General features: G+C 73.0%; 49 protein-coding genes (2 of these 49 running past the window's edge). 14 read left to right on the top strand and 35 right to left on the bottom strand.

Annotated features, from left to right (window positions below; all coding sequences use genetic code 11):
- Positions 1–574 carry the 5' portion of a formyltetrahydrofolate deformylase gene (gene purU / locus AQJ11_RS26495; RefSeq protein ID WP_059264622.1) on the bottom strand. Its footprint begins 308 nt before the window's first position, so the window shows 574 of its 882 coding nt (coding positions 1–574); it begins with the start codon at positions 572–574; its stop codon lies beyond the left edge, outside the window.
- Positions 575–655: 81 nt separating this feature from the next.
- Positions 656–1,153: an SCO4402 family protein gene (locus tag AQJ11_RS26490; RefSeq protein ID WP_041665290.1), complete on the bottom strand. Its 498-nt coding sequence runs from the start codon at positions 1,151–1,153 to the stop codon at positions 656–658.
- A 117-nt stretch (positions 1,154–1,270) separates the two neighbouring features.
- Here AQJ11_RS26490 and AQJ11_RS26485 point away from each other — a divergent pair, with 117 nt between their 5' ends.
- On the top strand, positions 1,271–2,596 hold the full coding sequence (locus AQJ11_RS26485; RefSeq protein WP_208616618.1) for an ABC transporter substrate-binding protein: 1,326 nt from the start codon (positions 1,271–1,273) through the stop codon (positions 2,594–2,596).
- Positions 2,597–2,606: 10 nt separating this feature from the next.
- Here the strand turns inward: AQJ11_RS26485 and AQJ11_RS49935 are convergent, their stop codons facing one another.
- A complete protein-coding gene (locus AQJ11_RS49935; RefSeq protein WP_059264621.1) occupies positions 2,607–4,292 on the bottom strand; it encodes a hypothetical protein in 1,686 nt (561 codons plus the stop codon).
- A gap of 200 nt (positions 4,293–4,492) precedes the next feature.
- Complete coding sequence (locus tag AQJ11_RS26475) at positions 4,493–5,878, bottom strand: NsdA family TPR-like regulatory protein (RefSeq protein WP_041665291.1); 1,386 nt, start codon at positions 5,876–5,878, stop codon at positions 4,493–4,495.
- Positions 5,879–6,161: 283 nt separating this feature from the next.
- On the opposite strand from AQJ11_RS26475, the gene AQJ11_RS26470 reads away from it, so the two are divergent.
- Positions 6,162–6,827, top strand: a complete 666-nt coding sequence (locus tag AQJ11_RS26470; RefSeq protein ID WP_059264620.1) for a bifunctional DNA primase/polymerase — start codon at positions 6,162–6,164, stop codon at positions 6,825–6,827.
- A gap of 161 nt (positions 6,828–6,988) precedes the next feature.
- Here AQJ11_RS26470 and AQJ11_RS26465 read toward each other — a convergent pair whose 3' ends face one another.
- Entirely contained in the window at positions 6,989–7,882 is an 894-nt protein-coding gene (locus AQJ11_RS26465; RefSeq protein WP_059264619.1) for an alpha/beta fold hydrolase, read from the bottom strand.
- 268 nt (positions 7,883–8,150) lie between these two features.
- On the bottom strand, positions 8,151–8,843 hold the full coding sequence (locus AQJ11_RS26460; protein WP_014673345.1) for an iron-dependent transcriptional repressor DtxR: 693 nt from the start codon (positions 8,841–8,843) through the stop codon (positions 8,151–8,153).
- A 206-nt stretch (positions 8,844–9,049) separates the two neighbouring features.
- On the opposite strand from AQJ11_RS26460, the gene AQJ11_RS26455 reads away from it, so the two are divergent.
- Positions 9,050–9,805, top strand: a complete 756-nt coding sequence (locus AQJ11_RS26455; RefSeq protein WP_014673346.1) for an SIS domain-containing protein — start codon at positions 9,050–9,052, stop codon at positions 9,803–9,805.
- A gap of 27 nt (positions 9,806–9,832) precedes the next feature.
- Here the strand turns inward: AQJ11_RS26455 and AQJ11_RS26450 are convergent, their stop codons facing one another.
- The 3 genes from AQJ11_RS26450 to pdxH form a co-directional block, all read right to left on the bottom strand.
- Positions 9,833–11,254, bottom strand: a complete 1,422-nt coding sequence (locus tag AQJ11_RS26450; protein ID WP_059264778.1) for a PAS domain-containing protein — start codon at positions 11,252–11,254, stop codon at positions 9,833–9,835.
- Between the two features lie 124 nt (positions 11,255–11,378).
- Positions 11,379–11,837, bottom strand: coding sequence for a GNAT family N-acetyltransferase (locus AQJ11_RS26445; protein WP_059264618.1), 459 nt, complete (start codon positions 11,835–11,837; stop codon positions 11,379–11,381).
- A 333-nt stretch (positions 11,838–12,170) separates the two neighbouring features.
- Positions 12,171–12,857: a pyridoxamine 5'-phosphate oxidase gene (gene pdxH / locus AQJ11_RS26440; protein WP_059264617.1), complete on the bottom strand. Its 687-nt coding sequence runs from the start codon at positions 12,855–12,857 to the stop codon at positions 12,171–12,173.
- 176 nt (positions 12,858–13,033) lie between these two features.
- Between pdxH and AQJ11_RS26435 the strand changes: the two genes are divergently transcribed.
- Positions 13,034–14,134 (top strand): citrate synthase 2, encoded by a 1,101-nt coding sequence (locus tag AQJ11_RS26435; protein ID WP_014673350.1) that lies wholly within the window; start codon positions 13,034–13,036, stop codon positions 14,132–14,134.
- Positions 14,135–14,188: 54 nt separating this feature from the next.
- On the opposite strand, the gene AQJ11_RS26430 is transcribed toward AQJ11_RS26435, so the two are convergent.
- From AQJ11_RS26430 to AQJ11_RS26360, 16 genes are all read right to left on the bottom strand, one after another.
- On the bottom strand, positions 14,189–15,214 hold the full coding sequence (locus AQJ11_RS26430) for an isopenicillin N synthase family dioxygenase (protein WP_059264616.1): 1,026 nt from the start codon (positions 15,212–15,214) through the stop codon (positions 14,189–14,191).
- Positions 15,215–15,470: 256 nt separating this feature from the next.
- Positions 15,471–16,076 (bottom strand): TetR/AcrR family transcriptional regulator, encoded by a 606-nt coding sequence (locus AQJ11_RS26425; RefSeq protein ID WP_014673352.1) that lies wholly within the window; start codon positions 16,074–16,076, stop codon positions 15,471–15,473.
- Positions 16,064–16,810: an enoyl-CoA hydratase family protein gene (locus AQJ11_RS26420; RefSeq protein WP_059264615.1), complete on the bottom strand. Its 747-nt coding sequence runs from the start codon at positions 16,808–16,810 to the stop codon at positions 16,064–16,066. The genes AQJ11_RS26425 and AQJ11_RS26420 overlap by 13 nt, the downstream gene beginning before the upstream one ends.
- Positions 16,807–18,375 (bottom strand): 4-coumarate--CoA ligase family protein, encoded by a 1,569-nt coding sequence (locus AQJ11_RS26415; RefSeq protein ID WP_059264614.1) that lies wholly within the window; start codon positions 18,373–18,375, stop codon positions 16,807–16,809. The genes AQJ11_RS26420 and AQJ11_RS26415 overlap by 4 nt, the downstream gene beginning before the upstream one ends.
- 22 nt (positions 18,376–18,397) lie before the next feature.
- Positions 18,398–19,558, bottom strand: coding sequence for an acyl-CoA dehydrogenase family protein (locus AQJ11_RS26410; protein ID WP_059264613.1), 1,161 nt, complete (start codon positions 19,556–19,558; stop codon positions 18,398–18,400).
- Between the two features lie 56 nt (positions 19,559–19,614).
- Positions 19,615–21,462 carry an acetyl/propionyl/methylcrotonyl-CoA carboxylase subunit alpha gene (locus tag AQJ11_RS26405; protein ID WP_059264612.1) on the bottom strand — a complete coding sequence of 616 codons (1,848 nt, stop codon included), beginning with the start codon at positions 21,460–21,462 and terminating at the stop codon, positions 19,615–19,617.
- 8 nt (positions 21,463–21,470) lie between these two features.
- Positions 21,471–23,069: an acyl-CoA carboxylase subunit beta gene (locus AQJ11_RS26400; protein WP_059264611.1), complete on the bottom strand. Its 1,599-nt coding sequence runs from the start codon at positions 23,067–23,069 to the stop codon at positions 21,471–21,473.
- Positions 23,066–24,742, bottom strand: coding sequence for an acyclic terpene utilization AtuA family protein (locus tag AQJ11_RS26395; RefSeq protein ID WP_059264610.1), 1,677 nt, complete (start codon positions 24,740–24,742; stop codon positions 23,066–23,068). The genes AQJ11_RS26400 and AQJ11_RS26395 overlap by 4 nt, the downstream gene beginning before the upstream one ends.
- A complete protein-coding gene (locus AQJ11_RS26390; RefSeq protein ID WP_059264609.1) occupies positions 24,739–25,533 on the bottom strand; it encodes a TIGR03084 family metal-binding protein in 795 nt (264 codons plus the stop codon). The genes AQJ11_RS26395 and AQJ11_RS26390 overlap by 4 nt, the downstream gene beginning before the upstream one ends.
- Before the next feature lie 126 nt (positions 25,534–25,659).
- Complete coding sequence (locus AQJ11_RS26385; protein WP_058080940.1) at positions 25,660–27,372, bottom strand: NAD-dependent malic enzyme; 1,713 nt, start codon at positions 27,370–27,372, stop codon at positions 25,660–25,662.
- Positions 27,373–27,484: 112 nt separating this feature from the next.
- Positions 27,485–28,441, bottom strand: a complete 957-nt coding sequence (locus tag AQJ11_RS26380; RefSeq protein ID WP_014673361.1) for an EamA family transporter — start codon at positions 28,439–28,441, stop codon at positions 27,485–27,487.
- A gap of 111 nt (positions 28,442–28,552) precedes the next feature.
- Positions 28,553–30,559: an ABC transporter ATP-binding protein gene (locus tag AQJ11_RS26375; protein WP_059264608.1), complete on the bottom strand. Its 2,007-nt coding sequence runs from the start codon at positions 30,557–30,559 to the stop codon at positions 28,553–28,555.
- An 86-nt stretch (positions 30,560–30,645) separates the two neighbouring features.
- The gene (locus AQJ11_RS52150) at positions 30,646–30,777 is read right to left on the bottom strand and encodes a hypothetical protein (RefSeq protein WP_014673363.1); all 132 of its coding nucleotides are present in this window, start codon (positions 30,775–30,777) and stop codon (positions 30,646–30,648) included.
- 167 nt (positions 30,778–30,944) lie between these two features.
- A complete protein-coding gene (locus AQJ11_RS26370; protein ID WP_059264607.1) occupies positions 30,945–32,063 on the bottom strand; it encodes a lipid II:glycine glycyltransferase FemX in 1,119 nt (372 codons plus the stop codon).
- Positions 32,064–32,285: 222 nt separating this feature from the next.
- Entirely contained in the window at positions 32,286–33,059 is a 774-nt protein-coding gene (locus tag AQJ11_RS26365; protein WP_059264606.1) for a metallophosphoesterase family protein, read from the bottom strand.
- Complete coding sequence (locus AQJ11_RS26360) at positions 33,056–36,106, bottom strand: FAD-binding and (Fe-S)-binding domain-containing protein (protein WP_059264605.1); 3,051 nt, start codon at positions 36,104–36,106, stop codon at positions 33,056–33,058. Before AQJ11_RS26360 ends, AQJ11_RS26365 begins: the two co-directional genes overlap by 4 nt.
- Positions 36,107–36,358: 252 nt before the next feature.
- On the opposite strand from AQJ11_RS26360, the gene serC reads away from it, so the two are divergent.
- The gene (gene serC / locus AQJ11_RS26355; RefSeq protein WP_014673368.1) at positions 36,359–37,477 is read left to right on the top strand and encodes a phosphoserine transaminase; all 1,119 of its coding nucleotides are present in this window, start codon (positions 36,359–36,361) and stop codon (positions 37,475–37,477) included.
- A gap of 82 nt (positions 37,478–37,559) precedes the next feature.
- On the opposite strand, the gene AQJ11_RS26350 is transcribed toward serC, so the two are convergent.
- Positions 37,560–38,534, bottom strand: coding sequence for a TolB-like translocation protein (locus tag AQJ11_RS26350; RefSeq protein WP_059264604.1), 975 nt, complete (start codon positions 38,532–38,534; stop codon positions 37,560–37,562).
- A 122-nt stretch (positions 38,535–38,656) separates the two neighbouring features.
- Here AQJ11_RS26350 and AQJ11_RS26345 point away from each other — a divergent pair, with 122 nt between their 5' ends.
- The 4 genes from AQJ11_RS26345 to AQJ11_RS26330 all read left to right on the top strand — a co-directional run bounded on the left by AQJ11_RS26345 (position 38,657) and on the right by AQJ11_RS26330 (position 41,737).
- The gene (locus AQJ11_RS26345; RefSeq protein ID WP_059264603.1) at positions 38,657–39,340 is read left to right on the top strand and encodes an SGNH/GDSL hydrolase family protein; all 684 of its coding nucleotides are present in this window, start codon (positions 38,657–38,659) and stop codon (positions 39,338–39,340) included.
- Positions 39,341–39,427: 87 nt separating this feature from the next.
- Positions 39,428–40,012, top strand: coding sequence for a Uma2 family endonuclease (locus AQJ11_RS26340; RefSeq protein ID WP_059264602.1), 585 nt, complete (start codon positions 39,428–39,430; stop codon positions 40,010–40,012).
- A gap of 228 nt (positions 40,013–40,240) precedes the next feature.
- Positions 40,241–40,714, top strand: a complete 474-nt coding sequence (locus AQJ11_RS26335) for a carboxymuconolactone decarboxylase family protein (protein WP_059264601.1) — start codon at positions 40,241–40,243, stop codon at positions 40,712–40,714.
- Positions 40,715–40,744: 30 nt separating this feature from the next.
- Positions 40,745–41,737 (top strand): aldo/keto reductase, encoded by a 993-nt coding sequence (locus tag AQJ11_RS26330; RefSeq protein ID WP_059264600.1) that lies wholly within the window; start codon positions 40,745–40,747, stop codon positions 41,735–41,737.
- Between the two features lie 180 nt (positions 41,738–41,917).
- Here AQJ11_RS26330 and thpR read toward each other — a convergent pair whose 3' ends face one another.
- The gene (gene thpR, locus AQJ11_RS26325; protein WP_059264599.1) at positions 41,918–42,490 is read right to left on the bottom strand and encodes an RNA 2',3'-cyclic phosphodiesterase; all 573 of its coding nucleotides are present in this window, start codon (positions 42,488–42,490) and stop codon (positions 41,918–41,920) included.
- A 40-nt stretch (positions 42,491–42,530) separates the two neighbouring features.
- Between thpR and AQJ11_RS26320 the strand changes: the two genes are divergently transcribed.
- The gene (locus AQJ11_RS26320; RefSeq protein WP_059264598.1) at positions 42,531–43,076 is read left to right on the top strand and encodes a GNAT family N-acetyltransferase; all 546 of its coding nucleotides are present in this window, start codon (positions 42,531–42,533) and stop codon (positions 43,074–43,076) included.
- Positions 43,077–43,094: 18 nt separating this feature from the next.
- On the opposite strand, the gene AQJ11_RS26315 is transcribed toward AQJ11_RS26320, so the two are convergent.
- Positions 43,095–44,366 carry an MFS transporter gene (locus AQJ11_RS26315; RefSeq protein WP_059264597.1) on the bottom strand — a complete coding sequence of 424 codons (1,272 nt, stop codon included), beginning with the start codon at positions 44,364–44,366 and terminating at the stop codon, positions 43,095–43,097.
- A gap of 105 nt (positions 44,367–44,471) precedes the next feature.
- Positions 44,472–44,909, bottom strand: coding sequence for a MarR family winged helix-turn-helix transcriptional regulator (locus AQJ11_RS26310; protein WP_041665295.1), 438 nt, complete (start codon positions 44,907–44,909; stop codon positions 44,472–44,474).
- A 155-nt stretch (positions 44,910–45,064) separates the two neighbouring features.
- Here AQJ11_RS26310 and AQJ11_RS26305 point away from each other — a divergent pair, with 155 nt between their 5' ends.
- On the top strand, positions 45,065–45,247 hold the full coding sequence (locus tag AQJ11_RS26305) for a ribbon-helix-helix protein, CopG family (protein ID WP_041665950.1): 183 nt from the start codon (positions 45,065–45,067) through the stop codon (positions 45,245–45,247).
- A gap of 10 nt (positions 45,248–45,257) precedes the next feature.
- On the opposite strand, the gene AQJ11_RS26300 is transcribed toward AQJ11_RS26305, so the two are convergent.
- Positions 45,258–46,709 carry an NCS2 family permease gene (locus AQJ11_RS26300; RefSeq protein WP_014673379.1) on the bottom strand — a complete coding sequence of 484 codons (1,452 nt, stop codon included), beginning with the start codon at positions 46,707–46,709 and terminating at the stop codon, positions 45,258–45,260.
- A gap of 150 nt (positions 46,710–46,859) precedes the next feature.
- Between AQJ11_RS26300 and AQJ11_RS26295 the strand changes: the two genes are divergently transcribed.
- Entirely contained in the window at positions 46,860–47,126 is a 267-nt protein-coding gene (locus tag AQJ11_RS26295; protein ID WP_041665951.1) for a DUF2530 domain-containing protein, read from the top strand.
- Positions 47,127–47,203: 77 nt separating this feature from the next.
- Complete coding sequence (locus tag AQJ11_RS26290; protein ID WP_041665297.1) at positions 47,204–49,600, top strand: HAD-IC family P-type ATPase; 2,397 nt, start codon at positions 47,204–47,206, stop codon at positions 49,598–49,600.
- A gap of 16 nt (positions 49,601–49,616) precedes the next feature.
- Here AQJ11_RS26290 and AQJ11_RS26285 read toward each other — a convergent pair whose 3' ends face one another.
- The 3 genes from AQJ11_RS26285 to AQJ11_RS26275 all read right to left on the bottom strand — a co-directional run bounded on the left by AQJ11_RS26285 (position 49,617) and on the right by AQJ11_RS26275 (position 54,677).
- Positions 49,617–50,447 (bottom strand): hypothetical protein, encoded by an 831-nt coding sequence (locus AQJ11_RS26285; protein WP_014673382.1) that lies wholly within the window; start codon positions 50,445–50,447, stop codon positions 49,617–49,619.
- A gap of 201 nt (positions 50,448–50,648) precedes the next feature.
- A complete protein-coding gene (locus AQJ11_RS26280; RefSeq protein WP_014673383.1) occupies positions 50,649–51,407 on the bottom strand; it encodes a hypothetical protein in 759 nt (252 codons plus the stop codon).
- Between the two features lie 141 nt (positions 51,408–51,548).
- Positions 51,549–54,677, bottom strand: coding sequence for a sacsin N-terminal ATP-binding-like domain-containing protein (locus AQJ11_RS26275; protein ID WP_059264596.1), 3,129 nt, complete (start codon positions 54,675–54,677; stop codon positions 51,549–51,551).
- Positions 54,678–54,815: 138 nt separating this feature from the next.
- Between AQJ11_RS26275 and AQJ11_RS26270 the strand changes: the two genes are divergently transcribed.
- The gene (locus AQJ11_RS26270; protein ID WP_059264595.1) at positions 54,816–55,310 is read left to right on the top strand and encodes a hemerythrin domain-containing protein; all 495 of its coding nucleotides are present in this window, start codon (positions 54,816–54,818) and stop codon (positions 55,308–55,310) included.
- 20 nt (positions 55,311–55,330) lie between these two features.
- Here AQJ11_RS26270 and AQJ11_RS26265 read toward each other — a convergent pair whose 3' ends face one another.
- Positions 55,331–56,293, bottom strand: coding sequence for a YihY/virulence factor BrkB family protein (locus tag AQJ11_RS26265; RefSeq protein WP_014673386.1), 963 nt, complete (start codon positions 56,291–56,293; stop codon positions 55,331–55,333).
- A gap of 15 nt (positions 56,294–56,308) precedes the next feature.
- Positions 56,309–56,673 carry the end of a polyphosphate kinase 2 gene (ppk2, locus tag AQJ11_RS26260; RefSeq protein WP_059264594.1) on the bottom strand. Its footprint extends 655 nt past the window's final position, so 365 of the gene's 1,020 nt are visible here — the last part of the coding sequence; the start codon falls outside the window, past its right edge; it ends in the stop codon at positions 56,309–56,311.

Below are 56,673 nucleotides of genomic sequence, written 5' to 3'. Positions count from 1 at the left end.
GCTTGCACAGGTCGTCGGAGAGGACCTGCATGTAGCGGGCGAGGACGACCAGCTCGACCTTCTCCTCGCGGATGATCTCCAGCAGCCTCGCCTCGGCCTCCGACTTGGTGTCCTTCGTCACCGGAATGTGGTGGAAGGGGATGTTGTAGGAGCCCACCAGCTCCTCAAAGTCGGTGTGATTGGACACCACGCCCACGATCTCCACCGGCAGCGCGCCGATCCGGGCCCGGAACAGCAGGTCGTTCAGGCAGTGCCCGAACTTGCTGACCATCAGCAGGATGCGCATCTTCTCGTCGGCCCGGTGGATCTGCCAGTCCATGTGGAAGGAGTCACCGATCGCGGCGAAGCTCGCCCGCAGCTTGTCCACCGTCACCGGCGCCTCGGCCGAGAAGTGGACGCGCATGAAGAACAGTCCCGTGTCGTGGTCGCCGAACTGCTGGCTGTCCTCGATGTTGCAGCCGGTCATGAACAGGTAGCTGGACACGGCGTGCACAATGCCCTTTTTGTCCGGGCAGGACAGCGTGAGGACGTACTGGTCGGCCGGTGCGGCGGCGGAGGCGGACTGATCGGTCATGCACCACAGGGTCCCACACCGGCCGCCCGCCATGGGGCGGCCGTCCGCCACGCGGACCCCGCCGCGCCCCGCCAGGCCCCGTCAGGACCTCGTCAGGATCCGCAGCACGTCCAGGCTCTTCGGCGGTGTGTCCGGGTCCTCCCCGTCGCTCACCGACATCCGCACGTGCGCGTCCCGGGCCGCCCGCACCGCGTCCGGCCAGCCGGAGTGGTCCAGGTAGGCGGCGACGGGCGCGTCCGGGCCGACCTGGTGCATGATCCGCAGCACCCGCAGCACGGCGGTGTCGACGAGCGCCGCCTCCTGCGAGTCCCGGAATATGGTGCCGACGTACTTCTCGGCCGACCAGCTGTCCAGCCAGGTGTCCTCCACCAGCCGGTACACGGCGTCCGTGACGTCACCGTAGCCGTCCACGCCGGCGAGCCAGACCTCCCGCTGGAACACCGGGTCGGAGAGCATGTGCAGCGCCGAGCGCACATTGCTGCGCCAGCGCCACCACGGCATGTCGTTCAAGGGCATGCCGCCCATGGTGGAGGAGCGACGGCCGCGACGGGAAGAGTTCTCCGAACCTTGCACGGTCATCGATCGTACGTTCCCCACCCCAGAAGCCCCACATGCCCCCGTAATTCACCTCAACGTCACCCTTCGTTGACCAAGGGTCACTCCCGGGTTAGGGCTGTGAGGGAATCGTGTGTGCGCATGACCGGCAGGCGACGCACGCGCAGTACCCCTCTTCCCGTCCTTCCCCGCCCCGTCAGAGCCAGCGCCCTCGCGGCGGGAGCGGTGGCCCTCTGTGCGTCGCTCACCGCCGCATGCGGGATCATCCCCGGTGCCACGGGGGGCTCCGGGGATGACCCGGTCAAGGTGATGACCTGGGCCCCGCAGGACACCGACGCGACCAACAAGCCCGGCATGCCCGCGATGGCCCGCGCCTACGCCAAGTGGATCAACTCTCACGGGGGCATCAACGGCCGCAGGCTGGAGGTGCTGACCTGCAACGACCACAACGACAGCGTGGGCGCCGCGAAGTGCGCCCGGCGCGCCGCGACCGAGAACGTGGTCGCGGTCGTCGGCTCCTACAGCCAGTTCGGCGACTCCTACCTCGCCCCGCTGGAAGGCGCCGGCATCCCCTACATCGGCGGCTACGGCGTCACCAACGACGAGTTCACCGGCGCGATGTCCTACCCGGTCAACGGCGGCCAGCCCGCCCTCCTCGCCGGCCTCGGCAAGGCCCTCGCGCGAAGCTGCGGCAACGTCGCCCTGGTCCGCCCGGACAGCATCGCCGGCGACCAGCTGCCCGCGATGCTCGACGCCGGTCTCAAGGCGGGCGGCCACGCGGACGCCGGCGACCAGCTCGCCGCGGAGGACGCCACCGAGTACGGCGGCCAGGCCGAGCAGGCGCTGCGCTACGCGACCGAGGGCGTCACGCGGAAGGGCTGTGTGGTGCCCGCGCTCGGGGACCGCACGGACACCTTCATGGACTCCTTCCGGCGGTCCCGCGACGACTTCCCGGCCGTGCGCACGGCGACCGTGCTCGGCAGCGTCGACCAGACCGTCATCAACGCGACGGGCGGGGCGTCGGGGCCGTACGAGGGGGCGTACATCACCGGCTGGTACCCGGTCGCCTCCGACCACCGCTGGGACCCGATGAAGAAGGTGATCAACGAGGAGGCGTTCGGCGACAACCGCATCGACCCCGCGGACGCCGGCGTGCAGACCACGTGGATCGCCTACACCGTGCTCAAGGCCGTCCTGGAGAAGATCGGCGACGGCGAGGTGAGCGCCGACACCGTGCGGCGCACCCTCAACGACGGCCTGCGGGTCTCCACCGGCGGCCTCACCCCGACCCTGCACTGGCCCTACGAGGGCAAGCTGGCCGTGGTCGGCTTCCCGCGGCTGGTCAACGCCGACGTCACCCTCCAGGTGGTCCAGGACGGCAAACTGGTCGCGGCCCGCCGCGGCATCGGCGGTGCCGACGGGATCGCCGACATGACCTCGACCCTGGAGAACGCCGACGTGCCGTGACGGCCGGTGGTCACAGCTGGGTCGGCTGGCGCTGGGTGAGGCCGTACTGCTTGGCGATCGCGTTCCACAGCGCCGCCGCCTTCGTCTTCTGCGCGCTGGCGGTGCCGCTCTCCCGGTTGCCGGCCTGCGTCTCGCCGGTGGTGCGGGCGTGTCCCTTGCGGCAGACCTTGTGCCCCTTGGCCTGGTCCGCCCAGGCCGCGTAGTGGTTGTCGGCCGCGGCGGACGCCTGCCAGGCCTTGGTCAGCGCGGCCGTCAGATCGGCGTTGCCGGGCAGCTTGTCCACGGACAGCTTGCCGAGCCGCGTGACGAGCTGGCCGCGCTGCCGGGCCGCGTCCCGCAGGCTGGAGGCGGCCTGGTCGAGGTTGTCGCACTGCTTGACGTCCGCCACCGCCTGGATCACCGAGGCCCGGCTGCTGCCGCTGTCCGCGAGCAGCTTGTCCAGCTCGACGGCCTGCTGCCGGGCGGGGTCGGCGGCGGGCGAGGCGGAGTCCTGGGTGGCCGGGGAGGCGGCGGCGACCGTCTTGTCGTCCCCGCCCTGGTCCTTGTCGCCGCCGCCGCTGAGCAGCGCGCCGGCGCCGACGCCGAGCACGACGATGCCGACGCCGATCGCGGCGATCAGCGGCACCCGCGACCGGCCCCGGCGCCGCCCGCCGTCGTCGTCCGGACCCGCGTCGTACGACGGCTGCGCCGGGCGGTACGACGACTGCGCCGGGCCGGGGTAGGCGTCCGGCTGCTGCATCCGCGGCAACTGCTGGGTGGACCCGGCCGGGCTGTCGCCGCCCCCGGGGCCGCCGCGGAAGAGGTTGTCGAACTCGGCGGGCGGCTGCCGGTCCGCCCCCTGCGCCTGGGCCTGGGCGGCGTACGGCGGGATGTACTGCGTGGCCTCCGCGTCCGAGGGCGCGGGCGCCGCCTGCCGGGGCGCCTGGCCGAGGTACCGCGTCTCCTCGCCGGCCGACTCCGGCGGCAGCGCGCCGGACGCGACCGGCGGCATGTACTGGGTGGCCGCCTCGTGGACACCGTTCCCGGCGGGGACCGGCGGTATGTACTGGGTGGCGCCGTCGGCCGACGCGGCGGGCACGGGCGGTATGTACTGGGTGGCGCCCTCGTCGCCGGGGGCGGCGGGGCCGGCCGGGACCGGCGGGAGGTACTGGGTCGCGCCGTCCGCGCTCGCGGGCAGCGGGGCGGCCGGGTACGCGGGCGGCTGCGGCGCGGCGGCGGGCTGCGCCGGGTACGGCTGCTGCTGCGCGTGCTGCTGGTACGGGTCGGGCGCGCCGTACGCGGGCTGCTGGGCCGCGCCGTAGGCACCGGGGCCGGCCTGGCCGCCGCCGTACTGCGCCTCCTGGCCGCCGTAGGACGCCGTCGGGCCGCCGTAGCCAGGGGCCTGGCCGCCGTACGACGGGGCCGGGGCGCCCTCCGGGGGCAGCGGGCCGGGGTTCGCGGCGGACGGGGGCCGCTGGCCGGGGCCGCCGGGGGCGTCCCACTGCGGCGCCGCCGCCGGGGGCCAGCCCTGGTCCGACTGGGGCGCCTGCTGCTCGGGGCCCCAGGAACCGCCCCAGGACTGTCCGCCGGCCGGCTGGGCGGGGGCGGGCGTCCCGGTCATGCCCGGCAGCAGGGGCTCTCCTCCGTCGGAGGGCAGCACGATGCCTTCGCGCGCGGTCCGCGCCGAGGGCTCCTCGCCCTGTCCACTCTGCGTCACCGGGACTCCTACTAATGGGGGACCTTGTGAATCGTCGGCTCACGCTACCGGCTCCCCCGAGCCCCGTGCCACGCAGCGCGGTTCGCGACCTCCTCCCTGTGACCGCGGTAACACCGCCGCTCCGTGATGCGCCGTGCACGGCACCCGGCGCACACCCGGGTGCCGTTTCCCGTTCGTTCACGCGCCGGCGGAGCCGGTGTTCACGCGGCCTGCTGGAGATCGAGCCGCGCCCCGAACTCCCGTACCACCGCCTCCTCCCGGAAGGGCTCCAGCCGCTGCTGGAGGTCGTCCAGGTACTCGGCGCCCCGGTTGGAGCGGAGCGTCTCCAGCAGCTCCACCGCCTTCATGCCCGTGATGCAGGCCTGCTCGATCTCGCGCTGCTGCACCTGGGCCGTGGCGAGCAGCACGTAGCCGATGGCGCGCCGGCGGGCCCGGGACTCCGGGTGCCCGGCCAGCGACTGCTCGGCGTACCGCGCGGCCTGGTCGGCCTGCCCGAGGTCGCGGTGGCAGTGGGCCAACTCGTCGGCCAGATACGCCTCGTCGAAGTGGGCGATCCACACCGGGTCGTCCCCGGCGGAGCCGTCCGCCCGTTCCATCGCGGTGACCGCCTGCCCGGCGGCCGCCTGCGCCGCGCGCGCGTCTCCGAGCAGGGCGTGCCCGCGCGCCTCGGCGGCGTGGAACATCGCCTCCACGCGCGGGGTCACCTGCCCGCGCGCCCCCTCCTGCGCCGCCCGCGCCAACTGGGCGATCTCACGCGGGTTCCCGAGCTGCGCGGCGAGGTGGCTCATGGACGCGGCGAGCACGTAACCGCCGTAGCCGCGGTCCCCGGCGGCCTGCGCGAGCCGCAGCGACTGGATGTAGTACCGCTGGGCGAGGCCCGGTTGCCCGGTGTCGACGGCCATGTACCCCGCCAGCTCCGTCAACCGGGCGACGGCGGCGAACAGTTCCCGGCCGACCGCCTCCCGGTAGGAGCCCGCGAGGAGCCCGGAGACGACGCTGTTGAGGTAGTGCACGACGACCGGGCGCACATGCCCGCTGCCGTACTGGTGGTCGAGGTCCACCAGCGCCCGGGTCATGGACCGTACGGCCGCCACGTCGGACTGGCCCACCCGCGGGCCCGCCTGCCGGGCCACCTGCGGGTCCGGCGCCGAGATCAGCCAGTCGCGGCTCGGCTCGACCAGCGCGGAGGCGGCGACGGAGGAACCGGACAGGAAGTCCCGGCGCCCCACGTCGCTGCGCCACAGCTCGCAGACCTGCTCGATGGCCCCCAGTACCGTCGGCGAGAACTGGAGACCGACCCCCGAGGCGAGGTTCTTGCCGTTGGCCATGCCGATCTCGTCGATCGTGACCGTACGGCCGAGCTTGCGCCCGAGCGCCTCGGCGATGATCGCCGGGGCCCGGCCCCGCGGCTGCTGGCCGCGCAGCCAGCGGGCCACGGACGTCTTGTCGTAGCGCAGGTCGAGGCCGTGCTCGGCGCCGCACATGTTGACCCGCCGGGCCAGTCCGGCGTTCGAGCACCCCGCTTCCTGGATGAGTGCCTGCAACCGTTCGTTCGGCTGCCTCGCCACGAGAGGCCTTGCGGCCATGTGCTACCCCCTGCGGTGCGATCCCCTGGAGCATGTTGCGATCCTCCGGAGCACAAAGTTCCGGCCGGAAGATCACTGCCCAGCTGACATACCGTCAATGCGTGACATGTGCGGTTTGCCGGGGTAAAGACGCTTGCCCCCATCCCTGGCTACCCATCTCACGCCCCGCCCCCTCCCGCGCGCCCCCGGCGATGCACCCATGCGCCCCGACTGCCGAATCGATGCTCCTCCCCCGCGCGCGTTACGGCCGTAACTCCAGGTGGGCGCGGGAGTTGAGTGGAACGTGGAAGAGACGATCGCGGGCGCCCAAGAGACTCAGACGGCCGGTCACATCCCGCAGCAGCGCGGGGAATCGCTGCTGGAGACCGCCGTACGCTACGCCGAGCAGCGGCACTGGGACGTGTTCCCGGGCACCTGGCTGGAAGCCATTGACGGCAGGCAGCGCTGCTCGTGCGGCGACGCCTCCTGCCTTGCGCCGGGTGCGCACCCCGCGCGCCCCGACTGGGCGACCCAGGCGACCGGCAGTGCGACCGTCGTGCGCCGGATGTGGCAGAAGCAGCCGGCGGCGGCGATCCTGCTGCCGACGGGCCGGACGTTCGACGCGCTGTCCGTCCCGGAGAGCGCGGGGTTCCTGGCGCTCGCCCGTATGGAGCGGATGGAGCTGACGCTCGGGCCGGTCACGCTGACCCCGGACCGGCGCATGCAGTTCTTCGTCCTGCCCGGTGCGACCGCGAAGGTGCCGGAGCTGGTGCGGAAGCTCGGCTGGTCACCGGCGTCTTTGGACCTCACGGCCCTGGGCGAGGGCGCGTACGTGGCGGCGCCGCCCACGCGGTTCGGGTCCCGGGGTGCCGTGCAGTGGGCCCGCCGGCCGACGCCGGCGAACCGGTGGCTGCCGGACGCGGAGGAGTTGATCTCGCCGCTGGCCTATGCGTGCGGGAGGGATCGTTAGGCGGTGCGCCCACCCGTCTGCCGGGTCGTTCTTTCGCGGGCGAGTGCGGGTGAGTGGTACGTACTCGCGCAGTTCCCCGCGCCCCTGAAGGGGCGCGGGGAACTGCGCGATCAGCCGGCGACGACCCGCAGCCGCCGACGGAAGAACAACCCGGCAGACGCCTAAGCGCTCAGACCCCCGGCCAAGCCGTCGAGGAACGGTGACACGGCGGCCCGCCAAGCCACCGGCAGGTCGTAGTGGGCCAGGTGCCCCGCGTCCGGGACCTCCGCGTACTCCCCGCGCGGCAGCACCCGCACCATCTCCTGGGCCTCCGCCCGCCCCAGGTCGCCGTCCACACCGCGCACCACCAGCGCCGGGCACTGCACCTGCGCCAGCTCCTCCCAGTGGGCGTCGTAGACCCATGTCTCGCGGGAGCTGAGCATCTGTTCGGGGTCGAAGACGGGCCGCCAGCCGTCCTCGCACTCGTGCATCACCTCGGCGTAGAAGGACCCGCGCGCGGGGTTCGGGCGCTCCACCCAGGGGTCGTCCTCGCCGAACCACTTGCGGACGTCGGCCAGGCTGGCGAAGGGGACGGGCCAGGACCGGAACCAGTCGGCCCACTCGCGCTGGGAGGCCGCGCCGAGGGCGGAGGCCCGCATGTCGCAGATGATCAGGCCGCGCACCAGGTCGGGGCGCTTGGCGGCGAGCTGCCAGGCGGTCAGCGCGCCCATGGCGTGGCCGATGAGGAGGACGGGGGCGAGGCCGAGCTGTTCCACGGCGGCCTCCGCGTCCTCGATGTAGGCCTCGCGGGTGTACGCGGCGCGCGGGGGCTTCTCGCTCTGGCCGTGGCCGCGCTGGTCGAGCGCCACGGCGCGGTGGCGGCCGGCGAGCCAGCGGGCGGTGGGCGCCCAGTGGGAGGCGCGGCCCATCAGACCGTGAAGTAAGAGCACGCCCGGAGCGCCGGACTCCGCGTCCCCCTCGGCGTCCGGATCCGCCTCCGGTTTCGGAGGGTCGGCGAACTCCCAGGCGGCCAGGCGCACCCCGCCCGCTCCCGTCACCTCGATACGCCGTGCCATCTGACCTGGCCCCCCAGCTCCGCCGTCCTCGCCCAGCCGCTTCAGGCTATCGAATGCCTATTCGAAAATTGCGTATCCGCCGACAACACCCCTCATTTGAGTGACACCTCTCAGGGAATGATCGCCTCAGCCGAGGGGATGTCTTCTGGCGGGAGGCGGACCGCTCGGGGAAAAGCCGGTCCGAGGGGATGACCCTGAGAGCTCGGGGCTCCGGGTCAGCACAGGGGAGGACAGGCCCCGGCGCGCAAGCGCCGGGGCCCTCTCCGTCTCAGCGCTTGGCGACGAACACGTGGGAGGCGGTGTCCGCCTCCAGCTCGGCCGCCTCGCCGCCGCTGCCCACCAGCACGCCACCGGGCGACTCCGTCACGCTCACCACCGAACCGGGCTGCACACCCGCGCGCCGCAGCGTGTACATCAGCTGCGCGTCCGTCTGGATCGGCTCGCCGATACGGCGGACGACGACCGTCTTGCCGTCCGAGCCCGGGTCCAGGTCGGCCAGCGACACCATGCTCTCGTCCAGGAACGGGTCCGCGCCGTCCTTCTCGCCCAGCTCCTCCAGGCCCGGGATGGGGTTGCCGTACGGCGACTCGGTGGGGTGCCGCAGCAGCTCCAGCACGCGGCGCTCCACGGCCTCGCTCATCACGTGCTCCCAGCGGCACGCCTCCGCGTGCACCTGCTCCCACTCCAGCCCGATCACGTCGACGAGCAGACACTCGGCCAGGCGGTGCTTGCGCATCACGCGCGTCGCCAGCCGGCGGCCCTCGTCGGTCAGCTCCAGGTGGCGGTCGCTGGCCACGGAGACCAGGCCGTCGCGCTCCATCCGCGCCACCGTCTGGCTCACCGTCGGCCCGCTCTGGTCCAGCCGCTCCGCGATGCGGGCGCGCATGGGGACGACGCCTTCCTCTTCGAGTTCGAGGATGGTGCGGAGATACATCTCCGTGGTGTCGATCAGTCCGGACATACGTGCCCCTCGATTACCTCTGCCGGCGGCCGGCCGCGTGCGCTGGCCCTGGCACCAATTCTGCCGGATCCCACTGACAAGCGGGCGGCACCGGGAAAACGGGGGCCGGCCCGGGGGCGCGGGGCGGGTCCGCCCGGCCGTATTGACACCGCACTGGTCCAGACCGCACGGTGATCCGCGACACAGACGCTGCGAAGGGGCACCGCATGAGCGACGGCACGCCTGCCGACCTGTTCTTCGACGCCGCCATCGGCCTGCTGCAACGGGTCCGCGACGAGGAGGCCGGGGCGATCACCGCGGCCGGCACCCTGCTCGCCGACACCGTCGCGGCCGGCGGCCGGCTGTTCGCCTTCGGCGCCGGGCACTCCTCCCTGGCCGCCCAGGACGTCGTCTACCGCGCGGGCGGCCTGGCCCTGATGAACCTGCTCGCCGTCCCCGGGGTCGTCGGCGTCGACGTCACCCCGGCGACCCTCGGCTCCGCCCTCGAACGCGTGGACGGCCTCGCGAGCGCCGTCCTGGAGACGTCGCCGCTGCGCGCCGGCGACGCCCTCGTGATCATCTCCCTGTCCGGCCGCAACGCGCTGCCCGTGGAGATGGCCCTCACCGCCCGCTCCCTCGGCGTGAAGGTCATCGGCGTCACCTCGGTGGCGTACGCCTCGGAGACGACGTCCCGGCACTCCTCCGGCACCTTCCTGAAGGACCACTGCGACGTCGTCCTCGACTCGAAGATCGCCGTCGGGGACGCGGAACTCACCCTCGACACCATCCCGGCGCCCTTCGCCCCCGCGTCCACGGTCGTCACCAGCGCCCTGATGCAGGCCGTCATCGCGACCACCGCCGCCACCCTCGCCGACCGCGGCATCGAACCCCCGCTGCTGCGCTCCGGCAACGTCGACGGCGGCCACGAGTGGAACGGCCGGGTGATGACGGAGTACGGCGACCGGATCTTCTACCGGCACTGACCACACCCCGGGGACGTCCCGCGCCCGTCAGGGCGCCCGCGTCTCCGGGCGGTCGCGCAGCGTCTCCGCCAGGTCGAGTGCCGTGGCGATCCGTACGGCCACGTCCTCCGCGTACGCCGTGTCGGACCGTTCGAAGCGGCTGCGGCCGGAACCGCGCAGGAACGTCACGACGCCCAGCGTCCGGCCCCGGCTGCGCAGCACCACGCACAGCGCGTGCACCGCGTCGTCGGGCCACTGGCGCTCCCGCGCCCATTCCCGCGCCCGCTGGGCGGAGACCGATCCGGCGTCCGCGCGCACGGTGCCGCCCCGCTCCACGCACTGGAGCGCCGGGTGGCCCTCCGGGTAGCGCAGGGGAAGCCCGGCCGCGCCCGTGAGCAGGCTCGGGCCCGGCGCCCCGGCGGGCGTGGCCGCGATCCGTACCAGCCGGACCGGACCCCGGCCGTCCGCGTCCTCCGCGCCCTGCGCGCGCGGGCGGTCCGCCACCCGGTCGACGAGGGCGTGGTCGGCGAAGCCGGCGAGGGCGAAGTCCAGGTGGACGGTGGCCGCCTCCGCCGGGTCCTCGCACTCGGCCGCGGCCCGTGCCGCCCGGTGCAGCTGGTTGGTCCGGAACCGCAGCAGGGCCGCCTCCTGCTCGCCCTGCTTGGCCTCGGTGACGTCCTCGAACAGCCACCCCACCCCGAGCGGCACCGGCTCCTCGGCGAGCGGTGAGGCCAGCCGCAGGAACCCGCTGCGCCAGCAGCGCCGCTTCTCGCCCCCGGGGGCGCGGACGGTCAGCCACATGTCGGCGGGGGCCGGCGGCGCGCCCTCGGCCAGGACGTGGGTCAGCGCGGCCTCCAGTTCCTCCACGCCCTGCGCGAGCAGTTCGCCCAGCGGACGTCCCAGTACGGACGTGCGCCCCACCCCCAGCGCCCGCGCCGCGTGCGCGTTCACCACGGCGGGCCGCAGGTCGGCGTCGACCAGGACGACTCCCCAGGACGCGTCCTCGAACAGCGCCTCGCTCAGCGCGATCGACCGCTCCAGGTCGATCTGCGCGTGCACCTCGCTGAACGCGCAGTACACCCCCGCGGGCTTCCCGTCGGGTCCGCGTACGGCGGCCGACTGCGTCCGCACGAGCACCCGCCCGCCGCCCTTGGTGACCAGCGCGAACTCGTGCACCTGCCGGCCCGGCGCCCGCATCGCCGACATCAGCCGGGCCTGCACCTCCACGGCGTCGGCGCTGCGCACCGCCCAGCCGGCGAACCCGTGCCGCCCGACGGCCTCGGCGGCCGTCCAGCCGAGGATCCGCTCGGCCTCCCGGTTCCAGTGGGTCACGACCCCGTCGGCGTCGAAGGCGCACAGCGCCGCGTCCATGCCGTCGAGCAGCGCGGCGAGCAGATCGGAGCCGCCGGACTCACCGGGCTCGTCCGGCCCCAGTTCATCAGTGGCCCCACTCCGCCGCGAAGCACTCACCTGGACCCCCTGGAGACCGCGTCCGCGCACGCACGGCGCTCGGTTCGCTCACTGCCCTTCATTCAACTGGAACGTGACACACCCCACACCCTGTTCCCGCAAGATTGCGGGGACCAATGCCCCGTCAACGCCCCGGGCCGCCCGGTGGGAGCCGCAGGTCCACCCACTCGTCGCGCTCCCCGTCGAGCACGTACCGGTCGATCTCCGCATACCCGTGCCGCTCGGCGAACCGCAGCCCGTCCTCGTTGACCGCCAGCACGCACGTCTCGACGGCCTCCGCGCCCAGCACGCGCGCGTGGGCCAGCGCCTCGTCGTGGATCGCCGTGCCGAAGCCGCGCCGCCGGAAAGCGGGCAGCACGCGCGCGATGACCGTCGCCACCCGCCGCTCCCCCGCCGGCGGACGCACGGTCGAACACCCGACGAGCACCTCGCCGAGGTACGCGTTCGCCAGCCGGTACCGGTCCTGCCGCTCGCGCGCCTCCTCCGCGGACATCGCGGCGGGCGGGACGACCGCGTTGTGGACGTGCCGCCACTGTTCGAGCATCCCGTCGCCCTCGACACCCGCTATTCGAAGATCCGTCATGCGTGCACCTTTACCAGTCGCCGTGCCGGCCGGCGGGTGGCGCGTGAAAAAAACAGTTGAGCCCGTCGCGGTGGCTTCTTAGGGTGTCGGTTACACGAGAAGGGAGGTGGTTCGGCAGATGTATGAGAACCGGACGCGTGAGGTGGCTGCGGGCTAGCGGCCCGTCACCACAGCATGTGCGGTGCCGGACCAGCACGCGAACAGTGCGTGCAGCCGGCCCAATCCCAAGCAGTCACCCGACCCGCGGGCTGCCGGTACGTCCGGCCGGCTCCTCCTTGAGGAACCCAGCCCGCGGGTCGTCTGCGTTCTCGCCCGCCTCCTCCGGCCCCCCGGTCAGGGGCTGAGGCGTTCGACCTTCCAGGTGCCGTCCGGCTGGGCGACGTAGCGCAGGCGGTCGTGGAGGCGGTTCTCGCGGCCCTGCCAGAACTCGATCGTCTCCGGGGTGACGCGGAAGCCGCCCCAGTGCGGGGGGACCGGGACCTGTTCGTCCTCCGGGTAGCGGGCTTCGAGCGCGGCGTAGGCCGTGTCCAGCGCCGTGCGGGAGGCGATGACCGTGGACTGGGCGCTGGCCCAGGCGCCCAGTTGGGAGCCGTGCGGGCGGGTGCGGAAGTAGGCGGCGGTCTCGTCGCGGCCGGTGCGCCGGGCGGTGCCGGTGACGATGACCTGGCGGGCCAGCGGGTGCCAGGGGAAGAGCAGCGAGACGTGCGGGTTCTCCGCCAGGTCACGGCCCTTGCGGGAGTCGTAGTTGGTGAAGAAGACGAAGCCCTCGGTGTCGTACTGCTTCATCAGCACCGTGCGTGAGCTGGGGCGGCCCTCGGCGTCCGCCGTGGAGACGACCATGGCGTTGGGCTCGTAGAGCGTGCCGTGCAGGGCCGCGCGGGCGGCGTCCTCGAACCACCGGGTGAACTGGTCCATCGGGTGGGTGGCGAGGTCCTGTTCGGCGAGGCCGTCGGCCCGGTACTGCTTGCGCATGGCGGCGGGATCGAGGACGGGATCCAGGAGCGGGTCACGGTCGGTCACGCGGTCATCTTGCCGTATCGAACGGGTATGGCACTCAGTGTCGCGTGGTATCCCCAACTGCGGCACCGGGGGTTATCGTGCTGCTCCCTTTGCGGTTGGGTTGACCACGGGTGACCACCGGCAGATCGGGGCATCACCGGGGTGACCGCCGCCCACACATCACGAGGAGCCGCCTGATGTCCGATTTCGTACCCGGGCTCGAAGGGGTCATCGCGTTCGAGACGGAGATCGCCGAACCGGACAAGGAGGGCGGCGCCCTGCGGTACCGGGGCGTCGACATCGAGGACCTGGTCGGCCACGTCTCCTTCGGGAACGTGTGGGGACTGCTGGTCGACGGCGCCTTCAACCCCGGCCTGCCGCCCGCCGAGCCGTTCCCGATCCCCGTCCACTCCGGTGACATCCGCGTGGACGTCCAGTCGGCGCTCGCCATGCTCGCCCCCGTGTGGGGACTGCGGCCCCTGCTCGACATCGACGAGGGGCAGGCCCGGGAGGACCTGGCGCGGGCCGCCGTCATGGCCCTGTCGTACGTCGCCCAGTCCGCGCGCGGCCAGGGGCTGCCGATGGTGCCGCAGCGCGAGATCGACAAGGCGAACTCGGTGGTGGAACGGTTCATGATCCGGTGGCGGGGCGAGCCGGACCCCAAGCACGTGGCGGCCGTGGACGCCTACTGGACCTCCGCCGCCGAGCACGGCATGAACGCGTCCACCTTCACCGCCCGGGTCATCGCCTCCACCGGCGCGGACGTCGCCGCCGCGCTGTCCGGCGCGGTGGGTGCGATGTCCGGGCCGCTGCACGGCGGCGCGCCCTCGCGCGTCCTCGGGATGATCGAGGAGATCGAGCGCACGGGGGACGCGGAGGCGTACGTCAAGCGGACGCTCGACCGGGGCGAGCGGCTGATGGGGTTCGGGCACCGGGTGTACCGGGCCGAGGACCCCCGGGCCCGGGTGCTGCGGCGCACGGCACGTGAGCTGGGGGCGCCGCGGTTCGAGGTCGCCGAGGCGCTGGAGAAGGCCGCGCTGGAGGAGCTGCACAACCGGCGGCCGGACCGGGTGCTCGCCACCAACGTGGAGTTCTGGGCCGCGATCATGCTGGACTTCGCCGAAGTGCCGGCGCACATGTTCACGTCGATGTTCACGTGCGCCCGTACGGCCGGGTGGTCGGCGCACATCCTTGAGCAGAAGCGGACGGGGCGCCTGGTGCGGCCTTCCGCCCGGTACGTGGGGCCGGGTCCGCGCAGCCCGCGTGACATCGAGGGGTTCGCGGACATCGCCCACTGAGAGGGGTGCCCGGGGCGCGGGTGCGCGTGGTCGCCCGCGCCCCGGACCGGCCGCTCACGCCGGCGTCAGCAGGTTCCCGTGGTGCCTCTGCGCCACCAGCGGGTGGGCCCTCAGCTTGCCCTTCAGCTCGTTGTAGCCGTACTCGGCGTACAGGGGGTTCGTCGGGTCCGTGGTGATGCCGGGGGCCTCGGCCGCGTGCGGGAACGGGAGCGGCTCGATCCGCGCGTCCAGGCGGGGGTTGTAGAAGAACGGGACCGAGAAGCGCTCGGTGGCGCCGGGCGGGCTGACGACCCGGTGGTTGGTGGCCAGGAGGTAGCCGTTGGTGGCGACCTCCAGGAGTTCGCCGAGGTTGACGACGAACGCGCCCTCGATGGGCGGCACGTCGTGGAAGCGGCCGTCCTCGCGCTGGACCTGGAGGCCGCCGACCGTGTCCTGGAGGAGCAGGGTCAGGAAGCCGTAGTCCTTGTGGGCGCCGACGCCCTGGCCGGTGCCGTCGTCCGCGCTGCCGGGGTAGCGGACGAGCTTGAGGTGCGGGTGGGCTTGGTCGCCGAAGACCGGGTCGTAGAAGCCGGCCGGGGCGCCGATGGCGGTCAGCAGTTCCCGCAGGAGCCGGTGGGCGACCTCGCTCAGCCTGTCGATCCAGGCGAGGGCGGCCGTGCGGAGTCCGGGCAGCGCGGCCGGCCACTGGTTGGGGCCCTGGAGCCACCAGTACGGCGGCTCGCCGGGGCCGGGGACACGGGCGGGGCGTTCGGCGCCGATGTCGAGCTGGTCGCGCCAGTCGCGGGCGCCGCCGGTGCGCTCGTCGCCGGTGCGGGTGTAGCCCCGGAAGTGCGGGGAGCCGACGTTGTCCAGGGCGAGCCGGTCGGCCTCGGGGAGGGCGAAGAAGGCGCGCATGGCGGTGAGCAGCGCGTCGGTCTCGGCCCGGGTCACGCCGTGGCCGACGAGCTGGAAGAAGCCGACGTCGTGGGCGGCGCTGTGCAACTGGGCGTGGAGCCGGGCGCGCGCCCGCGGGCCGCCGTCGGCGGCCGACAGGTCGATGATCGGGAGCTGGTCGTACGACGGCACTGTGTGCGTGGTCATGATGCGTCCGCGGGGTGTACGGGGCACGGGTGACCGCCGGGGGTGGTGGCGGCCCCCGGGTGCCGGAAAAAGGGAGGAAGAGAGAAGGGGGCTGGTCAGGCGGAGAGGTGCCGACAGCCCATGCTCGTGACGCGCACGTAGTCCACGTGGCGGCGGCGAACGAGCATCGGAAGCATGGGCCCAAGGGTAACGCGCCCCCGCGATGGCCCCCCGGCACGATCCCCGACCCGGTACGCCGGACCGGTACGGCCCGGCCTCAGCCCAGCGCCTCCTCCAGCAGCGCCGCCCACTGGGCGACGACCCGTTCGCGGCGGGCGGTGTCGTCGGTGAGCAGGTTGGCCAGGCCCAGGCCCCGGGCCATGTCCAGCAGGCCCTGGACGGTTTCGCGGACGCCGGGACGGGACTCGTCGGCGCCCAGGAGGTCGACGGCGATGCGGTGGGTCTCACGGCCGACCCTGGCCTCCAGCTCGGTGACGCGCGGGCGCAGTTGCTCCTCGTCGGAGGCGGCGACCCACAGGTGCAGGGCGGCCCGGAACAGGGGGCCGGTGTAGAGGTCGACCAGGGCGGACACAACGGCCCGGCGGTCGGCGGCGCCGTCCGGGAACAGGGCCCGCAGCGCGAGGGAGCGCTCCTCGGAGACGTACTCGACGGCGGCGGTGAAGAGGTCTTCCCTGGTCGGGAAGTGGTGCTGGGCGGCGCCCCGGGAGACACCGGCCCGCTCGGCCACGACGGCGACCGTGGAGCCCGCCCAGCCCCGCTCGGCGAGGCAGGCCACGGCGGCTTCCAGGAGCCGCTGCCGGGTGGCCCGGCTGCGGTCCTGCTTGGGCACGCGCTCCCGTTCCGTCGTACTCACACCACCCACGCCGCATCACGTCTTTCCAGGAAGGCCGTCATCCCCTCCCGGGCCCCGGGGGAGGAGAACAGCCGGGCCGAGAGCGCGGTCAGCTCGGCCGCGTCCCGGTCGAATGTCTCCAGCACCCTAGCCGTGAGCAGCCGTTTCGTCTCGGCCAGGGCCTGCGGGGAGGAGCTGCGCAGACCGTCCAGGACGGGGGCCAGGGCGTCGTCGACGTCGTCCGCGGTCACCGTCAGCAGGCCCAGGCGCACGGCCTCGGCCGGGCCGAAGCGCTCGCCGGTGAGGTAGTAGCGGGCCAGGGCGCGGGGGTCGGCGCGCGGGATCACCGGCAGGGAGATCACGGCGGGGGCCACGCCGATGCGCACCTCGGTGAAGGCGAAGGTGGCGTCGGTGGAGGCGGCGGCGATGTCGCAGGCGGCGAGCAGGCCGAGGCCGCCGGCGCGGACATGGCCGGTGACACGGGCGACGACGGGTCGGGGCAGCTCCACGATCTGCCGGAGCAGGGCGACCAGGGCGTCCGGGTGGGGCGGGTCGCGCAGGTCGGCGCCGGCGCAGAACGTCGTACCGGTGTGGGTGAGGACCACGGCGCGTACGTCCGGGTCCGCGCCGCAGTCGGTCAGGGCCTCGGCGAGTTCCGTGACGAGCGCGGTGGACAGGGCGTTGCGGGTGCCGGTGGAGTCCAGGCTGAGGGTCTCGACGGCACGCGCGCGCGTGCGGCCGATCAGTGCGGTCGGGTCCGTCATGTGTGCTCCCTGAGCTGTCGGCGCAGGATCTTGCCGGAGGTGGCGCGGGGGACGGCGCCGATGAAGGTGACCCGGCGGACCTTCTTGTACGGGGCGACGCGCTCGGCGACGTACCGCAGGACGTCGTGGTCGGTCAGGCCGTCGGCGGTGGGGGCGCGGACGACGAAGGCGTGCGGAACCTCGTTGCCCTCCTCGTCGTACGCGCCGATGACGGCCGCGTCGGCGATGTCCGGGTGGGTGAGCAGGAGCGCCTCCAGTTCGGCGGGGGCCACCTGGAAGCCCTTGTACTTGATCAGTTCCTTCACCCGGTCGACCACGAACAGCCAGCCGCCGGCGTCGACGAACCCGACGTCCCCGGTGCGCAGCCAGCCGTCGGCGTCGATCATCGCGGCGGTGGCGTCGGGGCGGCCCAGGTAGCCCTTCATCACCTGGGGGCCCCGGATCAGGATCTCGCCGGACTCGCCGGTGCCGAGGTCCTCGCCGGGGTCGTCCAGGGAGACGATCCGCATCTCGGTGCCCGCGACGAGTCTGCCGACCGTGCCGGCGGGGGCCTCGCGCAGCCGGTCCAGGGGGACGACATGGGTGCCGGGGGACAGTTCGGTCATGCCGTACGCCTGGCCGATCGGGGGCAGGCCCAGGCGCTCGGCGCAGGCGACGGCGAGCCGGGCGTCCAGCGGGGCGGCGGCGCTGATGACGTACTTCAGCGAGGAGAGGTCGTAGCGGCTGACCGCCGGGTGCTTGGCGAGGGCGAGGACGATCGGCGGGGCCACGTACAGGCCGGTGATGCGGTGCTGCTCGATAACGGCGAGGAACGTCTCCAGCTCGAAGCGCGGCAGGACGACGACCGTGGCGCCGTTGCGCAGGGGCGCGTTCATCAGGGCGGTGAGGCCGTAGATGTGGAAGAACGGCAGGACGGCGAGGATGCGGTCGCCGGGTCCTGCCGGGACGGCGGGCTCCAGCTGGGCGAGGTTGGTGGCGATCTGCCGGTGGGTGAGCATGACGCCCTTGGGGGTGCCGGTGGTGCCGGAGGAGTACGGCAGCGCGGCGACGTCCTCGGCAGGGTCGATGCCGGTCTCCGGCTCGGGGGCGGCGGTGGCGAGCAGGTCGGTCAGCGAACGGTGCCCGGGGGCGCTGTCGCACACGAGGATCTCCCGTACGCCGCCCGCGAGTTCGGCGGCCCGGCGGGCGGTCTCCAGCAGCGGGGAGACGGTGACGATCCAGCGGGCCGCGCTGTCGCGGAGCTGCCCCGCGAACTCCTCGGCGGTGGCGAGCGGGTGCACGGTGGTGACGGCGGCACCCGCGCGCGTGGCGGCGTAGAAGGCGGTGGGGAACGCGATCGTGTTGGGGCTGTGCAGGGCGAGGACGTCGCCCTTGCGGACGCCCGTCTCGGCGAGGGCGGCGGCCAGGCGCCGGTGGAACCGGTCCACCTGCTCGTACGTGAGGGTGGTGCCGTCGGTGCCGTCGATGAGGGCCGGCTGGTCGCCGAAGTCGGCGGCCCGGCCCAGGACGGCCTCGTGGATGGGGAGTTCCACGGGCGGAACGTCTGCGTACTCGCTGCGGAACACGGTTCCCCCTCGCACAGGGCGCCTAGTACGACTTGGGCAGGCCCAGGGTCTGGTGGGAGACGTAGTTGAGGATCATCTCCCGGCTCACCGGGGCGATACGGGACACGCGCGCGGCCGTTATCAGCGAGGCGAGCCCGAACTCGCGCGTGAGCCCGTTGCCGCCGAGGGTGTGCACGGCCTGGTCCACGGCCCGCACGCAGGCCTCGCCCGCCGCGTACTTGGCCATGTTCGCGGCCTCGCCCGCGCCGATGTCGTCGCCGGCGTCGTAGAGAAGGGCCGCCTTCTGCATCATCAGCCGGGCCAGCTCCAGGTCGATGTGCGCCTGCGCCAGGGGGTGCGCGATGGCCTGGTGGGCGCCGATGGGGGCCTTCCACACCGTGCGGTCGCGGGCGTACTCGACGGCCTTGGCGAGCGCGTACCGGCCCATGCCGATGGCGAACGCGGCGGTCATGACGCGCTCGGGGTTGAGCCCCGCGAAGAGCTGGAGGAGCCCCGCGTCCTCGTCGCCGACCAGGGCGTCGGCGGGCAGCCGTACGTCGTCCAGGACCAGCTCGAACTGCTTCTCGGCCGCGTTGAGTTCCATGTCGATGGGGTGTTTCCGGAAGCCCTCCGCGTCCGTCGGGACGATGAACAGGCAGGGCTTGAGGCGTCCGGTGCGGGCGTCCTCGGTACGGCCGACGATCAGCACGGCGTCGGCCATGTCGACCCCGGAGATGAACACCTTGCGGCCGGTGAGCAGCCAGTCGGCGCCGTCCCTGCGGGCCGTGGTGGTGATGCGGTGGCTGTTGGAGCCGGCGTCGGGCTCGGTGATCCCGAAGGCCATGAGGCGGGTGCCGTCGGCGAGTCCGGGGAGCCATTGCCGTTTCTGGTCCTCCGTGCCGAAGCGGGATATCACCGTGCCGCAGATGGCGGGTGACACGACCAGCATGAGCAGCGGCGAGCCCGCGGCGCCCAGCTCTTCGAGCACGATGGACAGCTCCGCTATGCCGCAGCCTCCGCCGCCGTACTCCTCGGGAAGGTTGACGCCGAGGTAGCCGAGCTTTCCCGCCTCGCTCCACAGTTCGGTGGGCGGCTTGCCCTCGGCGACGGTGCGGGTGAGGTAGCCGCGGCCGTAGCGCTTGCCGAGGGCGGCTACCGCCGACCGTAGGGCCTTGTGTTCTTCGGACTCGACGAGGGTGGTCATCGGACTCCTTCGGGCTGCGGATGGATCCGTGGCTGGGCGCGCGGTTGTCCGCGCCCTCAGGTGGGTTCGACTACCGCCAGCACCGTGCCTGGCTCCACCTGCTGCCCCGGCTTGGCGTGGAGGGCGGTGAGCGTTCCCGCCGCCGGGGCCGAGATCTGGTGCTGCATCTTCATCGCCTCCAACCAGATGAGGCCCTGGCCCGCCCGAACCGTTGCCCCTTCGGTCAGCCCCTCCGCGATCCTGACCACCGTGCCCGGCATCGGGGCCACCAGGGACCCCGGCGCGAGCTGGTCCGCCGGGTCGGGGAAGCGGGGCAGGGCGGTGAGGCGGGTGGTGTTGACGTGGACCTGGTCGCCGTACCGGGCGACCTCGAACCTCCGCCGTACGCCGTCCACTTCGAGCACCACCAGACCCGCCTCCGCGTGCACGACCCGGACGCCGTCGGCGGCCAGGCCCTGCCGGGTGTGCCGGTACCGGACCTCGTGCTCCTCGCCGTCCATCCGGTACCGCTTCACCTGCGGCTGGGAGGGGACGTTGCGCCAGCCGCCGAAGCGCGAGCGGCCGTGGGCGTCGGCGAGGGCCGCGGCCAGGGGGGCGTGGGCGTCGGACGTGGGCTCGGTCAGGGCGTCGAGGTGGCGGTCGTAGAAGCCGGTGTCCATGCGTCCGCTGGTGAACTCCGGGTGGCGCAGGGAGCGTACGAGCAGGTCGCGGTTGGTGACCGGGCCGTGGACCGCGGCGGACTCCAGCGCGCCCGCGAGCCTGCGGACCGCCTCCGCGCGCGTGGGGGCGTGGGCGACGACCTTGGCGAGCATCGGGTCGTAGTGGACGCCGATGGTGTCGCCGTCGGTGTAGCCGGTGTCCAGGCGGACGCCCTCCGGTACGGCGAGGCGGTGCAGGGTGCCCGTCTGGGGGGCCCAGTCACGGGCGGGGTCCTCGGCGTAGAGGCGGGCCTCGACGGCGTGGCCCCGCGCGCGCGGGGGCTCGCTCTCCAGGGCGTGGCCCTCGGCGATCCGGATCTGTTCCGCGACCAGGTCCAGGCCGAAGACCGCCTCGGTGACGGGGTGTTCGACCTGGAGGCGGGTGTTCATCTCCAGGAAGTGGGCGCGGCCGTCGGCGACCAGGAACTCGACGGTGCCCGCGCCGACGTAGGAGACGGCGCGGGCGGCGCGCACGGCCAGCGTGCGCAGCTCCTGTGCGAGCGCCGTGGTGAGTCCGGGCGCCGGGGCCTCCTCGACGACCTTCTGGTGGCGGCGCTGGAGGGAGCAGTCGCGGGTGCCGAGCGGCCAGACGGTGCCGTGGGTGTCGGCGAGGATCTGCACCTCCACGTGGCGGCCGTGTTCGAGGTACGGCTCCACGAAGACCTCGCCGTCGCCGAAGGCGCTCGCGGCCTCGGCGCGCGCGGCCTCCAGGGCGGCCCCCAGCTCGTCCAGGCGGCGCACGATCCGCATCCCGCGCCCCCCGCCGCCGGCCGCCGCCTTCACCAGGACGGGCAGGTCGGCGCCGGTGACGGCGGCCGGGTCGAGCGGGGCGAGGCCCATGAGCCGCTTGGCGCGGGTCTTGGACGCCATGGCCTCGATGGCCTGCGGGGGCGGGCCGATCCAGACCAGGCCGGCGTCGAGGACGGCGCGGGCGAAGCCGGGGTTCTCGGAGAGGAAGCCGTAGCCGGGGTGGACGGCGTCGGCGCCGGACGCCAGGGCCGCCTTCACGATCAGGTCGCCGCGCAGGTACGTCTCGGCGGGCGCCGCGCCCGGCAGCCGTACCGCCGTGTCGGCCACACGCGCGTGGAGCGCGTTCTCGTCGGCGTCGGAGTGCACCGCGACCGTCCGGATTCCCCCCTCACGGCAGGTGCGGAAGACACGGCAGGCGATCTCGCCCCGGTTGGCGACGAGCACACTGGAAATCACGGGATCCCTCACATCCGGAAGACGCCGAAGCCGCCGCGCGCGCCCTCGTAGGGGGCGGTGTGCAGGGCGGAGAGGCACAGGCCGAGGACAGTGCGGGTGTCGCGTGGATCGATGACGCCGTCGTCGTACAGCCGCCCGGACAGGAACATGGGCAGCGACTCGGACTCGATCTGCTGCTCCACCATGGCGCGCAGGGCCGCGTCCGCGTCCTCGTCGTAGGGCTGTCCCTTGGCCGCCGCCGACTGCCGGGCGACGATCGACAGCACGCCGGCGAGCTGCTGCGGGCCCATGACGGCGGACTTGGCGCTGGGCCAGGCGAACAGGAAGCGGGGGTCGTAGGCCCGGCCGCACATGCCGTAGTGCCCGGCGCCGTACGACGCGCCCATGAGGACCGACAGGTGCGGGACCCTGCTGTTGCTGACCGCGTTGATCATCATCGCGCCGTGCTTGATGATCCCGCCCTGCTCGTACTCCCGGCCGACCATGTAGCCGGTGGTGTTGTGCAGGAAGAGCAGCGGGATGTCGCGCTGGTTGGCCAGCTGGATGAACTGGGCGGCCTTCTGCGACTCGGCGCTGAACAGGACGCCCTGGGCGTTGGCCAGGATGCCGACGGGGTAGCCGTGCAGGGCCGCCCAGCCGGTGACCAGGCTGGTGCCGTACAGCGGCTTGAACTCGTCGAAGTCGGAGCCGTCCACGATCCGGGCGATGACCTCGCGCGGGTCGAACGGGATCTTCAGGTCCCCGGGGACGATGCCCAGCAGCTCCTCCGGGTCGTACCGGGGCGGCTCGGCCGGGCCGGGGTCCGGGTGGGCCTTGCGGTGGTTGAGGCGGGCCACGACCCGGCGGGCCTGGCGCAGCGCGTCCGGCTCGTCCAGGGCGAAGTGGTCGGCGAGGCCGGACACGCGCGCGTGCATCTCGGCGCCGCCCAGCGACTCGTCGTCGCTCTCCTCGCCGGTCGCCATCTTCACCAGCGGCGGCCCGCCGAGGAACACCTTCGCGCGCTCCTTGACCATGATCACGTGGTCGGACATGCCGGGGATGTAGGCGCCGCCGGCGGTGGAGTTGCCGAAGACGACGGCGATGGTCGGGATGCCGGCGGCGGAGAGCCGGGTGAGGTCGCGGAAGATCGCGCCGCCGGGGATGAAGATCTCCTTCTGGGAGGGCAGGTCGGCTCCTCCCGACTCCACCAGGCTGATGCAGGGCAGCCGGTTGGCGAGCGCGATGTCGTTCGCGCGGAGGGCCTTCTTCAGGCTCCACGGGTTGCTGGCGCCGCCGCGCACGGTCGGGTCGTTGGCGGTGATCAGGCACTCCACGCCCTCGACCACGCCGATCCCGGTGACGAGGGAGGCGCCGACGGGGTACTCGCTGCCCCAGGCGGCCAGCGGGGACAGCTCCAGGAACGGGGTGTCGGGGTCCAGCAGCAGCTCGATGCGCTCGCGGGACAGCAGCTTGCCGCGCCCCCGGTGCCGCTGGACGTACTTCTCACCGCCGCCCGCGAGCGCCTTGGCGTGCTCGGCCTCCAGCGCGGCGAGCTTGGCGAGCATGGCCTCGCGGTGGGCCCGGTGGTCGGGGGCGGTGGGGTCGACAGTGGTCCGCAGAACCGTCACAGCAGAGTCTCCGGGATGTCCAGGTGGCGGGAGCGCAGCCATTCGCCGAGGGCCTTGGCCTGCGGGTCGAAGCGGGCCTGCGCGGCGACGCCGGCGCCGAGGACGCCCTCGACGACGAAGTTGAGCGCGCGCAGGTTCGCAAGCACGTGCCGGGTGACGGGCAGGTCGCGGGTCTCGGGCAGCAGCCGCCGGAAGGCGTCGGTGGTCAGGGTGCGGGCGAGCCACCGCCAGGCCTCGTCCGACCGCGCCCACACCCCCACGTTGGCGTTCCCGCCCTTGTCCCCGCTGCGCGCCCCGGCGACCAGGCCGAGGGGCGCCCGGCGGGTCGGGCCGGGCGGGAGGGGGTCCGGGAGGGGCGGGGGCACCACGGTGTCGAGGGGCCGGGTGTCCTGGGGCGGCGGCACGGGGACACGGCGTCCGTCGTGGAGGACGGCCATATGGTCGACGTCCCCATGGGGCACATACACATCCTCGAAGACCCCATAGGGGGCGCCATTTCCGGGTGGGGACAGCACATGGAAGCCCGGATAGCTGCCGAGGGCCAGTTCCACGGCGGCCCCACTGAGCGCCCGCCCCACGACCCGCTGGTCCGGGTCCCGTACGACGAGCCGCAGCAGCGCGCTGGCCGTCTCCTCGGTGTCCGCGTCGGCCCGGTCGGTGCGCACCAGTTCCCAGCGGACCTCCCGCGGCGGCGACTTGGCGAGCGCGTCGGCGAACTGCTCCCGCACCAGGGCCGCCTTGGCCTCGATGTCCAGTCCGGTGAGCACGAAGACGACCTCGTTGCGGAAGCCGCCGAGCCGGTTGATCCCGGCCTTGAGCGTGGGCGGCGGCGCCTCCCCGCGCACCCCCTCGATCCGCACCCGGTCCGGTCCGTCCTGGCTCAGCCGTACGGTGTCCAGCCGGGCGGTGACATCGGGTCCGGCGTACCGGGCGCCGCCGGTCTCGTACAGCAGTTGCGCGGTGACCGTGCCCACGTCCACGAAGCCGCCGGTGCCCGGGTGCTTGGTGATCACGCTGGTGCCGTCGGCGTGGATCTCGGCGAGCGGGAAGCCGGGACGCCGTACGTCCCCCTCGCCGAAGAACGCGTAGTTGCCGCCCGTGGCCTGGGTCCCGCACTCCAGCACGTGCCCGGCGACGACGGCACCGGCGAGCCGGTCGTGGTCCGCCGGCCCCCACCCGAAGTGGGCGGCGGCGGGGCCGGTGACGAGCGCCGCGTCCGTCACCCGGCCGGTGACCACCACGTCGGCGCCGGCCCGCAGGCACGCGGCGATGCCGAAGCCGCCGAGATAGGCGTGGGCGGCGAGGGCGCCGGGGTGGGCGGCGGTCAGGTCGTCGCCCTCGACGTGCGCGACCCGCGCCGGGATGCCGAGCCGGTCCGCCAACCTCCTTATCTCGTCGGCGAGTCCGGCCGGGTTGAGGCCGCCCGCGTTGGTGACGATCCGCACGCCGCGTTCGTGGGCGAGGCCCAGGCAGTCCTCCAGCTGGCGCGGGAAGGTGCGGGCGTACCCGGCGGCCGGGTCCTTCAGCCGGTCGCGGCCGAGGATGAGCATGGTGAGTTCGGCGAGGTAGTCACCGGTGAGGACGTCGACCTCGCCGCCGGTGAGCATCTCGCGCAGGGCGTCCGCGCGGTCGCCGTAGAAGCCGGAGAAGTTGCCGATGCGCAGCGGGTTCACCGGCCGGCCCCCTTCGGCGGGCGGCCGGTGCCGGGCGGGCCCGCGAAGGCCTGGGCGATGCCGAGCCAGCGGTCGGCGTCCGGGCCGGTGGCCGTCAGCGCGAGGTCGTCCCGGTGGGCGCGCTGGGTGACCAGGAGGCAGAAGTCGAGGGCGGGGCCGGTGACCCGCTGGGCGGCGCGCTCGTCGCCGTACGCCCACACCTGACCGGAGGGCGCGGTCAGTTCCACCCGGAACTCCTCGTCCGGCGGGGTCAGTCCGTGCACGCCGAAAGCGAAGTCACGGGTCCGCACCCCGAGCCGGGCCACATGCCGGAGCCGGTCGGTGGGTGGGCGCACCACACCCAGGGCGTCGGCGATGTCCAGCCCGTGGGCCCAGGTCTCCATGAGCCGGGCCGTGGCCATGGAGGCGGCGGACATGGGCGGGCCGTACCAGGGGAAACGGGCACCGGCCGGTGCGTCGCGCAGGGCCCGGTCGAGGGCGGTGCGCCCGCCGCGCCAGGCCGCCAGCAGTTCGGCGGGCGGCAGTTCGGCGCCCTCCTCCGCTCCCTCGTCCACGAACGAGCCGGGTGCGGCGAGCGCCTTCTCCACCAGCGTCCGGAAGGCGTCGGCGTCGGTGACGGCCAGCAGGGCCGAGCGGTCGGTCCAAGCGAGGTGCGCGATCTGGTGGGCGACGGTCCAGCCGGGTGCCGGGGTGGGCAGGGCCCATGAGGAAGGGCTCAACTCGGCCACGAGTCGGTCGAGTTCACCGCTTTCGGCACGCAGGTCGTCGATGACGGGCGTCGGGTCGGCCATGGGGGGAGCATGGCAGCGGCGGAAGAAACAATCAAGCGTGCTTGCATGAATTGACGAGCCGACAGGGCCGGTGCCCCGGGGAGGGCGGTCCGGGCGGACCGGCCGGCGCTCCGCCCGGACCGGCGGTCACACCGCTTCCACCGGCGGGTACACCGGCTCCCACCGGGCCGCCCGTACCGCCGCCTCGACGTCGTCCAGGCCGGCCCGGGCGACGCCCTCCTCCACCGCCGCGCGGGCCACGGCCACGGCGACCGCCTCCGAGGTGGCGCGCAGGTCGCGGATCGGCGGCAGGACCGGTGCGTCGGCGCGGGCGACCTCCGTGTCCCCGGTCCGGCGGGCCACCGCGTCGGCCGCCGCGCGGAGCATGCGGTCGGTGATGCGGGAGGCGCGGGCGACGATCACGCCGAGGCCGAGGCCGGGGAAGACCAGCGCGTTGTTGGCCTGCCCGATCTCGTACGTCGTACCGTCCCGCTCGACCGGGGCGAACGGGCTGCCGGTGGCCACCAGGGCCTTGCCGTCGGTCCAGTCGAGCAGGTCGGCGGGGGTGGCCTCGGCGAGGTCGGTCGGGTTGGACATGGGCAGGATGATCGGACGCTCGGTGTGCCGGGCCATCTCGCGGACGAGTTCCTCCGTGAAGGAGCCGCCCTGGCCGGAGGTGCCGATCAGGATGGTCGGGCGGATCCGGCGGACCACCTCGTCCAGCGGGATGCCGGGCAGGTTCTCGTCCCGGCGCCAGCCGTCGACCTCGGCGGCGGGGCGGGCGTACGGCTTCTGGACATCCCGGAGCTGGTCGCCCTGATCGGTGGTGAGCAGGCCGTACCGGTCCACGCACCAGAAGCGGGCGGTGGCCTGCTCGGCGGACAGGCCCTCGGCGATCAGGGCGTCGCGCAGCTGGTCGGCGACGCCGATGCCGGCGGTACCGGCGCCGAAGACGACGATCCGGTGCTCGGGCAGGGGCGTGCCGGTGGCGCGGACGCCGGACAGGACGGCGGCGAGGTTGACGGCGCCGGTGCCCTGGATGTCGTCGTTGAAGGTGCAGACCTGGTCGCGGTAGCGGTCGAGGATGCGGCGGGCGTTGGCGGTGCCGAAGTCCTCCCAGTGCAGCAGGGCGTGCGGGAAGAGCCGGGTCGCGGTGGTGACGTAGGCGTCGATGAAGGCGTCGTAGGTGTCGCGGTCGGCGCGCGGGTGGCGGTTGCCGAGGTAGAGGGGGTTGTCCAGGAGTTCCTGGCGGTTGGTGCCGACGTCGAGCATGACGGGCAGGGTGCGGCGCGGGTCGATGCCGGCGGCGGCCGTGTAGACGGCGAGCTTGCCGACGGCGATGTCGATCCCGCCGACGCCCCAGTCGCCGATGCCGAGGATGCCCTCGCCGTCGGTGGCCACGATCAGGTCGACGTCGTCGGCGCCGAGGCCGTGCGCGCGCAGGGAGCGTTCGATGTCGCCGGGGGCGTCCACGGAGAGGTAGACCCCGCGCGGGCGTCGGTACTCCGTGCTGTAGCGGCGGATCGCCGTGCCCACCGTGGGGGTGTAGACGATGGGCAGCATCTCTTCGAGGTGGTCGCCGACGAGCCGGTAGAACAGCACCTCGTTGCGGTCGTGCAGCGCGGTCAGATTGACGCTCTTGGCCAGGTCGCCCGCCTGGTCCCGGAACTGGCCGTAGGCGCGTTCGGCCTGCTCGTCCTGGGTGAGCACGCGGGGTGGGACCAGCCCGACGAGATCGAGGGCGCGGCGCTCCTCCTCGGTGAAGGCGGTGCCGCGGTTGATCCGGGGGTCGGCGAGGACGGCCCGCCCCCGGGCGGTGACCCTCAACGGGTTGGTGTCGGTGTCACGAGCGTCGGTCACGAGATCCGCCTTCCGTCCTTCTTCGCCCCTTCAGGCCCCACACAGGAGTGTGCGGGAGAGGGGCGGGACGCGCAGGATGAGCGGCTCTCGTGGACCGGGCGGCCGCCGGGCGTCAGGCCTCCGGTGCCCGCGGGACGGGCTTCGTCCGGGACGTCTGGGTGCGTACCGCGCCGATCGTCGCCGCGATGACCAGGGTGATCGCGGCGGCCTCGGTGGGGGTGAGGGACTGGCCGAGGATCAGGAAGCCGGCCGTGGCCGCGATGGCCGGTTCCAGGCTCATGAGGATGGCGAAGGTGGGGGCCGGCAGCCGGCGCAGGGCCAGCAGTTCGAGGGTGTAGGGCAGGACCGAGGAGAGCAGGGCCACCGCCGAGCCGAGGGCGACGGTGGTGGGGTTCAGGAGCCGGGTGCCGGCCTCGGCGATGCCCAGGGGGAGGAAGAGGAGGGCCGCGACCGCCATGGCCAGCGCCAGCCCGTCCGCCTGCGGGAAGCGGCGGCCCGTACGGGCGCTGAAGACTATGTAGGACGCCCACATGGCGCCCGCACCCAGGGCGAAGCCGACACCTGTGGGGTCCAGATTGCCGAAGCCTCCGCCGCCGAGCAGGAAGACGCCGGCGAGGGCCAGGCCGGCCCAGAGGGCGTTGATCGCGCGGCGGGAGGCCACGACGGACAGGGCCAGGGGACCGAGGACTTCGAGGGTGACCGCCGGGCCCAGCGGGATACGGGCGACCGCTTCGTAGAACAGGCCGTTCATCGCGCCCATGGTGATACCGAAGACGATCACCGTGCCCCAGTCGGCCCGGGAGTGCCCGCGCAGCCGGGGCCGGCAGACCAGCAGGAGGACGACGGCCGCCGCGAGCAGGCGCAGGGTGACGACGCCCAGGGCGCCGGCCCTCGGCATCAGCGTGACCGCCAGCGCGCCGCCGAACTGGACCGAGATGCCACCGGCCAGCACCAGCCCGACGGGCCCCAGTGAGCCGAGTGAGCGGAGCGGGCCGCGCGGGGCGGAGGGACGCCTGCCGTCGCCGGAGGTGGCCGGGGTCGGCGTGGTGGTGCTGAGCGGGGCGGTCACGAGCGGTCCTGGGCTTGATCGGATTCGTGCATCTCGATGTACTACCAGGTCCAGGGTAATGGACTCCGACAGGTGCGTGAACCCTTGACGGCACTGTCCCGGATGCTGGGATCAGCCGCCCGGCCACGCCTCCTCGTCACGGAACTGTGGACGGCCGTCCGGCAGGGCCGGGGGCGCGTGGGCTGCCGGGGCGTATGCCGCCGAGGGCGTCTGGGCGTACGCCTCATGTCCGTACGCGTACCCGTTCCCGTACCCCTGCCCCTGCCCGTACTCGTACGGGTACACCGGCGCCGGTGTCCGCTGCTCCTCCCACAGCGGCATGCGCAGCTCTCCCGTGTCCAGCACCGCGTTGTTCTGCGAGCGGTGCAGCCGGGCGTAGGCGCCGCCCCGGGCGAGGAGTTCGTCGTGGCGGCCGGTCTCCACGATGCGGCCCCGGTCCACGACGAGGATGCGGTCGGCGTCGGGAGCGAGGTTCAGGTCGTGCGTGATCATGATCGTCGTCCGGCCGGCCATCAGGCGGCGGAGGGGTTTGACGACCCGGCGGGCGGCCAACGCGTCCAGGCCGGTGGTCGGTTCGTCCAGGACCAGGACGGGCGCGTCGCGCAGGATGGCGCGGGCGATGGCCAGGCGCTGGAGCTGGCCGCCGGAGAGCCGGGCCGAGTGGGGGTCGACCCGGGTGTCGTAGCCGTCGGGCAGCCGCAGGATGAAGTCGTGGGCGTCGGCCGCCTTCGCCGCCTCCTCGATCGCCTGGTCACTGGCGCCGGGCCGGCCGCAGGCGATGTTGGCGCGCACCGTGTCGTGCAGCACCAGGGTCTCCTGCGGGAGCAGAGTGACGTACTCGCGCAGCCGGGCCAGCGGGAAGTCCCGCAGGGGTACGCCGTCCAGGAGGACCTCTCCGCGGTCCGGGTCGTAGAAGCGCAGCAGCAGCTTGGACACCGTGGACTTGCCCGCGCCGCTCGGGCCGGTGACGATCACCAGCTCGCCGGGGCCGACGCAGAAGGAGAGGTCTTCCAGGGCGGTCGTCTCCGCGCCGGGGTAGCGGAAGGAGACGTCCCGCACCTCGACCGAGCCGTCCGGGCGGCCCGCCTGCGCGCGGTGCCGGGGGTCCGTGACCGAGGGGCGCACGTCCAGGATCTCGATGAGGCGTTCGGCGCCGGCGGTGGCCGCGGTGACCGTGAGGCCGAGCTGGGCGAGACCGCGGACGGGCGGGTAGAGGTAGCCGAGGAAGGCGGCGAAGGCCAGGAGCCGGCCGAGGGTCATCCGGCCGGTGGAGATCTCCCAGGCGCCGATGCCGATCACGGCGAGCACGCAGACCGTCTCGATGACCTGGACCAGCTGCTCGTAGGCCTCGTTCAGACGGGTGGAGCGGACGGAGGCACGGAACCAGGCGTTCGCCTCCTCGCGCAGCCGGCGGCGCTCGGCGTCCCGGCGGTCGTACGCCTGGGTGAGCACGATGTTGCCGAGGGACTCCTCCACCACGGAGGTGATCGCGCCGTCGGCGACCCGGCCCTCGCGGGAGACGTCCTTGATGGAGCCGGAGAAGCGGCGGGCGGCCAGCCAGAACAGGGGGGCGAGGACGAAGGTGGCGGCGGCCAGGTCCCAGCGCAGCCAGAACGCGGCGACGGCGTAGAAGAGGGCGGAGAAGGCCGCCGAGGCGGCGCCGACCAGGCCGGACACCACCATGGTCTCGATCGCCTCGACGTCGCTGGTCAGCCGGGAGAGCAGATCGCCCTGGCGGTGCCGCTGGAAGAAGTGCGGGGGCAGTTGCTGGACGTGGTCGAAGACGTGCTCGCGCAGCCGCATCACGAAGCGCTCGGTGGCCCACGCGGCCAGCGAGTTGCCCGCGTACGCGACGAGCGCGCCGGCCACCGCGATCGCCAGCCACTTCACGGCCGGGCTCCAGAACGCGGCGAGCGAGCCCTGCTGGAGGGCGTGGTCGGTGAGATCGCCGAACAACAGGATGGCCTCGGTCTCCGCGAGCGCGGCGAGCACGGTGCACAGCCAGACGACCAGCAGCCATTTCCTGAGCCCCTTCGTCAGCGGCCAGAAACGGCGGAACGCGGCACGGGCGGCAATGATGGGTGTTTCGTGCTCGAATTCTTCACCCTCGTCAGCCATCAGAAATCCTTTCCGAATCACCTTCCCAGAGGAAGAGGAAAAGGGGTCGACGGTGCACCGTCGACCCCTTCCGGCTCAGCGCCCGATCACTGGTCCCGGCCGGCCACCGGCTTGGGCAGCGGCTTGTGCGCGTGCTTCTTGGGCTTCGGCTTCGGCGCCGGCGGGAGCTGCTTCGTCTTGGGCTTGGAGGGCAGCGGGGCAAGCTTCTTGAAGCTCATTTGGACTCCTTGTGTCGCGCTTTTCCTGTGGTGCTGAATTCCGCGTCCGGAACCCGACACCGAAGAAGTTACACGCTTCTCCGGGCGCCGAACGGCAAAAATGGCAAAGGGGCGCTGTGAATCCCCTGGGAAAAGCTGGGAGTTCGGCGAATAAGCTGAGAGCGACCTCAGCGGCGGGCCATATAGATGTCGAACGCCTTGTGCAGCAGCCGGTTCAGCGGGAAGTCCCACTCCCCCACGTACTCGACGGCTTCACCGCCCGCACCCACCTTGAAGCGGAGCAGGCCGAGCAGATGGTCGGACTCCTCCAGGGTGTCGGTGATGCCCCGGAAGTCGTAGACGTCCGCGCCGAGTTCATGGGCGTCGCACATCATCCGCCACTGCATGGCGTTGTTGGGCTGCACCTCGCGCTTGCGGCTGGTGGAGGCGCCGTAGGAGTACCAGACGTGCCGGCCGACGATCAGCATGGTGGCCGCGGCGAGGACGTCCCCGTCGTGGTGGGCGAGGTAGAGCCGCATCCGGTCGGGGTGCTCCGCGGTGAGCGCGGCCCACATGCGCTGGAAGTACGGCAGGGGGCGCGGGATGAAGCGGTCCCGTTCGGCGGTCTCGGTGTAGAGGCCGTAGAAGGCCGGCAGGTCCTCCGGGCCGCCCCGGACGATCTTCACACCCGCCTTCTCGGCCTTCTTGATGTTGCGCCGCCACTGCTGGTTGAGCCCGCGGTGGACGTCCTCCAGGGAGCGGTCCCCGAGCGGGACCTGGCACACGTACCGGGGCTGCCCGGCGGCGAACCCCTCCTCCCCGCCGGGCCCGGCCTGCCGCCAGCCCATGCGGCGCAGCCGCTCGGCGAGGTCGAGACCCGGCCCGCGGGACGTCGCCGGTACGTCGCCCAGCCGGTGCGCTCCGGGGTCGGCGATCGCGGCCTTGACCGCCTCCGGGCTCCACCGCCGGGCCACCACGGGCGGCCCCATCTTCACCGAGAAGGCGCCGCGGCCCTTGAGGTGGGCCAGCATCGGCTCCAGCCAGCGCTCCAGGCCGGGCGCGTCCCAGTCGATGACGGGGCCCTCGGGCAGGTAGGCCAGGTACCGCTTCACCTTCGGCAACGGCCGCAGCAGCACCAGCCCGGCCCCCACGAGCCGGCCGTCCGCCTCGAACCACCCCAGGCTCTCGGCCCGCCAGTCGGGTTTCACGTCCCCCCACGACGGCACCTGCATATGGCTGACCGAGGGCCGCTCCGCCACGAAGGCGAGGTGCTCGGCACGGGTGAGGGGGCGGAGGGTGAGCGACATGGGCGGGGCTCCTTCGGGGACGGGGCCGGTCCCGGTGGCGAGGCCGGTGCTACGACGGTGAGGCCGGTGCTACGACGATGAGGACGCCGGCGTTCCGTGACGGTGGCGCTGTTCCGCCTGACGGTGCCGCTGCGTCGATGACGATGCCGTTGTGCCGCTGACGATGCCGCTGCGTCGACGACGATGCCGCCGACGTCCGTGGAGATCGCGGGTGTCCTCACCCTACGAAGCGTCCCGCCCGTCCTTCGGCCCCCACACCTCAAGCACCTCCGTGTCCGTCGCCCGGGCGTACAGGAAGTAGTCGGCCCACGCGGCGATGTCCGGGTAGGCGCACTCCCGGGTCAGCCGGGCCACCGCGGCCGGAATGTCGTACGGCGTCACGCGCAGGTCGGTGCCGGGGCCGAGGAGGCACCAGTGGGCACCGGGGCGGCCGTAGGGCATGCCGACGCTGCCGGGGTTGACCACCAGGCGGCCGTGGGCCAGGCGGACGTAGGGCATGTGGGTGTGGCCGCAGACGACCGTGCCGATGCCGGGCGGCAGGCCGGCGAAGACCTCCGTCCAGCGGGCCGGGCGCGAGTCGACCAGGACCAGTTCCTCGTCGTCGCGCGGGGTGGCGTGGCAGAAGAGGACCGGGCCGAGACCGCGCACGCGCAGGGTGCGGGTGCGCGGCAGGGCGGCCAGGAAGTCGACCTGGTCCGGGCGCAGCGCCCGGGCGGCGTACGGGCCGATGGGGTCCGGGATCTCCGCGCGCTCGCCCCGCCGGTACTCCACCAGCTCCCGGTCCGCGTTGCCGCCGATCCACAGCACCCGGTCGCCCTGCTCGCGCAGCAGGTCCAGTACCTCGGCCGGCTGGGGGCCCGCCGTGATGTCCCCGGTGAGGACGATCCGGTCGGCGGCGGCCACCTCGGGCTCCGCCAGGACCGCCTCCAGGGCGGGCAGCACGCCGTGGACGTCGGAGAGGACCGCCAGGCGGGTGTACTCCTCGTCCTCGCTCATCCGGCGCCCCCCGCCGGGGAATCCAGCGCGTCCGCCAGCACCTCCGCCAGGTGCCGGCCCCGGACTCCGCCGAGTTGCTCCAGCTGGGTGCGGCAGGAGAAGCCGTCCGCCAGGATCACCGTGTCCGGCGGGGCCTGCCGTACCGAGGGCAGGAGCTGTTCCTCCGCGCAGGCCCGGGAGACCTCGAAGTGGCCCTTCTCGAAGCCGAAGTTGCCCGCCAGGCCGCAGCAGCCCCCGCTCAGGTCGCCGGTGAGGCCGGCGGCGTCGCGCAGCCGGCGGTCGGCGGTGTCGCCGAGCACCGCGTGCTGGTGGCAGTGGGTCTGGCCGGCGACCGAGCGGCCGACGGCGGGCGGGGTCCAGTGCGGGGCGTGCCGTTCCAGGGTCTCGGCGAAGGTGCGGACGGCGGCGGACAGCCGGGCGGCGCGCGGGTCGTCGGGCAGCAGCTCCGGGAGGTCGGTGCGCAGGGCGGCGGCGCAGCTCGGTTCCAGGACGACGACGGGGACCCCGGCCCGCAGCACCGGCTCCATCAGGTCCAGCGTGCGGCGCAGGACGGTTCGGGCGCGGTCCAGCTGGCCGGTGGAGACATAGGTCAGTCCGCAGCAGACCCGGGCGCGGCGGGCCGCGAGCAGCGCGGTCGCCGCCCTGGTCCTGCCGTCGGCGATCGCTCCCCGGCGCAGCAGCAGTGTCGGCGGCAGGGCCACGCGCAGCCCGGCGGCCTCCAGCACCCGCACGGCGGCCCGGCCGACGGACGGCGCCAGGTACTCGGTGAAGGTGTCCGGCCAGAGAACGACCAGGTTCCCGGCGCCCGGCGGGGGCACGTCGCCGACATCCGATGCGGGCAGATCCTCAGCACCCGGCCTGGGCAGGCCCCCCGCGCCCGATGCGGACACGCCCCCCGCGCCCTGCGCAGCCACATCACCGGCACCCGGCACGGGCAGGCCCCCCACGCCCCCAGCCGACAGCCCCCCGGCAGGGCCGGTGCCCCCGGCAGGGCCCCGGCTGCGCCACCACCCCGTGAACGTCTGTGTCGCCAGTCGGGGGATCTGCCGTTCCGGGGTGATGCCGGCCAGCCGTTTGCCGAGGGCGGCCAGCGGGCCCACCCGGGTCAGGGCGTTGACCAGCGGAGCCATCCGTGTGCGGGCGGTCCAGCGGAGCCATTCCGGGAGCCGTCCCATGGTGTGGTGGGCGGCGGGGCGGCGGCGGCCGGCGTAGTGGTGGTGCAGGAATTCCGCCTTGTAGGTGGCCATGTCGACGCCGACCGGGCAGTCCGAGCGGCAGCCCTTGCAGGACAGGCACAGGTCGAGGGCGTCCCGGACCTCCGGGGAGCGCCAGCCGTCGGTGATCAGCTCGCCCGCGAGCATCTCGTGCAGCAGCCGGGCCCGGCCGCGGGTGGAGTGCTCCTCCTCGCCGGTGGCGCGGAAGGAGGGGCACATCACGGCGGGGCCGGCCGCCGTGGTCGTGCGGCACTTGGCGACGCCGACGCAGCGGCGGACGGCCGCGGCGAAGTCGCCCCCGTCCGCCGGGTAGCCGAAGGCGACGTCGACCGGGCGGCTCGGCAGGACGGAGAAGCGGAGGTTCGCGTCCAGCGGGGCCGGGCGGACCAGCATGCCGGGGTTGAGCAGGTCGTCGGGGTCCCAGACCGCCTTGGCCCGCTCGAACAGCCGGACCGTCTCCTCGCCGTACATGCGGGGCAGCAGTTCGGCGCGGGCCTGTCCGTCGCCGTGCTCCCCGGAGAGGGAGCCGCCGTGGGCCACCACCAGGTCGGCCAGTTCCTCGGAGAAGCGGCGGAAGCGGCCGACACCGGCCCCGGTGAGCAGGTCGAAGTCGACGCGGACGTGGATGCAGCCGTCGCCGAAGTGGCCGTACGGCGTGCCCCGCAGGCCGTGGTCGGCGAGCAGGGCGCGGAAGTCGCGCAGGTAGCCGCCGAGCCGGGCCGGTGGCACCGCGCAGTCCTCCCAGCCGGGCCAGGCCTCCGTGCCGTCCGGCATCCGGGTGGCCGTGCCGGACGCGTCCTCGCGGATGCGCCACAGGGCCCGCTGGTCCGCCGGGTCGGTGACGACCAGCGCGGACACGACGTCGGCGGCGCGCACGATCTCCTCCGCCCGCGCGCGTGCCTCCGCCGCCGTCCGCCCGCCGGTCTCCACGAACAGCCAGGCGCCTCCCGCCGGCAGCCCCGCTCCGGCCGGCACCAGGTCGGCGGCCATGCCCTCCACCGTGAGCGGTCGCAGCGGCAGCAGGCCCGCGGCGGCCTCGGCGGCGGCGCTCTCGTCGGTGTACGCCAGCACGGCCAGGGCACGCGCGCGCGGAGCCTCGACCAGGCCGACCACGGCCTCGGTGAGGATGCCCAGGGTGCCCTCCGAGCCGCAGAAGGAGCGGGCGACGTCCGCGCCCCTCTCCGGCAGCAGTGCGTCCAGCGCGTACCCGGAGATGCGGCGGGGCAGGTCCGGGAAACCCGTGCGGAGCCGGGCCAGTTCGCCCTCGGCCAGCTCCCGGAGCCCCGCCGGGGCGCCCGCCCAGCCCGGACCGAGCCGCAGGCGCTGCCCGCGCGCGGTGAGCACGGACAGCTCCCGCACGCTGTCCGCGGTCGTGCCCCAGGCGACCGAGTGGGAGCCGCAGGAGTTGTTGCCGATCATCCCGCCGAGCGTGCACCTGCTGTGCGTGGACGGGTCGGGGCCGAACCGCAGCCCGTGCGGTGCGGCGGCCTCCTGGAGCCGGTCGAGCACGAGCCCCGGCTGCACGACGGCCGTACGGCTGCCCGGGTCCAGCTCCAGCAGGCCGTTCATGTGCCGGGTGAAGTCCAGCACCACGCCGGTGCCGGTCGCCTGCCCGGCGATCGACGTGCCGCCGCCCCGCGCCACCACGGGCACCCCGCGCGCCAGGCACACCTCCAGCACGGCGGCCACGTCGTCCGCGTCCCTGGGGGCCACGACCCCGAGGGGCACTCGCCGGTAGTTGGACGCGTCCATGGTGACCAGCGCGCGGGCGGTGGCGTCGAAGGCGACCTCGCCGCGCACGGCCCCGCGCAGCGCGCCGGCCAGCTCGGCCACACCGGCGCCGTCGGCCCCGGCACCCCGCGCATCCCCGGCCCCAGCCCCGGCCCCGGCTCCCTGGGCCGCCCCCGCACCACCCGCTCGATCCGTCATGCGTCCAGGATGCATCCGCTCACGCACAGTCACCCCACGTTTTCCACAGGCCCGCGCGTATCGTCGTACAACCCCACAAGCCCACGTCCCGGTGATCTCGTCTCATCGAACGGACATGTCTCCACCTCGCTCTGCGCCACGGGCTAACCTCGTCCCGTGGCCGACATCCAGATTCCCGCAGACATCAAGCCCGCCGACGGACGCTTCGGCGCCGGCCCCTCCAAGGTGCGCACCGAGGCGCTGGACGCCCTCGCCGCCACCGGCACCTCCCTGCTGGGCACCTCCCACCGGCAGGCGCCGGTGAAGAACCTGGTCGGCAAGGTCCGCGAGGGCATCTCCGAGCTGTTCTCCCTCCCCGAGGGCTACGAGGTCGTCCTCGGCAACGGCGGCTCCACCGCCTTCTGGGACATCGCCACGCACGGGCTGATCGAGAACAAGTCGCAGCACCTGAACTTCGGCGAGTTCTCCTCGAAGTTCGCCAAGGCCGCCAAGGCCGCGCCCTGGCTGGCCGAGCCCACCGTCATCGCCTCCGACCCCGGCACCCACCCGGAGCCGCAGGCCGAGGCGGGCGTCGACGTCTACGCCTTCACCCACAACGAGACCTCCACCGGTGTCGCCATGCCGATCAAGCGCGTGGCCGGCGCCGACGAGGGCGCGCTGGTCCTCGTGGACGCCACCTCCGGCGCGGGCGGCCTCCCGGTCGACGTCGCCGAGACCGACGTCTACTACTTCGCCCCGCAGAAGTCCTTCGCCTCCGACGGCGGCCTGTGGATCGGCGTCTTCTCCCCGGCCGCGATCGAGCGCGCCGAGCGGATCCACGCCTCCGGCCGGCACGTCCCGGAGTTCTTCAGCCTGCCGACCGCGATCGACAACTCCCGCAAGAACCAGACGTACAACACCCCGGCCCTCGCCACCCTCTTCCTGCTCAACGAGCAGCTGGAGTGGCTGAACGGCCAGGGCGGTCTCGCCTGGTCCACGGCCCGGACGAAGGACTCCTCGACCCGGCTGTACTCCTGGGCGGAGGAGGCCAAGTACGCCACCCCGTTCGTCTCCGACCCGGCCAAGCGCTCGCAGGTCATCGGCACGATCGACTTCTCCGACGAGATCGACGCCGCCGCCGTCGCCAAGGTGCTGCGCGCGAACGGCATCGTGGACACCGAGCCGTACCGCAAGCTCGGCCGCAACCAGCTGCGCATCGCGATGTTCCCGGCGGTCGACCCGGCGGACGTCGAGGCGCTGACGAAGTGCGTCGACTACGTGATCGAGAAGCTCTGACCGTCCCCGGACACGGTTGGCCGAAGGGGCGCCCGGCACCACCGGGCGCCCCTTCGTCGCTGCCGGGCGGACCGCGCCCCGTTCAGCCGCGCCGCAGCCGCCGCAGGCCGAACAGGGCCGCCACACCGACCGCGACGATCACGGCACCGACCTTGAGGCTCCCCCCGCCGCCCTCGTCCGCCGACGTGCCGGAACCCCCCTTCGAGGGTGACCCGGCGTCGGGCCGGCCGGGCGCGTCGACGGCCTGTACGGCGCTGTCCGCGCCCTCGCTGCCGTACATCAGCCTGGTGCCGTCGGCGGAGTACGACACGGACTCCCCCTGCCCCTGCAACGGGACGTCCAGGCGCCCCTCGCGCTTGATGCGGCCGCCGTTCCAGAGGTAGTGGATGCCGCCGAAGTAGCCGCGCACGGCGAGGTCCCGGCCGTCCGGGGAGAACGCGGCGTCGGTGGCCCACAGGTCGACGGCGGCGATGGGCTTGAAGACGTTCGCGCCCGAGGTGGAAAGGGTGGCCGGGCCCTCGTACAGGTGCCCGCCGTCCTCCTTCTTGTCGATGATGTAGACGCGCCCGGTCTTCGGGTGGACGAGCAGCGACTCGGCGTCGCGCGGCCCGTCGGAATACTTCACGACGTACTGCGTGGCCGTGACCGTCTGGTCCCTCAGGTCCTTCGGCTCGGGCAGCCGGTAGATCCACACGTAGGGCCACTTGCCGCCGAAGTTGTCGCCGATGTCACCGACGTAGATCTCGTTGTGCGGCCCGATGGAGATGGCCTCGACGTCACGCGGGGAGCCGATGCCGCGCAGGGTGATCCGGGCGACGGTCTTCCCGGTCGCGCTGTCCACGGCGTAGAGGTACGGCCCGTCGTCGCTGTCGTTGTGCGTCCAGTAGACGCCGGGGTGCAGCCGGGAGGCGGCGAGCCCGCTGGACTCGGTGATCCGCGGGTCCTTGAGGGTGAACCCCTGGTCACCCGCTCCATCGGCGGTTCCCTCGGCGGAGGCGGGCAGCGCGCAGGCACCGGCGAGCAGCACCCCGGCGAGGACGGCGAACGATCGACGCATGCCCCAAGCCTGCCATTCCCGAGGGGGGTTCAGGGCACGTGTCCGCCAGGGACCGGACGACGTGGTCCGCCTCACAGGCACCACCGGCCCCATGGGTCACGGCGATCGTCCATCATGACCGGATGCTCAAGTTCATGCCCGTGGGCGACTCCATGACGATCGGGAGCGCGGGCGAACACACATGGCGTTACCGGCTGTGGCAGCACCTGTGCGTGGCGTACGGCGGCCCGGTCACCTTCGTCGGGCCGCGCGAGACGCTGTACGACAAACAGGCCGACGCCCCGACGTCCCTCGACTACGCCGACCCCGGCTTCCCGCGCGGCCACCTCGCGGGCTGGGGCGAGGGCTGGCTGCACATGGCCCCGCTGATCGGCGACGCGGTGCGCGCCCACCGCCCCGACGTCCTCCTGGTCTCCCTGGGCCTGATCGACCTCGGCTTCTACACGAACGCCGAGCAGACCGCGGAGAACGTACGGGCCTTCGTGGCGGGCGCCCGGGAGGCGGACCCGCGCATCCGGATGGTGCTGCTGCCGGTCATCCCGAACATCCGGGCGGCGGCCGACGCGCCCTTCGCCGAGCAGGTCGAGCGGTTCAACGTGCTGCTCGCCAAGGCGGTGGCCGACCTGGACGAGCCGCGCTCGCCGCTCCTGCTGGCCTCGCCGCCCGAGGGGTACGACCTCGACACCGACACCTACGACGGCACGCATCCCAACGCGCGCGGGGAGCACCTGATAGCGGAGGCGTTCGCGGGGGCGATGCGGGAGGCGTGGGGGGTCGGACAGGTGTACGCGGCGGGAACAAGCTGACCGAAACCCGGCGTCTCCTCGCCATGCTGCCTATCGTTGTACCGCGCGGCTGCACCTTTGCGCGGGCAGCCGGGGAGGAGCGCCACGATGACCGTCCTCGAAGACAGGACCGAGATGGCCGAGGAGAGCGACGAGCCGGCTCTGGACGCCCTGTTCGAGTCGCTTGAGCGGACCACCCCCGAGGGATACAAGGTCGACATCGTCGGGGGGGCCGTCTTCATGACGCCGCAGCGGGACACCCACTGGGAGATCATCCTGGACATCGTCGAGCAGTTGCGCACCAAGTACCCGCGCAAGCGCGTCAAGTCGGACGTCCGCATCGACTACCCGGGCCATCTCAACGGATTCTGCTCCGACGTCACTCTCGTGGCCGAGGGCGCCGAGAAGACGCCCGGGGGTCTCTGGCGCTGCGGCGACGTCGAGTTCGTCGCAGAGGTCGTCTCCAAGGGCACGGCACACAACGACTACGGCCCCAAGCGGACGGCCTACGCCGCCGCCGAGGTGCCCGTCTACCTCATCGCCGACCCCTACCAGCGGCGGTGCCACCTCCACACCGACCCCAAGGACGGCGACTACGCCGTGAGTACGCGGGTGGACTTCGGCACCGACATCGACCTGACCGGCACCGTCGTCGACCTCGTCCTCAAAACCGGCGACTTCCCCCGCGACTGACCCCGCTCACCCGTACGCCCACCAGCGGTCGTGCCGCACCTCCCGGCGCATCGCCGCCGCGCGCACCCTACGGTGCCCCTCCGACCCCACGTCGGCCCCGGCCGCGGAGTGGCGCAGGTCACACGCCCGGGGTCGTCACACCGGCGGGCCGGCCGGCATCTCGTGGTCGACAGGACGCCGCGCCGACGACGTGGCGCGGTACCGGACCCTTCCGATGAGGACCACGACATGGAACCCCGTCTGCACCTGATGACGAACGACCTCGGCGCCGAGCTCGGCAAGCGGTTCGCCGACGTCAGCCTCGGGATCACGCGGTCGGCGCTGCCCCGGAGCACGCAGGAGCTGGTGATGCTGCGCGCCAGCCAGATCAACGGCTGCGGCTTCTGCGTCGACCTGCACACCAAGACGGCCGCGAAAGCCGGCGAGAGCGCGGCCCGTCTCCACCTGGTGGCAGCCTGGCGCCGCTCCACCGTGTTCACCGGGGCCGAGCGGGCCGCGCTGGCGCTCGCCGAGGAGGGCACCCGGATCGCCGACGCCCACCCGGGCGTGTCCGACGAGACGTGGGCCGGGGTGCGCGAACACTACGACGAGGAGCAGAGCACCGCGCTGGTCTACCTGGTCGCCATGATCAACGCGGCCAACCGGCTCGGCGTGATCGCGCACCACGAGGGCGGCTCCCTGCCCTCAACAGGCCTTGCATAGAGCGCACTCCAAGCCGTTGGCTGGTGGACCATGAAGTACACGCAGCTCGGACGCACAGGAGTCAAGGTCAGCCGGCTCGTCCTCGGGACGATGAACTTCGGTCCGCAGACCGACGAGGCCGACAGTCACACGATCATGGACGCGGCGCTGGACGCGGGCATCAACTTCTTCGACACGGCCAATGTGTACGGCTGGGGCGAGAACAAGGGCCGGACCGAGTCCATCATCGGCAACTGGTTCGCCAAGGGCGGCGGCCGGCGCGACAAGACCGTCATCGCCACCAAGGTGTACGGCAACATGGCCGGCGACGGCGAGGCATGGCCCAACCACGACAAGCTCTCCGCGCTGAACATCCGGCGCGCGGTGGACGCCAGCCTGAAGCGGCTGAAGACGGACCACATCGACCTCTACCAGTTCCACCACATCGACCGCAGCACCCCGTTCGAGGAGATCTGGCAGGCGATCGACGTCCTCGTCCAGCAGGGCAAGATCCTCTACGTCGGTTCCAGCAACTTCCCCGGCTACAAGATCGCCCAGGCCAACGAGACCGCCGCCCGCCGCGGCGGCACCATCGGCCTGGTCAGCGAGCAGTGCCTGTACAACCTGGCCGAGCGCCGCGCCGAGATGGAGGTCATCCCGGCCGCGCAGGACTACGGCCTCGGGGTCATCCCCTGGTCGCCGCTGCACGGCGGTCTGCTGGGCGGGGTCATCAAGAAGGAGGTGCAGGGCGGTCGCCGCGCCTCCGGCCGGGCCGCGGACACCCTGAAGGACCCGGCGGCCCGCGCGCAGATCCAGTCCTACGAGGACTTGCTCGACAAGCACGGCCTGGAGCCCGGCGAGGTGGCCCTGGCCTGGCTGCTGACCCGCCCCGGCGTGACGGGCCCGATCGTCGGCCCGCGCACCGCCGAACAGCTTCAGTCGGCCCTCCGGGCGGTCGAGCTGGAGCTCGGCGAGGACCTGCTGGCCGGCCTGGACGAGATCTTCCCGGGCCCGGGCCCGTCCCCGGAGGCGTTCGCCTGGTAGACGCCGGAAAGGGTCAGCGCCCGAAGGGGCGGCGGGGCTGCGTTCGACATGCGGCTCCGCCGCGCGGGCGCCTGAACCGACCGCTACCTGACGGCCGACGCCAAGGCCACCACCACGAACATCAACACAAGCGCACCGGCCATGATCCGGTTCCGGGTTTTCGGGTCCACGTATTCGAGACTAACCGGCCTCGCCCAGCGCCCACCGTTCGACCACCTCGTACCGCGGCTGCTCCCCCGGCACCCCGGACGTCGGCAGCCGGCTGCGCACCAGCGCCAGGTCGGCCACGGTCCAGCTCTCGCCGGCGAACTCCGTGAGCGCCGCCACATACGGCCGTACGTCCACCGCGTCCCGGCTGCGGGCCAGCGTCAGATGGGCCGTGTAGCGCCGGTGCTCCCCCATCGGCACCCCGGCCTTCCGCGCCGCCGCCTCCGCCCGGTCGGCGAGCAGCCGCAGCGCCTCCACGTCCCCCCGGGCGCCCGTCCACAGCGCCCGGCCCCGGCCGAACTGGCCGCCGCCCGCGAGCGAGAGCGGGAAGGGGGCCGTACGGTGGGCCGCGCGGGCCAGGCGGTCCGACAGGGCGGGTACGACGTCGTCGGCGACCTCGCCGTAGAACGCGAGGGTGAAGTGCCAGCCGGGGCGGGCGGTCCAGCGCAGCCGGCCGGCGCCCGGCAGCCGCCTCAACCGGGTCACCTCCGCGGCGAGTTCCTCCACGACGTCCCCGGGGGGCAGCACGGCGGCGAAGAGTCTCATACGCCTCACGATCCCAGACCCCGGCGGGCATCATGGGCTCATGGCGATCACCATCCGCGAAGGCGGCCCCGACGACCTGCCCGCGATACTGGGCATGCTCGACAGCAGTGTGGAGTGGCTCGTCTCACAGGGGCGGACCGGCCAGTGGGGCACCGAGCCGCTGTCGGGGCACGCCAGGACCGTCGAGGCGGTCGCGCGCGCCCTGGCCGAGGGCACCCCGTACATCGCCGAGGTGGACGGCGTACCGGCCGCCACGCTCACGCTCACCGACGGGCCCGGCGCCTACCTGTCCCACCTCCCGCCGCCCGGCGAGCCCGAGCGGTACATCCACTGGCTCGCCTCCGACCGCCGCTTCAAGGGGCAGGGCGTGGGCAGCGCGCTGCTCGCGCACGCCGCCGAGACGACCCGGCGGGCCGGCGTGGGCCTGCTCCGGGTGGACTGCTACGCGGGCGGCGACCGCCGGCTCGTCGCCTACTACGAGGCCAACGGCTTCACCCCGACGCACACCTACACCCACGGCCCGGACGACTGGCCGGGACAGGTGCTGGCCCGGAGGGTCGACCAGGACCCTCCGGGCGGACGCTGACGGGGCGGCCCGGGAGGCTCACGCCGCCGTGGCCAGCCGCTCCCGCTCGCGCGGCACGAACCGGACCCGCGGATGGCCGCGGTGCCAGCCCACCGACAGGCGCAGGCCGCCGATGCGGGCCAGGACCAGGCCGATCGCCCCGGCCGCGGCCGCCGACACCACACCGCCGGCCGCGAAGCCGATCCGGGCGCCGTAGGTGTCGGTGATCCAGCCGACCACCGGCGCGCCCAGCGGCGTGCCGCCCATGAAGACCATCATGAACAGGGCCATCACCCGGCCCCGCATGGCCGGGTCGGTGCCCATCTGCACGGCGGTGTTCGCGGTGACGTTCACCGTCAGGCCGAAGACCCCGATCGGGACCATGAGCAGCGCGAACAGCCAGTACGACGGCGCCACAGCGGCCACGGTCTCCAGCGCGCCGAAGGCCAGCGCGGCGGCGATCAGCACGCGCAGCCGGGCCGTGCCGCGCCGGGCGGCCAGCAGGGCGCCGACCAGGGAGCCGACGGCCATCAGGGTGTTGAAGAGGCTGTAGGCACCGGCTCCGGCGTCGAAGACGTGGTCCGCGTAGGCGGACAGCCACACCGGGAAGTTGAAGCCGAAGGTGCCGATGAAGCCGACCAGGACGATCGGCCAGATCAGCTCCGGCCGCTTCGCCACGTACCGCAGGCCCTCGCGGAGCTGGCCCTTGCCGCGCGGCGCGCGCTCGACCACGTGCAGCTCGCGGGCGCGCATCAGCAGCAGGCCGGCGATCGGCGCGGCGAAGGACAGGCCGTTGGCGAGGAACGCCCAGCCGGTGCCCACCCCGGTGATCATCAGGCCGGCGACGGCGGGGCCGACCAGCCGGGCCGACTGGAAGTTCGCCGAGTTCAGGCTGACCGCGTTCTGAAGCTGCTCGGGGCCGACCATCTCGGAGACGAAGGACTGCCGGGCCGGGTTGTCGACCACCGTGGCGAGGCCGACGGCGAAGGCGGCGACGTAGACGTGCCAGACCTGGACGTACCCGGAGAGGGTCAGCGCGGCGAGCACGAGACCGGTGAGGGCCATCGCGCTCTGGGTGACCAGCAGGGCGGGGCGCTTGGGCAGGCGGTCCACGAGGACGCCGCCGTAGAGACCGAACAGCAGCATCGGCAGGAACTGGAGGGCCGTCGTGATGCCGACGGCCGCGGAGGAGCCGGTGAGGCTGAGGACCAGCCAGTCCTGGGCGATGCGCTGCATCCAGGTGCCGGTGTTGGAGACGACCTGGCCGATGAAGAAGAGGCGGTAGTTCCGGATCTTCAGCGAGCTGAACATCGAGGACTTACGGGAAACGACAGGGTTGGTAGGGGTGGCCGGTGCGGGGGCGGAAGGTGTTCCGGATCCCGTACTCAAAAGGGTTCGCCTCCTCGGATGACGCGCTTACAGGTGTGCGAGCTTCTCCAGCACGGGGGCGGCGGTGCGCAGGGCGGCCCACTCGTCCTCGTCCAGGCCCTCGACCAGGCCGGCCAGGAAGGCGTTGCGCTTGCGGCGGCTCTCTTCGAGCATGGCCTCGGCCTGCTCGGTCTGGGTGACGACCTTCTGGCGCCGGTCCTCGGGGTGCGGCTCCAGCCTGACCAGCCCCTTGGCTTCGAGCAGCGCGACGATGCGGGTCATCGACGGCGGCTGGACGTGCTCCTTGCGGGCCAGTTCGCCCGGGGTGGCGGAGCCGCAGCGGGCGAGGGTGCCGAGCACCGACATCTCGGTGGGGCTCAGCGACTCGTCGACCCGCTGGTGCTTGAGCCGACGGGACAACCGCATCACTGCGGAGCGGAGTGCGTTCACGGCGGCTGCGTCGTCGCCATGGGTAAGGTCCGGCATGTTCTTTAGCGTAACTCATTACTCTCGCTAAAGACCAGTCGGGCGTGCCCAGGATGCCCGTGACTCCCGCCACTGAACCCTCAGATCACCCGAACGGGTGAGCCGGGTCCGGAAATGGACGCATCGGACGGCCGGCTGTGGCGACCCTCGTAGGCATGGGGACCAGTGTGCTCAGCCTGCGGATGGACGGGGAGCTGCTCGAACGGCTCCGGCAGCACGCGGCGAGAAGAGGAATGAGCGTCCAGGACTATGTCGTCCGGACGCTCATTCGGGATGACTTCGACGAGCGGTTCCAGACCGCCGTCGAGGAGACGGAGAGGTTCTACGGCGTCACCTGACGCCCGCCGGTCAGGTCAGGCCCAGGGCCGGCATCAGGTAGTAGAAGGCGAAGACCGCCGAGACGACGTACATCGCCGCCGGGATCTCCCGGGCCCGCCCGGCGACCAGCCGCAGCACCGTGAAGGTGATGAAGCCCATGCCGATGCCGTTCGTGATCGAGTAGGTGAACGGCATCATCAGCATCGTCACGAACGCCGGGATCGCGATGGTGTAGTCCGCCCAGTCGATCTCCTTGATGGAGTTCGACAGGATCAGGAAGCCGACCGCGACCAGCGCCGGGGTGGCCGCCTGGGACGGGACCATCGTGGCGATCGGGGTGAGGAACAGCGCGACGGCGAACAGGCCGCCCGTGACGACGTTCGCGAAGCCGGTACGGGCGCCCTCGCCGACGCCGGCCGTGGACTCCACGAAGGCGGTGGTGGCCGAGGAGGAGCTGGCACCGCCCGCCGCGACCGCGAGCCCGTCCACGAAGAGGACCTTGTTGATGCCCGGCATGTAGCCCTCGGCGTCCGTCAGCTTGGCCTCGTCGCTGATGCCCATGATCGTGCCCATCGCGTCGAAGAAGCACGACAGCAGGACCGTGAAGACGAAGAGGATGCCGGTCAGCACGCCGACCTTGGAGAAGCCGCCGAACAGGCTCACCTGGCCGACCAGGCCGAAGTCGGGGGTGGCGACCGGGTTGCCCGGCCACTTCGGGACCGTCAGGCCCCAGGACGGGATCGTGGCGACCGCGTTGATGATCACCGCGACGACGGTCATGCCGACGATGGAGATGAGGATCGCGCCCGGCACCTTGCGGACGATCAGCGCGAAGGTGAGCAGCGCGCCCAGGATGAAGATCAGCACCGGCCAGCCGGTGAGGTGACCGCCGGTGCCGAGCTGGACCGGGACGGTGGTCTGGGCGGCGTCCGGGATACGGGTGACGAAACCGGAGTCGACCAGGCCGATCAGCATGATGAACAGGCCGATACCGATGGAGATCGCCTTGCGCAGACCGAACGGCACGGCGTTCATCACGCGCTCGCGCAGACCGGTGGCGACCAGCAGCATGACCACGAAACCGGCGAGGACGACCATGCCCATGGCGTCCGGCCAGGACATGCGCGGCGCGAGCTGGAGGGCGACGACCGAGTTCACGCCGAGGCCGGCGGCGAGCGCGATCGGCACGTTGCCGATGACGCCCATCAGCAGCGTGGAGAACGCGGCCGTCAGCGCGGTCGCCGTCACCAGCTGGCCGTTGTCCAGGTGGTGCCCGTACATGTCCTTCGCGCTGCTGAGGATGATCGGGTTCAGCACGATGATGTACGCCATCGCGAAGAAGGTGGCGAAACCGCCGCGGACCTCACGGGCGAGGTTGCTGCCGCGCTCGGAGATCTTGAAGTAGCGGTCGAGGGCGCCAAAGGCGGGCGCGCCACCCGGCTTCTCGGGGGTGGGGACCTTGGCAGGTGCCGAGGTGGACATGCGGGACCTCATCACCAGCGGGGTTCCCCCGAGCCCCGTTGGAGTTTCCTACGATCAGAAGCGGTCAAAGACAAACGGTTTCAGTATGAACGTATAAGGGGCAGATCGCTATCTCCGCGCGTAGACCCTGACGGCGCTTAAGCTGTGCGCATGGCTAAGTGGACCCCCAAGCACGAGGCGCCGGAGCCCCTGGAGGGGCCCGTGGTCGCCACGATCACCGGCGGCACCCTCGTGTGGTTCGTGCTCTTCCTGGTCCAGCTCCCCTTCTACGGCTGGTTCGAGGACCACGGGCACCTGTGGTGGCTGTGGACGTGCCTGGCCGGGGGCGGGCTGGGACTGATCGGGGTCTGGTACGTGCGCAAGCGGGACGCTGCGCTGAGGCGGGCGGCAGCGTCGAGGGCGATGTCGGCCGAATAGCCCGGCCGGCCGCCGGGGCTCCGTCCCCGGGCCCGTTTGGTGGGCGGGCGGGCGATATCGCACGTACCGTCGACTGCATGAGCCATATAGACGCGGGCGCCGAACTCGACCCCGTGCATCCCGTGGCCCTGCCGGGGCGCCCCGCGACCGGACTGACCGGTGCCGAGGTCGCGGACCGCGTCGGCCGGGGCCTCGTCAACGACATACCGGTGCGCAGCAGCCGGTCGCTGGGGGAGATCGTCCGGGCCAACGTCTTCACCCGGTTCAACGCGATCATCGGCGTCCTGTGGCTGGTCACGCTGTTCGTGGCGCCGATCCAGGACAGCCTCTTCGGCTTCGTGATCCTCGCCAACACCGGCATCGGCATCGTCCAGGAGTGGCGGGCCAAGCAGACCCTGGACTCGCTCGCGGTGATCGGGGAGGCCCGGCCGACGGTACGGCGGGACGGGGTCGCGACCGAGGTGGCCACCCATGAGATCGTCCTGGACGACCTCATCGAGATCGGTCCGGGCGACAAGGTCGTGGTCGACGGGGTGTGCGCGGAGGCGGACGGGCTGGAGATCGACGAATCGCTGCTCACCGGCGAGGCCGACCCCGTCGTCAAACGCCCCGGCGACCCGGTGCTGTCCGGGAGCTTCGTGGTCGCGGGCAGCGGCGCCTTCACCGCCACCAAGGTCGGCCGCGAGGCCTACGCCGCCCAGCTCGCCGAGGAGGCGTCCCGGTTCACGCTCGTCCACTCCGAGCTGCGCACCGGCATCTCCACGATCCTGAAGTACGTCACCTGGATGATGGTCCCGGCGGCCGTCGGACTCGTCATCACCCAGCTCGTCGTGAAGAACGACGACCTGAAGGACTCCGTCGCCCGCACCATCGGCGGGATCGTGCCGATGGTCCCCGAGGGGCTGGTGCTGCTCACCTCCGTGGCCTTCGCGATCGGCGTCATCCGGCTCGGCCGCAAGCAGTGCCTCGTGCAGGAGCTGCCCGCCATCGAGGGTCTGGCCCGCGTCGACACCGTCTGCCTGGACAAGACCGGCACGCTCACCGAGGGCGGCATGGACGTCACCGAGCTGCGGACGCTGGACGGCGCGGACGAGACGTACCTGCGCAAGGTGCTCGGCGCGCTCGGCGAGTCCGACCCGCGCCCCAACGCCTCCCTCCAGGCGATCATCGACGCCTACCCGGACAGCGACGACTGGCGCTGCGTGGAGTCGCTGCCCTTCTCCTCCGCCCGCAAGTACAGCGGGGCCGCGTTCAGCGAGGGCGACGGCGAGACCAGCACCTGGCTGCTGGGCGCCCCGGACGTGCTGCTCGGCGCCGACGACCCGGCGCTGGCCGAGACCGAGCGCCTGAACGAGCAGGGCCTGCGCGTGCTGCTGCTGGCCCGCGCGCACCGCGACCTGGACGACGCCGAGCCGGCCCGGGGCGCCCGCCCCGCCGCCCTGGTCGTCCTGGAACAGCGGCTGCGGCCCGACGCCTCCGACACCCTGCGCTACTTCACCGAGCAGGACGTCCGCGCCAAGGTCATCTCCGGTGACAACGCGGTCTCGGTCGGGGCGGTCGCCGCGAAGCTGGGCCTGGAGGGCACGGCGGTGGACGCGCGGCGGCTGCCCGCCGAGCGGCCGGAGATGGCGAAGGCCCTGGACGCGGGCACCGTCTTCGGGCGGGTGACCCCGCAGCAGAAGCGGGACATGGTGGGCGCGCTCCAGTCGCGCGGGCACACGGTCGCGATGACCGGGGACGGCGTGAACGACGTGCTGGCCCTGAAGGACGCGGACATCGGGGTCGCCATGGGCTCCGGTTCGGAGGCCACGCGGGCGGTGGCCCAGATCGTGCTGCTGGACAACAGCTTCGCGACCCTGCCCTCGGTGGTCGCCGAGGGCCGCCGGGTGATCGGCAACATCACGCGCGTGGCGACGCTGTTCCTGGTGAAGACGGTCTACTCGGTGCTGCTGGCGGTGCTGGTGGTGTGCTGGCAGGTGGAGTACCCGTTCCTGCCCCGGCACCTGACCCTGCTGTCCACGCTCACCATCGGCGTCCCGGCCTTCTTCCTGGCCCTCGCGCCGAACAAGGAGCGGGCGAGACCGCACTTCGTGCGCCGGGTGATGCGGTACGCGGTCCCCGGCGGGGTGCTGGCCGGGGTCGCGACCTTCGCCACGTACCTGCTGGCGCGGCACCACTACACCGGCCCCGGCGCGCTGGCCGCGGAGACGAGCGCGGCCACCCTGACGCTGTTCCTGATCTCCATGTGGGTCCTGGCGATCATCGCCCGTCCCTACACCTGGTGGCGGGTGGCCCTGGTGGCCGCGATGGCCGTGGCCTTCCTGCTGGTCCTCGCGATCCCGGCGCTCCAGGACTTCTTCGCGCTGAAGCTGGTCGGCATGGAGCTGCCGTGGACGGCGGTCGGCGTGGCCGCGGTGGCGGCGGCCGCCCTGGAGTACCTGTGGAGGTGGGTCGGCCGCCGCTTCCCGGACTGAGTCCGGTGGGGTGCCGCTACTGCACGTCGACGTAGTCGGACGCGGCGTTGACCGCCGGGGTGGTCGAGGTGCCCGCGAAGCTGTAGCGCCAGTAGCCGTCGTAGTTCGCGGTGGTGGTGGTCTTCAGGTTGCCGGACGAGTCCGTGTACACCGTCTTGACGGTGGTCCAGGTGGACGTGCCCGCCTTGAGGAACTGGAGCTTGACCGGCTGGCTGGTGTAGCCGTGGTACAGGTGGTCGTCCCAGTTCGCCCGGGTCAGCTTGCCCGTCACCGTGAGGGTCTTGCCCTTGCCGACGGGCTCGGGGCCCGCGTTGGCCGTGAGCTTGGAGTAGCGCTGCACCAGGGTGCTGCCGAGGCCGCTCTTGTCCTTGTAGCCGACCTTGCTCAGGTCGGGGTTGTTCTGGTCCTGGCCGTTGAAGGCGACGGCCTCGGCGGCCACGCCCCAGGAACCGGCCCAGGCGCTCTTGAGGTCCCCGTCGGCCGGGTAGATGTCGACGGTGCCCTTGCAGGTGGCCGTCGTCGTCGTGACGGGGGTGCAGGTCGCCGGGTCGTCGCCGTACAGCTCGGCGGTCGAGGTGTCGTACGAGCCCTTGTAGAGGAAGGCGTCGGAGTAGAAGTCCTTCGCCCCGATGTTCACGTCCGAACCGTGCGTCAGCGTGTACGAGTAGGTGGCACTGACCTCGTTGGTGGTGCCCACCTTGATCGCCTTGGCGATGGTGACGTTCGAGAAGCTGACGTTCAGCGTGTACGGCGTGCCGGAGTCACCGGTGGCGTGTGCGGCCGGGACGGCGAAGGCGGAAAGGGCCAGGGCGCCGGAGACGGCGGCCACGGTGGCACGTATGCGCATGTGCGTTCCCCTGGAGGGAGAAGTGATCGTGGAGTCGGTCGACTCACGCGATCAGATCCGCGAGGCAGGGGGCGGGTTGTACGGCAAGACCGCTTTCCGGCCAGATTTGGGCCCGGGATTACCAGCACATGACACAACTGAGAAGGAACGTTCCGCCCCCGGGAGCGACGGCAGGCACTCCCGGGGCCGGAGGCGTGCCGCTTACTGCACGTCGACGAAGTCACCCGTGGCGTTGACCGCCGAGGTGGTCGAGCCGCCCGCGAAGGAGAAGCGGAAGTAGCCGTCGACCGTGGCGGTGGTCGTCGTCTTCAGGTTGCCCTTGGTGTCCGCCTTGATGGTCTTCAGCGTGGTGTAGGTGCTGGAGCTCTTCTTGCGGAACTGGAGCTTCACGGACTGCGAGCCGTAGCCGCCGTACTTCAGCGACTCCCAGTTGGCGCGGGTGAGGGCGCCCGTCACGGTGACGGTCTTGCCCTTCTTCACCGGCTCCGGGGAGGCGTTGGCGGTGAGCCGGGCGGCGCGCTGGAAGGAGAAGGAGCCGGCCTTCTGCTTCCAGATGAAGTCGCCGTCCTTGGCGTCGACCCACGCGTCCACGTACCAGGTGCCGGCGCTCTTGTTGGTGAGGTAGTCCGTCTTCGGGTCGATCTTCACCGAGGCGGTGCAGGTGGCGGTGGTGGCGTTGACCTTGGTGCAGGTGGGCTTGCCCGTGCCCGCGTACCCGTTGTCGGGGCCGTAGAGGGTGAACTCGTCGGCGCCCTTGATGCCGGAGTTGTCCGTGGCGGTGACGCTGACCTTGACGGTCACCGCGCTGGAGATGCCGATCTGCACCTTGTTGTCACCGTCGACCACCACCTTGGTGATCTTCGTGTCGCCGTAGCCGCCGTCGGCCTGGGCGGCCGGGACGGCGAGGGCGGACAGGGCCAGGGCGCCGCCGACGACGGCGACAGAGGCACGCATGCGCATGTGAGGTCCCCACGTTGAGATCTGGGGAGTCGGGTGACTCCGCAGATGTGACGCGGGGACGGAGTGAAAGGTTGTACGAGTCGTGAAAATTTTGTGCGGACGTGTTTCAGCGGGTGCCGGCCCCGGCGGAACCGGCCGGGGTCAGTCGAACCACCGGTCCCGCGCCAGCTCTTCCGTCCGCGACGGGTCCTCCAGCAGCGCGGCCACCTCGAACCGCCGGGGCCACTGCCCCGCCGCCCAGGCCAGCCCCGCCGCGACCCCCTCCAGGGTGGCCGCGTGCGGCACGCCGTCGTCGGTGAGCCGCCAGTCGATCTCCACGCCGTCCACGACGAGTTCCTCGTGCTCGACGTAGGTGTCCGGCGTACGCGGCCCGAGCAGCACCCGTACCGCGTCCGGTACGTCGTGCTCGGTCCCCTCGGAGTGCACCTCACCGGTGACGGACTCGCTCAGCCGCCGCACCTGGAACAGCTCGGCCAGCTCGGCGGCCCGCGCCGGCCGGACCGGCAGCAGCGGCACACCCGAGGTGAACGGCAGCAGGTCCGGCGAGTCGACCACGACGGCCGACCCGGCGTCCACGACCTCCACGCGCCCGTCGACCACGGCCCGCAGCTCGTCCGGCAGGGTCACCTGCTCGGGGTCCAGCTCCGCCAGCGCGCTGTACAGCCCGTGCAGTTGGGCGGGTGTGACGGGCCGCTCCGGGTCGGCGAGGCGGTCCAGCAGTTCGGCGGCGCCGCCGGGCTCGTCCAGCAGCGCGCCGACCGAGGTGCGCACGCCGAGCGCCCGCAGCACCTGCTCGTCCTCGAACCCGGTGGCGTCGGCCTCGTCGTACAGCCCGCGCAGCAGCGGGTCCCCGCCGGTCGCGAGCAGCCCGGCCGGGCGCCGCCCGTCGAGCACCGGGTGCCCGCGCAGCCACCACGCGGTGTACGGCCGTACGACCTCATGGGTGCCGTCGGGCAGCAGGACGCGCACGGGCTGGATGAGGGCGTCCCGCAGCGGCGGCCGGGCCAGCAGGGCGAGCGCCTCGGGCCAGTGGTCGTCGTCCACCAGGTCCAGGTCACGGACGGCGACGAGTTCGGTGGCGACCGGCGGCACCGGGCTGTCCGGGAACCGGTCGAGGATGTCCTCGCACCACACGTCCACGGCGTCCAGCAGACCGGCGTCGTCGGGCTCGGCGTAGTCGCCGTCCCGGGGCTCCAGCTCGTCCGGGTCCAGGACGACGTCCGTGGCCCGGACGAGGGCGAAGCCGGCGAGCACCCCGCACGCGGCGAGCGGCTGCTCACCCCACCTCTGCGCCAGGTCGGCGTCCACGGCGGCCAGTTCACCCTCCCGGATGACCCGGGCGAAGGGGCTGCCGGGGAACACCAGCTCACCGGCGGGCGCGAGTTCCCCGTCCTCGTCGGGCAGCGCGAGGGCGCCCAGCCAGGGCTCGTCCCCCGGTTCGAGTCCCGCGTCCCGCACCAGTGCGAGCACCGTGTCGGCCAGCTCCTCGGCGTCCGGCGCGTCCTCCTCCCAGCCGAGGGCGCCGTCGTCCTCCAGCGAGCCCGCGACGGCGGCCCGCACCTGAGGGGTGGTCAGTACCGCGCGCGGGGTCGCGGGCAGCGCGCCGAGCTTCTCCAGCAGCGGGTGCGCGGCGTCCGCGTGCGCCACCTTCAGCCCGAGCCGCCCGAGCACGTCCGGGTCGATCCGGGCGGCGTCCGGCGCGGGCAGCAGCACCTGCCGGGGCCCGATCGTGGTCCTTCCGTCGGCCAAAGGCACCGGCAGCCCGGACAGCCGCTCGGGGTCGACCCCGGCGAGGCTGTCGTACAGCCGCCACCACCACTGCGGCTCCTTCTCCAGCCCGGCGAGCCGGTCGACGGCGTCGGCGAGCGGCAGCCGGGCCACCCCGAGGGTGCGCAGCTCGGCGCGCCGCTCCAGCCCCGCCGGGAGCAGGGTGGGCAGCACCTCGGCGAGCACCCGCACGGTGTCGGCGCCGGCGCCCTCCACGATCTCGGCGTCGCGGGGCCGCAGCGCCTCCGGCAGTTCGTCGTCGCCCTTCGCCTCGACGGCCGGGGGCAGGAAGGCGGTACGCGGCAGCCGCTCCAGCACGGCCTGCCGCAGGGCCCCGTCCAGCGCGCCCTTGCCGAGCGGCCCCGGCACGAGGTCGATGATCCCGGGCAGCACCGGCCGCCAGGAGGCGAGCAGTCCGGCGTAGGCGTCGGCGGCGCGCTCCACCAGGAAGTCGGTGAGCGGGCCGGGCGCCGCGTGCCGGCGGGTGGTGTCCAGCGGGAAGGAGGCGATGAGCAGGGCGGGCACACCGAGGGGCTCGTCGCTCGGCGTCGGCGCGTGCACGACGGGGCTCGTTCGGGGCCGGGCCGGGGCGCCGTAGGCGTCGACGGGCACGGCCCAGGTCACCGACCAGTGCGGCCGCAGCCGTTCCTCGACCGGCCGGTCGGCGAGGAGCTCGGGCGTGAGCGCCCCGTTCGCCGAGGCCGTACGCCAGTTGGTGATGCCGTCCCGGGAGTCCTCCACGATGGTGAAGGGGCCGTCGGTACGCCGGCTGAGCGTGCGGGGAGCTCCGTCGCCGACCTCCACGACGACTTCCGCCAGCCCCGGCAGGGCGAGGAGCAGGGCGTCGTCGATGCCGTCGAGCAGCCGTTCGGCGAGGTCGGCGGCGGCGGCGTCCCGCAGCGGCAGGATGACGGCGGTGTCGTACGGCTCGGGAGCGGTGCCCTCGGCGGCGAAGGGCAGCCGGAGCAGGGGCACGTGCCCGTCCCGCCGCCGCACCTCGTCCCCGAGCCCGGGGCTGTGCCGGGCGGTGTCGGCGGCCAGTTCCCTGGCCTCGGCGAGGGACCAGCGCACACCCCCGTGCCGCCCCACGATCGCCGGTTCGTCGGTGACGGCGAGCACGGCGGCGAACCCGACCCCGAACCGGCCGACGGCGCCGGGCGTGGCCTCGGCGTCCCGCTTCGCGGAGGCCCGCAGCGTGGACAGCGACTCGACACCGGCCGCGTCCAGCGGGGCCCCGGTGTTCGCGGCCACGAGCACGCCGTCGCGGAGGGTGAGCCGCAACCGCCCCGGCACCTGCGCCCGCGCGGCGGCGTCAGCCGCGTTCTGGGCCAGCTCGACGACGAGCCGGTCCCGGTATCCCCCGAGGACCAGGTCCTCCTCGGCGTTGGCGTCCTCCCGGAACCGGGCGGGGCTGGTCGCCCAGGCGTCGAGGACACCGCGACGCAGACGGGCGGTGCCGAAGGGGTCGGCGCCCTCGGCCGCCGGCCGCACGAACTTGCTCACGTTGACTCTCCTCTACGACGTGAGGACGAAGGTACAGCGCGGAGCCGGGAGGCCATCAACGCGGACGGTGGGGGTAGTCGGTGGGAACCCATCCGTTGGCACGGTAGTGCCCGTACGTACGAAAGTGGTGCCCGTTCCATGGCCGAAACCCGGGATGTCGTCGAGCTGATCCTCCAGGACCACCGGCGTATGGAGGACCTGTTCCGCCTCATGCGCAGCGTGGAGGCCGACCGTGCGTCCGCGTTGGAGGAGTTCGCGGACCTGCTGATCGCGCACGCGCTGGCCGAGGAGGCCGAGGTCTACCCCGCCCTGAAGCGGTACAAGAACATCGACGACGAAGAGGTCGAGCACGGCGAGCACGAGCACGACGAGGGCAACGAGGCCCTGCTGGAACTCCTGGAGGTCGAGGAGATCGGCTCCGAGGAGTGGGACGAGAAGCTGGAGGCGCTGGTGGAGGCCGTCACCCACCACGCCGACGAGGAGGAGCGCACGATCCTCAACGGGGCGCGCGAGAACGTGGCGGCGGAGCGGCGCGCGGAGCTGGGCGCGGCGTTCCGGGAGGAGCGTGAGCGTCAGCTGAAGGCCGGGTGCGGCTCCATCGACAACGTCCGCCGCATCGTGAAGTCGTCCTGACCCGCGCCTCGGGGCCGGGCTCAGGGGCCCGGCCCCGGGTCCGGCCGCACGGCACGGCCGAGACCGGCGCGGGCCGCTTCCAGCTGCGCGGCGAACGCGATGCCCAGGAACAGGGCGACCCCGGTCAGGTTGGCCCACAGCAGCAGGGCCACGAAGGCCGTGAGCGGCCCGTACACGGCGCCGAAGGAGCCGCTGCGGGAGACGTAGAGCGTCAGCAGCCAGGTCGCGGTGACCCACAGCACCAGGTGGACGGCGGAACCGAAGGCCAGCCAGGTGTACCCGGGCTGGTCCCGGCGCGGCGACCAGCGGAGGATGACGGCGGAGGCGATCCAGGCGAGGGCCGTTCCCACGGGCACCTCCAGGGCGCCCCACCACGCCGGGGGCCGGGAGGTGCCCAGCGCCTCGGCCGTCGCGGCGGTCACGGCCCGGCCGGCGACCAGGACCAGGAAGCCCAGGACCATGGGCACGCCTGCGGCGAAGGCGAGCAGCACGGCCCTGCCGTACTTGCGCGGGAAGGACCGGTCCCGTTCGATGCCGTAGATCCGGTTGGCGCCCCGCTCCACCTGGCCCATCGCCGAGGCCAGGTTGAGGACGGAGAAGGCCAGCCCCAGGCAGAGCGCGACGGTGCTCCACGCGTCGGAGCCGGCGGTGCGGCGGGTGCCGCGCAGCGCCTCGCGGACCACGTCGGCGCTGGCGCCCGGCACGATCCTGCCCAGGGTCAGCTCGACGATCCGCCCCAGGCTCTCCGTGTGCGCGGCCGTGGCGAGGCCGACGAGCGCGATGGTGAACGGCACCAGGCCCAGCACGATCTGGAAGCCGAGGGCGCGGGCGTTGGTGAAGCCGTCGGCGTAGCGGAACCGGGAGAAGGCGTCGAGCAGCAGGCGCGCGCCCCCGTAGCGGCGCAGCGCGGTGAAGGCCTCGTCGCCGGAGAGCTCGTCCCCGATCATGTCCCGTGTCTGCGGGACGTGCACCACCGTTCCCATGGTCCGGGCTCCTCCTCACCTGTGGCCGCGGCCGGCGGGAACCGCGGGGTCCGGGTGGTTCCCGGGTCCGCCGCCCGGTCCGGCCAGCGGGGTCGGCGACAGGGCCGTGGGTTCCTCACCCGGTTCGAGCAGGGTGTCCGCCGCGCCGACGACCAGCGGGTCGGGGGTGCCGACCGCCGCGTGGTCCTTGGCCGGGTAGTCGAAGCGGTCCAGGAGGCTGCGCATCGCCTCCAGCCGGCCCCGCCGCTTGTCGTTGTTCTTCACGACCGTCCAGGGCGCGTGCGCGGTGTCGGTCGCCCGGAACATGTCGACCTTGGCCGCGGTGTACTCGTCCCAGCGGTCGAGGGAGGCCAGGTCGGTCGGGGAGAGCTTCCAGCGGC

Origin of the sequence: Streptomyces corchorusii, from assembly GCF_001514055.1 — a bacterium.
Lineage (GTDB): Bacteria > Actinomycetota > Actinomycetes > Streptomycetales > Streptomycetaceae > Streptomyces > Streptomyces olivaceoviridis.
The sequence above is the reverse complement of the archived record's forward strand: the minus strand, read 5'-3'. Positions and strand labels throughout refer to the sequence as shown.

Bases quoted from the DNA above. Each gene is read 5' to 3' on its own strand.
- AQJ11_RS26490 (WP_041665290.1), bottom strand. From the start codon at position 1,153: ATGACCGTGCAAGGTTCGGAGAACTCTTCCCGTCGCGGCCGTCGCTCC.
- AQJ11_RS26485 (WP_208616618.1), top strand. From the start codon at position 1,271: ATGACCGGCAGGCGACGCACGCGCAGTACCCCTCTTCCCGTCCTTCCC.
- AQJ11_RS26475 (WP_041665291.1), bottom strand. From the start codon at position 5,878: ATGGCCGCAAGGCCTCTCGTGGCGAGGCAGCCGAACGAACGGTTGCAG.
- AQJ11_RS26465 (WP_059264619.1), bottom strand. From the start codon at position 7,882: ATGGCACGGCGTATCGAGGTGACGGGAGCGGGCGGGGTGCGCCTGGCC.
- AQJ11_RS26460 (WP_014673345.1), bottom strand. From the start codon at position 8,843: ATGTCCGGACTGATCGACACCACGGAGATGTATCTCCGCACCATCCTC.
- AQJ11_RS26455 (WP_014673346.1), top strand. From the start codon at position 9,050: ATGAGCGACGGCACGCCTGCCGACCTGTTCTTCGACGCCGCCATCGGC.
- AQJ11_RS26445 (WP_059264618.1), bottom strand. From the start codon at position 11,837: ATGACGGATCTTCGAATAGCGGGTGTCGAGGGCGACGGGATGCTCGAA.
- AQJ11_RS26435 (WP_014673350.1), top strand. From the start codon at position 13,034: ATGTCCGATTTCGTACCCGGGCTCGAAGGGGTCATCGCGTTCGAGACG.
- AQJ11_RS26430 (WP_059264616.1), bottom strand. From the start codon at position 15,214: ATGACCACGCACACAGTGCCGTCGTACGACCAGCTCCCGATCATCGAC.
- AQJ11_RS26420 (WP_059264615.1), bottom strand. From the start codon at position 16,810: ATGACGGACCCGACCGCACTGATCGGCCGCACGCGCGCGCGTGCCGTC.
- AQJ11_RS26410 (WP_059264613.1), bottom strand. From the start codon at position 19,558: ATGACCACCCTCGTCGAGTCCGAAGAACACAAGGCCCTACGGTCGGCG.
- AQJ11_RS26390 (WP_059264609.1), bottom strand. From the start codon at position 25,533: ATGGCCGACCCGACGCCCGTCATCGACGACCTGCGTGCCGAAAGCGGT.
- AQJ11_RS26375 (WP_059264608.1), bottom strand. From the start codon at position 30,559: ATGGCTGACGAGGGTGAAGAATTCGAGCACGAAACACCCATCATTGCC.
- AQJ11_RS52150 (WP_014673363.1), bottom strand. From the start codon at position 30,777: ATGAGCTTCAAGAAGCTTGCCCCGCTGCCCTCCAAGCCCAAGACGAAG.
- AQJ11_RS26370 (WP_059264607.1), bottom strand. From the start codon at position 32,063: ATGTCGCTCACCCTCCGCCCCCTCACCCGTGCCGAGCACCTCGCCTTC.
- AQJ11_RS26365 (WP_059264606.1), bottom strand. From the start codon at position 33,059: ATGAGCGAGGACGAGGAGTACACCCGCCTGGCGGTCCTCTCCGACGTC.
- AQJ11_RS26350 (WP_059264604.1), bottom strand. From the start codon at position 38,534: ATGCGTCGATCGTTCGCCGTCCTCGCCGGGGTGCTGCTCGCCGGTGCC.
- AQJ11_RS26345 (WP_059264603.1), top strand. From the start codon at position 38,657: ATGCTCAAGTTCATGCCCGTGGGCGACTCCATGACGATCGGGAGCGCG.
- AQJ11_RS26340 (WP_059264602.1), top strand. From the start codon at position 39,428: ATGACCGTCCTCGAAGACAGGACCGAGATGGCCGAGGAGAGCGACGAG.
- AQJ11_RS26335 (WP_059264601.1), top strand. From the start codon at position 40,241: ATGGAACCCCGTCTGCACCTGATGACGAACGACCTCGGCGCCGAGCTC.
- AQJ11_RS26330 (WP_059264600.1), top strand. From the start codon at position 40,745: ATGAAGTACACGCAGCTCGGACGCACAGGAGTCAAGGTCAGCCGGCTC.
- thpR (WP_059264599.1), bottom strand. From the start codon at position 42,490: ATGAGACTCTTCGCCGCCGTGCTGCCCCCCGGGGACGTCGTGGAGGAA.
- AQJ11_RS26320 (WP_059264598.1), top strand. From the start codon at position 42,531: ATGGCGATCACCATCCGCGAAGGCGGCCCCGACGACCTGCCCGCGATA.
- AQJ11_RS26315 (WP_059264597.1), bottom strand. From the start codon at position 44,366: ATGTTCAGCTCGCTGAAGATCCGGAACTACCGCCTCTTCTTCATCGGC.
- AQJ11_RS26310 (WP_041665295.1), bottom strand. From the start codon at position 44,909: ATGCCGGACCTTACCCATGGCGACGACGCAGCCGCCGTGAACGCACTC.
- AQJ11_RS26305 (WP_041665950.1), top strand. From the start codon at position 45,065: ATGGGGACCAGTGTGCTCAGCCTGCGGATGGACGGGGAGCTGCTCGAA.
- AQJ11_RS26300 (WP_014673379.1), bottom strand. From the start codon at position 46,709: ATGTCCACCTCGGCACCTGCCAAGGTCCCCACCCCCGAGAAGCCGGGT.
- AQJ11_RS26295 (WP_041665951.1), top strand. From the start codon at position 46,860: ATGGCTAAGTGGACCCCCAAGCACGAGGCGCCGGAGCCCCTGGAGGGG.
- AQJ11_RS26290 (WP_041665297.1), top strand. From the start codon at position 47,204: ATGAGCCATATAGACGCGGGCGCCGAACTCGACCCCGTGCATCCCGTG.
- AQJ11_RS26285 (WP_014673382.1), bottom strand. From the start codon at position 50,447: ATGCGCATACGTGCCACCGTGGCCGCCGTCTCCGGCGCCCTGGCCCTT.
- AQJ11_RS26280 (WP_014673383.1), bottom strand. From the start codon at position 51,407: ATGCGCATGCGTGCCTCTGTCGCCGTCGTCGGCGGCGCCCTGGCCCTG.
- AQJ11_RS26270 (WP_059264595.1), top strand. From the start codon at position 54,816: ATGGCCGAAACCCGGGATGTCGTCGAGCTGATCCTCCAGGACCACCGG.
- AQJ11_RS26265 (WP_014673386.1), bottom strand. From the start codon at position 56,293: ATGGGAACGGTGGTGCACGTCCCGCAGACACGGGACATGATCGGGGAC.